Source organism: Methylobacterium sp. P1-11 (genome assembly GCF_008329595.1).
Taxonomy (GTDB): Bacteria; Pseudomonadota; Alphaproteobacteria; order Rhizobiales; family Beijerinckiaceae; genus Methylobacterium.
In genome coordinates this window covers 57,672-102,586 of the sequence record NZ_NPKS01000024.1, presented here as the reverse complement: position 1 = coordinate 102,586, position 44,915 = coordinate 57,672, and the positions used below count along the sequence as shown (strand labels likewise).

The window sequence follows — 44,915 nt, the reverse complement described above, 5'->3', positions numbered from 1 at the left end:
TGTGCTGCACGCCCTCATCCTCCGTGACATGCGCACACGCTTTGGCGCCTCACTCTGGGGCTACGGTGTCGTCGTGCTTTGGCCCTGCGTGCATGTCTTTGCGCTGATCACAATCTACACCTTCCAGAAGATCGCCGCGCCGCTTGGCGGCGACAGGGCTCTGTTCTTCGCATCGGGCGCAGTTCCAGTTCTAGTCTTTCAATACGTATCCCGCGAGGTCATGAAGTCGGTCATCATGAACCGGCCGCTGACGTATTATCCGCAGGTCAAACTGTTCGATCTGATATTCTCTCGTGTACTGGTGGAGATCGTGACCGGCTTTCTGGCATTGATCGTGGTCATGTCCGCCTTGACCATCATCGGCGTCGACCCGGTTCCTGCAGACCCTATCACTGCAGTCTGCGGCTATGTTGCCGCCATCATGCTCGGCATCGGCGTTGGCACGATCAATGTCGCCATCATCGGGTTCTTCCCTGGCTGATTGATCGGCTATGCCCTGTTCAGCATCCTTCTCTACGTTTCCAGCGGCGTCATATTCCTGCCAAGCTTCCTGCCTGAACAGATCTATTACTGGCTGAAGTACAACCCCGCTTTGCAGGTGTCCGAGTGGGTACGGTCAGCTTACTACCCGGATGCTGGCTTGCAGGTCGATTATCTCTATGTTGTTGTGTTTGGCCTGACGTGCGTGAGTGTCGGCCTGTTGTTGGTCAAGCACGTCGTGTCGAAACTGCAAGGCTGAGCGCCGGCGGCCGAGGCGCTCGCGCACTGCCTCGTCGGTCATCTGATAACTGACCCCGGCAGCACATCATACGGTCGCGTTCACGAGATGGTCCGATACGGTCGAAATGAACGCACGAAGACGCCGAAGACGCCGCAAATCTCGGTGATATCCCATCCAGATATCTCGCGCTGGCGGTTGCGTCGGCATTTCCAGCCTGCGGATACCAGGGATCTGAGTGCCGACGACGCGCGGCAAGACCGCGATGCCAACGCCTTGCTTACACATGCGCCCTTGGACGTTGCGGTTGTTCGATCGCAGGACCGGTCTCGCGTTGGGAAAACTCTCGATGAGCCACGCGATGTCCGGGAAGTGACCCGTCGATGTCTCATGGGTGATCAACCGGAAACCCGTCCCATCGCCGTATCCCGGGTCTGGCGCCTCCTCGGCGATGTAGACGCCGTATTCGAGCCTGAAGAGCCGACGCTGTACGACATCGGCAGTGTTGAACGGCACGATACGAAAAGCGACGTCGGCCTCTCGCTGTGCGAGGTTGAACAGGCGCGTGCCAGTCAGGATTTCGACGTCGACACTGGGGTAGGCCTTCGAGAAATCCGCCAAGATGGGAGGCAAGACATAGGCCCCGAACCAGTCCGCCGATGAGATGCGCAGACTGCCCTTGAGGTTCTGCTCCTGCCCCGCGAGCCGGCGCTCCATGGCCAGCGCGCCTTCTTCCATCTGCTCCGCCAGCGCGATGATCCCGTGGCCCTCCTCGGTCAGGACAAGACCGTCCGCAGTCCGCTGAAAGAGCGTGTGACCGATCGCCTGCTCAAGCGCGCGCAGACGCCTGCCGACAGTCGGATGGCTTGTCTGAAGGGAACGCGCGGCGCCGCCGAGCGTGCCCGATCGCGCGACAGCGAGAAAGACCCTGACGTCACTCCATTCCATCGCGGCACCCGAACAAAACTGAATGCTAGGAATACAGCTTCGTCACTTCAAGAACAAATCTGACCGTGTAGGTTTCTGCCGAGATTTGAAGGCGCAGGTCTCAGCCCGATGCTCGCTCAACGGCCTGCGTCCGATCCCGCGCACAGCTCTCATCCGAACGGCAGGAGATGGATCATGCAGATCGGATTCATCGGTCTCGGCAGTATGGGTTCAGCCATGGCCCTGAACCTGGTGAAGGCAGGCCATGAGGTGCGGGCCTGGAACCGTAGCAGGATCGTCCAGGATCGCGTTCACGGGATAACGCTGGTCCCGCTCGCGGCGGATGCATTCCAGGCCGACGCAGTCTTCACGATGCTGTCCGACGATCCTGCCATTCGGGAGGTCATCCTCGATGCCGGCCTGCTCGCACGGGCGCGACCGGGGCTGACCCATGTCATCACATCGACGATTTCAGTCGCTTTCGCGCGAGAACTGGCGTTGCTGCACGCAAAGGCGGCCCTCGGCTATGTGTCCGCGCCGGTGCTCGGGCGACCGAACGTAGCGGCGCGCGGCCAGCTCAACATCCTGGCAGCTGGGACGGCCGATGCGATTGCCGCGGTCGAGCCGTTGCTCGCTTCGATCAGCAAGAAGGTCTGGAAGTTGGGGGAGGATCCCGCGCGTGCGAACGCCGCTAAGATCGCCTGCAACGCGATGATTGCCATGGCTATCGAGGCGATGGCTGAGGGTGTCGTGCTGACCGAGAGCGTCGGCTTGGATCGCGCGGTCTTCTTTGAACTCATCCTGGGCACCCTTTTCTCGGGCCGCGCCTATGAGAGCTACAGCGCGCAGATCACGAACCGATCATTCGAGCCCGGTTTCAAAGCCAAGCTCGCGCTGAAGGACATGCGCCTGGCGATCGAGGCCGGCAGCCAGATCGGGCGCACGCTCCCGATGCTTGAAGCTGTCCGCGAGGGACTTACCAGAGCTGTCTTGGCGGGCCTCGGAGAGAAGGACTGGTCGATCATGGCCGATATGACGGTTCGTAACATCGCGATCGCCGCCGCTTCTGGCGAGCGCTGAGCGCTGAAGGCGAGCTCTGCTGGACCGTCACCATTGATTGGAGATCGACTATGATCGCAGCTCTGAAGGGGTTTACCCAGCAGCTGGTGCCAGTGAATGGCATCAAGATCAACGCGGTCACGGGAGGCTTAGGCCCGCCGATCCTTCTGCTTCACGGCTGGCCAGAAACATGGTGGGAATGGCACCGTGTGATGCCGCTGCTGGCAGAACGGTTCAGCGTGGTAGCCATGGATCTACGCGGTGCAGGCTTTTCCGACTGCCCGCTGGACGGCTACGACAAAGCCACCATGGCGCGCGACGCGCACGAGGTCATGGTTGCCCTTGGGCATGACCGCTACGCGGTGTGCGGACACGACATCGGCGGCATGGTGGCCCTGTCGCAGGCAGCCCGTCATCGAAACGCTGTTACGCATCTCTCTGTCCTCGACGTTCCGCTTCCCGGCTGGACGGGGTGGGAGGCGACGATCGCAAGGCTCTGGCACTTCAGCTTTCATATGAACCGGGATCTGCCCGAGCGTCTGATCCATGGTCGCGAGTACGACTATGTTTCGACGTTCATGGCTGAGCGGTTCTACGATCACAGCACCTTCAATCCGGCGGACATCGAGATCTACGCGAAAGCGATGGCGCTTCCCGGCCGCACCCGCGGCGGCATGGAATGGTATCGCACCCTCGGCGCCGACCATGCGGCTGCGCTCGAGTACAAGAAGCAGCCGCTCGAAATGCCGGTTCTCGGCCTCGGCGGAGACCAGCGATTCGGTGCGCAGATGGTGCCGATGCTCAAGGAATTCGCGATCAACGTGACGGGCGGCTCGATTGCGCGGTGCAGCCACTATGTCGCGGATGAGCGGCCGGACGAAGTCGCGGCCGCCCTGATCAATTTCATCAAGACCAATCGAAACTCCACGCCCGTGCCGTCGTCGGCCGGGCGGATCGCGATCGATCACGAAAGGAAAGCCGACATGACCGCACCTGTCCCTCGCGGGGTTAATCATATCGGCATCACGGTGCCCGACATCGAAGCAGCAAAATCGTTCCTGGTGGAAGCTTTGGGCGGCCAAGTGCTCTATCAGTCCTTCGGACCGCAGGATTCGCCGCGGCAGGGGCCCGAATTCGAGCGGGCCGTCGGCGCATTCCCTGGAACGGTCGTACGTGGGCAGGCGATGGTCAGGATCGGAATCGGACCCGATATCGAGCTCTTCGAGATGCACGGCCCCGAACAGGCCCAGCCGGTCCGAGCGAGCGATTTCGGCATCACCCACTTCGGTCTCTACACCGACGACATCGACGCCTCGGTCGAGCGCTTCGAAAAGGCCGGCGGTACCCCCCTCACCGCGCCACGCGCCATTCCCTATGCAACCGAGAAAGGTCCGAGAAACAAGGTCTGCTACTGCCGTATGCCCTGGGGCACGACGGTGGAATTCATCACGGCGCCGGACCGCATGGCCTATCATGACCAAACTGATCTGCGCAGATGGCAGGACGAGGATTGAGTAGGAGGACGAGCGGTTTGCATCGGGAAGGCTTCCGCGATCCCGGAGTCGTTGAAGCGACGCGCGCATCGATCCTGGGGTTCGCCCAGGAAGGTCGCGGCGGCCCATGCCTCAAGAAACGGCCTGCGTGTCCGCGTTGGAAACGCCGGGGGCCCAGCCGGCGAGTTTGGCCCGCGGCAGCCCACTACCGGTAAAGCACCGTTACTTTGTGAGCCGGTGGGCGACTCGTTTGACGGTCACGGCAGACAACAGCGCAGCGCAAGGGCCGCCAGCCCGGCTCCGAGCTCGACGCCCCCGTCCTGCTCGCCCCCTCTCTGCCCTCTGTCGGGACGAAGGCTGAAGACTGCAGCGGGCCTCGATGTCGACCGTCGGGGCCACGATGACCCTCCCGTCGCTGAGCATGCTCGTCGCTTGCTCAAAGCGGCCGGTTCACGCGTAAGCGGCGCGGACGTCTTCAGAGATTAACGCGAGATCTCCGTCTCGTCTAAGCTGTCAGGATCGACGCACTGCCAATGCAGCCTTCATGCTGTATCAATGATCGAATCATGTAAAAAATTTACTATGAAAATTGTTTGCATATCTTTGCGCCCGACTTCGGCACAGCAGAGAAATGTGACGGCCGTTGAATAAGCGTGACGCTATGACTGGACATGAGCGCAGAGCCATGACGAAGAACCTGCCCGACGGCCTGCACCCGTCCCGTGACCGAGCGCTGCGCGGCGCTTCCGTGCTGTCGCTCACGCTGCTGGCGGCGGGTTGCATGGCGACCGATCGTGACGTTGGGGCAATCGCCAGCGTCGCGCCGATGCACCCGAGCTTTCTCGCCATGTACGGGGCGAACCCCACCGAGCGCTTCCCGCTGCCGGCGACCGACATCAGCAAGGTCAATCCGCGCTACTTCCGCCAGGAGGTCGCATACCCGCGCAGCGAGCCGCCGGGTACCGTGGTGGTCGATCCGGGCAACAAGTTTCTCTACCTCGTGCGCGAGAACGGCCGAGCCCTGCGTTACGGGGTAGGTGTCGGCAAGGCCGGTCTCGCCTGGAACGGGACCGCCGAGATCAGGCGCAAAGCGGAATGGCCGCGCTGGACGCCGACTGCCGACATGATCCGGCGCGAGCCCGAGCGCAACGGCCCTTGGCGCAACGGCATGGCGCCGGGCCTAACGAACCCGCTCGGCCCACGCGCGCTCTACCTGTTCGACGGCGACCGGGACACCCTCTACCGCATTCACGGCACGACCGAGCCGCATACCATCGGCACGAACGTCTCGTCCGGTTGCATCCGGATGTTCAACCAGGACGTCATCAACCTCTACGAGCGCGTGCCCGTGAACACCAAGGTCGTGGTGCTGCGGCCCGACGAGCACGTCGAGCCGCTAGAGGCCGTCGCGACAGCGCGCGAAGAAGAGGGACCCGACGCGGGCTGACCAGACGAGATCATGCTGAGCGGCCAGCGCTCGGCGAGCTCGACTCGGCCGACATCTCACGAAGCGCCGCTTCGTGGATGCGCCAACGTCAACCTTTGTGGCAGCCTTGGTGAGCAGAGGTTTGTCGGTCTTTGCAGCCGCCCTTCTCCGAAGCAGTCGTTCCGCTTTCGGCCAGACTACGCCACGTCAAATAGCGGATGAGCGCAAAACCGGTAGGTCGGCTTTTAGGCCTGAGCCGAAATTGCCGGAGAGTTGACGATTAGCTGCTTTCTGCATGCACCGACGGCTGTCCCCAAGCCCGACATTCGTCACATGCCAATAGGCTCGAACCTCGGTAACGAACTGCTAAGTCCCGGCGATGAGATCCTTGATCCGCGAGGCGAGTGTCTCCAGCACAAACGGTTTGGTCAGGACCTGCATACCTGGCCGAAGGTGTCCGTTCCCAAGGACCGCGTTCTCGGCGTAGCCGGTGATGAACAGCACCTTCAGGTCAGGGCGCCGCTCCCGGCCGGCATCCGCCATCTGACGCCCATTCATACCGCCGGGCAGCCCAACGTCGGTAACCAGCAGGTCAATGCGTACGTCTGAGTAAAGCACTTTCCACAGAATTTCGTGCCGACGAGATCGAAGGTGTGTTCGACGCGCTCCAAAACGCCGACTCGATCGAACTCGTTCATGTGCAGCAGAGCTGTGGGTGGCGTGGCGTCTTCATCGTTGGTCCGCAACAGCCTCATGGCTACCCCTGTCATCGCGGAACAACGTTTCAGCTCGGGTCTAACGAGGACTCACTATGGACGCAGGGAAACTTGCCTGCCGCAGCTGGCGGTAAGGACTACTACAAAGAAGGCAAAGGGATTCCCGAGCCGCTGCTTCTGGTCCGTCACGCCGGACTTGGGAGCATAGACGACCTCTGCCGCGAGACTCTCGCGCTCACCAAGATGGACTGGAACAACGATGGTCCATACGATCGACTTCCCGTGACGCTAAACTTCGCCGGTACGCTCGCGACGATTGTCAAACGGATGCAGAAGCTCCAGCCTCAATCCTATCCCGTGCGGCTTTTCATGTAGTCGCATCGATGAGCCGCCAACGCTCACTCCGTCTGCTGGCGCGCAGAAGGTAGACGCTGACCGCTACAGCAACGATGGCGAAATTTCCGGCGAGCGCAGTTGCTGATCAAGATAAGCTCGATACCTACGAGCAACGCAATTAAGGGAATTGTAAACGTGTTTATTGATCGGCTCCATCTAACAAATTTCCGCTGTTTCGGGCCTAACACGACAAGCGTCGACCTAAACGCCGGCTTCACCACTTTCATCGGCGTCAACGGTGCGGGCAAGACCGCCCTAATGCAGGCCCTGCAACGCCTATTCGGTGTGACCGGCGATCAGCGACGCCTACGGCGCCAGGATTTCCATGTCCCTTCTACCGAACTTGTCGCGCCGCTGCAGCGAAACTTCGTCCTAGAGGCAATTATCGCCTTTCCGGAACTGGACGCCGACAGCACCGGCGGCGTGGCGATTCCCGAATTCTTCCACCAGATGGCCGCCGACGAGGCGGGCAAGCTGAAATGCCGCCTGCGTCTCGAAGCGACCTGGACCGATGATGGTTCGCTCGACGGTGCGATTGAACAGAAATACTGGGCGGTCCGGACTTTCGGGGCGTTCACCGACGCTGATTGCACCGAGTTGAAAGCCGCCGACCGAGCGCGGATCCAAATGATCTACGTGCCGGCGACGCGGGACGGTGCCTCCCAGGTGACGGCCTTTCTGCGCGGCAGGCTGTGGCGTGCCATCAACTGGTCGCAGGGAGTCCGCGACACGTTCACAAACGTCGGCGCCGCCTTGAACGGCGCTTTCGCCGGGGAGCCGGCCGTCGATGTGTTTGCCGCAGCGGTGACGCGGCGGTGGCAGGAAGTTTACACAGCCGGGACCGACACGACGCCGGTCTTCCGCCCGCTCGATCTGCGTTTTGAGCATTTCATCCGGAAGGTAGAGGTAGTCTTCCGCCCCGACGAGGTAGGCCGGGAGCGAGCCCTCGATGACCTGAGCGACGGCCAGAGATCGCTCTTCCATTTGGCGATGACCGCGGCGACACTGGACGTTGAAGCCGGGATCGTCGCCGATCCTGCTGGGGCCGGTTTCCAGGCTGGCGGCGTACCGTTACCGGCGCTCACGCTCATCGCGATCGAAGAGCCCGAGAACAATCTCGCTCCCTTCTATCTCTCCCGCATCGTCCGGCAGATACAGGACCTGACGAAGTCGCCGCAGGCGCAGGCCGTTGTCTCCAGCCATTCCCCAAGCATCCTCGCCCGGGTGGATCCGACGCAGGTCCGGCACTTCCGGCTCGATCCGCACGATCGAACGGCCCGCATCCGCCCGATCAACCTCCCCGTCGGCGAGGAAGAGGCATCGAAATTCATTCGCGAGGCCGTGCGGACCTATCCCGAACTCTATTTCGCGCGCTTCGTCGTGCTGGGAGAAGGTGCGTCCGAGGAGGTCGTTCTTCCCCGTCTCGCCGAGGCGATGGGGCTCGACATCGATCGATCATTTGTCGCGGTAGTTCCGCTGGGCGGTCGGCATGTGAACCACCTCTGGCGACTACTGACCGATCTCGACATCCCCTACGCTACCTTGCTGGATCTCGACTGGGGCCGTTCTGGGGGTGGGTGGGGACGTATCAAAACGGCCTGCACGCAACTGCTCGCAAACAACGTCACGCCACAGGCCATCTTCGGACAGCATCTTAACCCCCAAGGGCCAGCCGCCAATCTGGCGGCTTTCGATGCTCTGCCGATCGAGGACACTGCGAATATTACAAACTGGATGAATTGGCTGCGCCAGTTCAATGTCTTCTTCTGCACGCCCCTCGACCTCGACTACTCGATGCTGAAGGCTCTCCCGCTCGCCTATCAGGTCGTCGAACCCCGCCGCCAGGGGCCCTCGCCTGCAGGGGAGCCGCGCATGGCGGTTCTCGGCGACGACGGTCTGCCTCACCTGTACGCTGCCGACCAAGACGGTTTGATGCGCTGGTATCGGTATCTATTCCTGGGGCGCGGCAAGCCCAGCACCCACGTTCGGGTGTTGAGTGCACAAGACCCGGCTGCCCTCGCAGGCGCCGCTCCCGAAGAACTGCGCGCACTCCTGACCTCAATTGTCGCTCGTCTCACCCCGCCGCCTCCCGCGGGTGCCTGACCATGCGCCTTATTCGGCCAGAGGACTGGCGCCCGAGCGGCATTAACGATCTCGAAGTGGCGGCGTGGAATGCCCTGCGCCACGCCGGCTCGGCGTGTGTGGTCGCAGGCCCCGGCGCCGGCAAGACCGAGTTTCTGGCCCAACGCGCCGACTATTTGCTTGAGACGGGCCTCTGCCGAGCGCCGCACCGCGTGCTGGCGATTTCGTTCAAAACAGATGCAGCCAACAATCTCGCGTCGCGCGTCCGCCAGCGGTGCCCGCCAGAGTTCGCCAACCGGTTCGTGTCGGTCACCTTCGACGCCTTCACCAAGAGCCTGGTCGATCGCTTTCTCAACGCCATCCCCGCCGACTGGCGCCCGACCCGGCCCTACGAAATCTCCTTCCCAAAGCGCAAGGCGATAGAAGGCTTCCTCACGCTCGCCCGGCTCAGTGCGCCGCCGGAATGGCAGGCGGAAATCGCCGGCTACAGCGCGAGCGACTTTGAACCCAAGATCGGCGGCAGCTATCGCCTGCCCATGGGACCTATCGCGCCCCAGAACGCGGCCGAGTTCGCAATTGCCCGCTGGTGGGCAACGCAACTACGGCCAGGCCAGCCCTCTGCACTTACCTTCGTCGGCATCAACCGGCTCGCGGAGCTGCTGCTCCGGGCCAATCCCCACATTCGTCGGGCGCTTGTCGCCACCTATCCCTTCGTTTTCGTCGATGAATTCCAGGACACAACCTACGCGCAATACGACTTCCTGCTGTCGGCCTTCTTTGGCGGACAGACCGTCATCACCGGCGTCGGTGACGACAAGCAGCGGATCATGGTTTTCGCTGGCGCGCGCCAGGACGCCTTTCAGCGGCTGCAGGCCGATTTCGGGGGAGCCCGCTTCCCCCTCCTCTTTAACTTCCGTTCCTCGCCCGACTTGGTCGCTATCCAGCACGTCGTCGCGCGCGCTCTGGATCCGAACACCGTCCCAACGGTCGCTCAGACAGCGCGCCAAGTCGATGGCGACGTAGCTCAGGTCTGGTCCAGCCAGACCAAGGCGGCGGAAGCCACCCACTTGGCGCAATGGATCGCCAACGACATGGCCACCCGCGCCCGAGCGCCGCGCGACTACGCGCTCCTCGTGAAACAGAAGTCCGACGATTATGAGCACGAACTCGCTGGAGCCTTCGCCGCTCACGGTCTGCGGATCCGTAACGAGAGCCATACCCTTGGCAAAACCTCGCTTCAGGATTTGCTTTCCGATGACTTAAGCCGGCTCGCGATCGCGATCTTCCGCCTGGGCGCGACACGCCGCGCGCCGGCCGCATGGCAGCTGGTCTCGTCTTCTGTCCTGGCGCTGCGCGCTACCGGGCAAGACGATGATGCGCGCGCGGCCAAGGTCGAGGCGGAACTCAGCGCATTTCTCACTGCCTTGCGCACCGACATGGAGGCCACTGCCCCGTCGCGGCAAAGCGCTGTCGATTTCGTCAGACGGGTTTTCGAATATCTGGATCTCGGGGCGATCGCCCGAACCTATGCCGAATATGGCGTTGGCGACCTGCTTCAGATTATCCTTGAAGCTTTTTGCATCCACTTCTTCGCTTCGGTCGATGGCGCCCCCAACTGGACGGCCTGCCTAGATGCGTTCGAGGGGGTCAATCAGATTCCGATGATGACCGTCCATAAGAGCAAAGGGCTCGAATACGACACCATCATCTTCGTCGGCCTCGACGACCGGGCTTGGTGGGCCCACACCTCCGGCGACCCCGAAGGCGTCGCCGCATTTTTCGTCGCCCTTTCGCGGGCGAAACAACGCGCCATCTTCGCCTTCTGCCAACAACGCGGAGAGCGAAACAATGTGGCTGAACTCTATCAGCTTCTGACTAATGCAGGCGTGCCGGAAATCGCAATATAAGTGGTTTGATTGCAGGTGTGCGAGGACCTGCGGGATGTACTGTTCGGGCACGGCATGCCGTGGGCGCGCCGGGCGCTGTTCGACCATCTCGTCCAGGAACGCGGCTTGACGCTGCCGGGTCAGGATCCGAGCGAGAATCTAAGGACCATCGTCGTGCATCCGAAGAGCACCGGCTTGAGCTTCTCACGCAGGTGCGGCTGCTGGGTCGACGATCGATCGATGCCGGGCGCGGATAAAGCACAAGGACAGCCAGTAGGAGCGCGGCACGGCGATCCGGCGTCTTCCGGATTGATCTCGGACAGGTAGCGCCGATCAGCGGAGAGCCACCACCGCACCACGAACCACCCGCCGATCAGACCTGGGTCGAAAAGGATCAAGGCAGGATCTCAACCCTGCCAACTATGGCCTTCGATTAAGCTTAATCAAGAAGCTGGAGGACGCCGTGCCGTCTTGGGCTTGCGCTGCTGCAGAAGCCCGCCACATGATGGCGCAGAGCAGGCGGTATGCTTGCTTGACGTAGGAGTGAGGTACGGTGTCCGCCTGACCAGAGGCGGCCGCCGGCGCAGGTACCAGCCGCGCCAGCGACCTGACCATCCGCGTCTCGCTGTGATAGGCAGGAGACACACATGGCTGAGGCCATCTACGGCGGACCCATGTCCGCGCGCAACACTGTCCGGGCCACGCTGGCCGGCCCCTCGCTTCCCCACCCCGACCTCGTCGTCCACCCGCTGATCACGCCCGACGTGCAGGTCGCCCTGCTCGCCGCCGTGGACGAGACCGGCGACGCCTGCCTCGGCGACCTCGCCGACGCCATCCCCGCGCACCCGCAGCCGATCTCCGCCGTCCTCGCCCTCGTCGATGCCGGCCTGCTCGCGATCGACGTCGTCTCGCCCTTCGACGCCTCCTGCCGCGTCTGGCGGATCGACCCCGCGCGCCACTGATCCCCACACCGACCGACGGTCCCTGACCGCCCCCATCGGCCGCGCCGGGTCTGCATCCGGCGTGCGCCCCCACGCGCCCGGCCCAGGCCGGACGGCGCGCGGCGCCTGAGGCCGCGCGTCCCGCTCCCCCCTCCCGTCCCCACCATCGCACCGGCCGCGCATCCGCGGCGGTGCGGGAGATCCCGCATGCCCGTCCTCGCCCGGCTCCTCCATTACTTCCGCCTCGCCATCGCCATCGGCTTCCCCGTCCCCGGAACCAGCCTCAGGGTCGCGAGCGACAGCCTCACCGATCTGAAAGTGATCGCCGGCGACTGGGCCGATCTGCCCCGCCTCCAGGCCTGGATCGCCGAGCGCCGCTACGGCGGCGTCTACCTCCTCGTCGGCCGTCGCAATGGGCGCGTCCGCGTCAGGATCGGCGAGGGCGTCAAGCTCTGGACGCGGTTGGGCGACCACAAGGCCGACCCGCAGCTCGACTTCGTCGAGGAGGTCTACGTCCTCGTCTCGCCGTCCTTCCACAAGGGCGCGACCGTCTACCTTCAGGAGCAGCTCTCCGAGATCGTGCAGGCCGAGCCGGCGCTCGATTCCCACAAGGGATGCGGCCCGTTGACCGGCTTCCCGCTCGGCGACGCGGACCGCAAGTCCCTCGACCTCGCCGTGCTGCTCGGGCTGAACCTCTTCCACGCCGCCGGCCTGCGCATCCTGCAGCCGAGCCAGAGCCGGCTCGCCCGGCAGGTCGCCGCCCTCCTGGCGGAGGCGGCGTGATGGCCGGCCCCGCGAACACCGCGGCGGGGACGATCCCCGCCGACCCGAACCTGCCCGTGGCCGGACGGAGCTTGCGCGTCCAGGTGGTGAGCGACCTGCACGTCGACGTCGCCGACACGCGGCGGCTGCGGCTTGCCCCCGGTGCCGACGTCGTCATCGTCGCCGGCGACGTCTGCGCGGACGCCGTCGTTGCCTTGGCCTACCTGCGCCGGCACATCCCGGAGCCGATGCCGATCGTCGCGGTGCTCGGCAACCATGAGTATTACCGCGGTTCGGTGGAGGTCGAGCGTGATCGCGCCGGGGAGGCTGGCGCCCGCTATGGCATCACACTGCTGGAGGATGCGGTGGCCGTCATCGGCGGCGTGCGCTTCCGCGGCGCCACGCTGTGGACCGATTACGCCCTGTTCGGTCCCGAGCACCGCGCGGTGGCGATGGCGGCAGCCCGACGCGGGATGAACGACCACCGCACGATCTCGGTCGGGCGTGGGGTCGAGCGGCGCCCGTTCCTGCCCGCGGACGCCGCCGCCCTGCACGCGGCCTCGGTCCGGTTCCTCGACGCCGCGTTGGCAGTCCCGTTCGGCGGCCCGAGCGTCGTGATCACCCACCACGCGCCCCACCCGGTCTGCATCGCGCCCCACTTCGGCCGCGATCCGCTCAGCGCGGCCTTCGCCAGCGACCTGTCCGCGCTGATCGACGCGCGGCGTCCGGATGCCTGGATCAGCGGTCATACTCACCACGCGGTCGATACGTGGCTCGGGCCGACCCGCCTCGTCTCGAATCCGCACGGCTACCGCGACGAGGGCCGCGGCAGCTTCGACCCCGCCTTCGTCGTCGAGATCCCCTCGATCCGGCGCGCCTGAGGCGCGGCGCCCGGCGGCCGGCGCGCGACCTGCGCTCCGGCCGCCTTCACCCATCCCATCCCTGTCGCGACGCAGCCCCCGAGCGCTGCTCGCCGGAGTCCGTACATGCCGTCGTCCTCGCCCCTCTCGCCGATGCCGGCGGTCGCCTTCGACCGTCCCATGATGCTTCCTCTCTTCGCGCCGCTCGCCGCCCGCCTGGACGCGGCCCTGATCGTGACCCCGGTCGTGACCGCGATCACGCTCGATCCCGTCGTCGAGGCGCTGGAGCCGTGCCTCGGGCTCGGCTCGGCCGGCCTCGTCAGCCGCAGGGTGCGCGTCGCCGACGGCCGCCGTCTCACCGTCGTGGGCGTGCCGGGCGTCGTCTGGAGCGATACCGCGAAGACCGCGCTGCTGACCCTCAAGGCCGCCGCCGCCCGGGTCGGGCGGCGGGTTCTCCTGGTGCCCGAGGGTGCGCTCGACCGCGAGCCGCGGATGAGCGATGCGCTCCTCGTGGCCGGCTGCGCCGGTCTCGCGGTCGCGCCCGCCGACCGCCTCTCCCTCGGCGCCGCCCTGATCGAGGCCGGTGGAGACCTTCCGCTCGCCGACGCGGCCGAATGCATGACGCGCGCCGACGATCCCGTCGCGGCCGTCCTCGCGCTCGTCGCGGGCCGCGTCGTCGGCCTCGACCTGGGCCAGCCGCTCGGGCCAGAGAGCCGCGTGCTCGCCCTGGAAGGCCGGACCTTCTTCCTTCGTGGAGGCCGCTGATGCCCGCCTGCTCGCGTATTCCCTTCGTTGCCGGTCCGTTCGAGGCGGAGATCTTCGATCGTCTGTGTGGGCGCGCCGGCCCGGGCGTGTCGACCTCCGCTGGTGACACCCTGGCAGCGCCGGTCGATCCGGACCTGCCTGATCCCGACCTGCCCGATCTCGACTTGGCCGCCCTGGACGTGCCGGACTTCGGCCGGCCCGACGCGCCGTCGATGCCGCGCGGGCGGGTCGTGGGGCGTCGACGTGTCCCGGATGCCGCCGGCGGCGACGTCGCTACCTGGCGCCGGGCACCGCTTCAGGTCGCCGCCGCGCTGCTGTTCGCCCGCGCCCTCGACACCGTGCCCGGCCTCGCCGCGGCCCTACGCACGGGTACCCCGCGAGTGATAGTCGAGGTCACCGACCCGCTCCTGCTCGGCGTGCTGCGCGGGATCTGGCCGGTGCTGCTCTTCGGGGAGCACGGGATCAGCGAGTCAATCGACCGCGCGCTCACCCCGCGTGAGGCCGAGCGCGCCGACATCCTCAGCCTCGTCGCCACCGAGTTGCCGAAGCCGCGCGAGCGCGACGAGGTCGAGCGCACCTTCCTGCAGGTGCTGCAGGTGCCCCGTCCAGTGCTCTGCCTGACCGTCGATGCCGAGCGGGCGCTGCTGCCCTTCGTGCGCCAAGTGGCCGATCACAGCCTCGTGCTGCCCGGGCTCGATCCGACGCTCGTCGCGGCGACCATCCGCGTCGTGACCGGCCGCTGGGGTAAGCGTGCCGACCGCGCGGCCCTCGCCACGCTCGATCTGATGCCGGCCGACCTCGCCATCGCGATCCGCGCAGATCGCACGCCGGCCGCGTGCCTATGCGACCTGCGCCGGCTCGCAGCCGGCCGCGCGGACCGGAGCGGCTCCGGGCGGGACCTGCGCCTCGCCGACCTGCACGGAATGCGTTCGGCCGTGGCCTGGGCACGCGCGACCCTGGATGACCTGCGCGCCTGGCGTGCCGGTGGACCCTGGAGCGAGGTGTCCTCCGGAGCGCTCATCGTTGGTCCGCCCGGCTGCGGGAAGACGCTGCTCGCAGCCGTCATGGCTGCGGAAGAGGGGCTGCCCTTCGTCACCGGCTCGCTCGCCCGTTGGCAGGCCGAGGACCAAGCCCATCTCGGGACGACTCTGCGGGCGATGCGGCGCTGCTTCGACGAGGCGATCACCCTCGCACGCTCCGGTCCGGGGGGCCGCCGCGGCGTGATCCTCCTCATCGACGAGGCCGATTCATTCCCGGACCGTGCCCGCGTCACCCACGCGCACCGCGATTACGTCGTGGAAGTCGTCAATTCGATTCTCGAACTCCTCTCGGGGGCGGCCTCGCGCGAGGGTGTGGTGGTTATCGGTACGACGAACGACGCGAGCCGCTGCGACCCCGCCATGCTGCGGCCGGGAAGGCTCAGCCGGCTGATCGAGGTCGGCTACCCCGACCTGGACGAACGCGTCGCCATGCTGCGGGTGCGACTACAGGGCGACCTGCCTGAGGCCGATCTCACTCCTGTGGCCCGCTTGACCGAGCGAGCGACGGGCGCGGTGATCGAGGAGGTCGTCGCCGATGCACGGCGCCTGGCGCGCGAGGCCGGACGTCCCCTGGCGCTCGCCGACCTTCTGAGCGTCGTCGGTCGAGCGGGGGCCGGGCGTCCGCCCGCGCTCCTGCGCCGGGCGGCGATTCACGAGGCGGGGCACGCGCTCGTCGCCGCGCTGGAGCGCGGGACGGAGCACCTCGTGGTCGCGCTGCAGGACCGAGACGGGGCCGCAGGCTGGGTGGATTACGCCGGCGAGCCAAGCCAGGCCGGGACACGATCCGAGATCGAGGGCATGCTGCGCATCCTGCTAGCGGGCCGCGCCGCCGAGATCGAGATGCTGGGCGAGCCGAGCGCGGGCGCGCGCGGCGACCTCACGGCTGCGACGAACCTCGCCGTGGCCGCACTCGGCTGCTGGGGACTCGGCTCGTCCACCCTGGTCGCGCTGGAGCAGGATCCGGCACAGCGCCTTCTGCTCGATGCCCGTCTTCACGGCGAGGTCGCGGTGCTGCTCGGCGCGATCGCGGAGGAAGCCGCCGACCTCGTGTACCGGAACGGCTCGGCGGTGATGCGGATCGCCGAGGCGCTGCTCACCGAGCGGCGCCTGGATGGGGCGCGCGTCGCCGAGCTCCTGCACGAGACGGAAGGGGTCGCGACGGGTGAGAGGATCGCGGCGCGAGGTGCGGCGTGACCACACGGTATCCCGGGCTGGTGCTCGCCGACTGGCGCACGCGGCTCCTCCACGATCACCCTGCGCTGTTCCCCGACCTGCGCGTGGTCGCGACCGGGCTGGGGCCGACGCTCGTCTCGGTCGGCTGGCCGAGCGTCGGGGAAGGCTGGCGTGCGCTGGTGGAACGCGCCTGCGCGCGGATCGCGGACGCGTGCGCAGGCGTGCCTGCAGCCGAGGTCGCGATCCTCGGGATCGAGGAGAAGTGGGGCACGTTGCGCCTCACCGTGTCCACCCTCGATCTGTGCGAGACGGCGAGCGCGGCGGTCGACCTCGCCGTCGATCTGGCCGAGGCCCGCTCCCTCCACGTCTGCGAAACGTGCGGCGCACCCGGCCGCTTCTCGGTGAAGCACGGCTGGTACGCGACCGTGTGCGCGGCGCACGCCGACGGGTACCTGCCGGTGCGCAGCCGCGATCTCGACCTTCAGGTCACGACGATGATCGTCGGTGACCGGACGGTGCGCATGGCACGGCGCTACGAGGTCCGGAGCGATCGCTTCATCGCGCTCGAACCGCCCATCGATGAGGATTCCTGAATCCGCGTCGGCGGACCCAAGGCCCGGCGCGATGCGCAAAACGCGCAGAACGTGCGGAACGCCGAGGAAGGGGTGCGTCCTCGGCGCTCCTGATAGGCTGAGACCGCCTCATCGAGCCGTGCGCGCGGCGGCGACGAAGGCGGGGTGGACGCGGTAGTCCGCCCGGGTCCGGCCGGTAGCGTTACGCCGCGGTGCCTCGGCGATACAGCCGAGCTGCGCCAGGCGTTCCAAGGTCTCGGTCCAGGCCCGGTGATCGCGCGGGCACGGCGCCCGCCGCGCCTCGCGCAGGGTCCGCGCGTTGAAGCTGAACGCGTCCCGCTTCTCTTCGTCGACGTTGCGGGCGATGAACCCGGCGATGGCGCGCAGGTCCCTGTCCGGGTCCGGCCGCGCCTGCGCATGATCGAGCGCCCGCTCCGCGCTCGGCAGGTAGTGCGCGTCCATGACGGTCACGGCGGCGCGGGCGCAGTCTTCGTTGAGATGCTGCGGCAGGCCTGCCTTGCCGGCCAGCGCATGTTCGAGGATCGCGAGCACGAGCCCGAGCCGCAGCACCTGGGTGGTGGCCCGGTTGTAGGTCGAGGCGAGCATGCCCTCGGTCTCCCCGGCGGTCCGGACCCAGCGCCGCGAGGCCGGCTCGACCGCGCGGCGGGCGTGCTCGCCGAGAAGCACCGCGTGGCCGCCGAACCGCTCGCGCGCGGCCGGCAGCGCGAGGACATGGCGCAGCACCGGCTCGATCGCGGGCGTCGTCGCGGTGCCGCGCGGCGCGAGTTCGGGATCGCGCTCGACCTGCGGGTAGCTGACGAGGCAGCGCGCGAGCAGACCGTCATCCTCCGCGCCGATCACCTGCCGGAGCTTGTCCGGGGTCACGCCGCCGCACAGGCTGAGCTGGAGGGCCGGGATCACCTGCGCGCCGGTGGCGCGGTCCCGGACATAGGGGTCGCCATCGTAGGCCTGCAGCAGGGCGGCGCGGCCCTCGTCCGAGCGCAGCGTGGGGCCGCGGATCAGGCCGATCACGTCCGGCTGCGCCAGGAGCAGTCCGCGCGGCTGGGCCGCGATCCGCTCCAGGATGCCGGGCAGCGTCGTGCTGGTGCAGGTGTTCAGGGCCGCCGGGGCCGGTGCGGCGTCCTCAGGCACGACATAGCCGGAGAAGTCGGTCTCGGCGCGGTCGAGACCGGCACGGATCGCCCGCTGCAACCGCCGGGCCTTCTCGGCCCGGACCACCTGCGCCAGCGCTGCCTCGCCGGGGGCGGCGGCGGCGCGCTCCAGCGCGGCGATCCCGAGGGCGGTCAGGACGTGGACGGTCTTGCCCATCGCCACGGACTTGCCGCTACCGGCCGATCCGGCGAGCAGCGTCCAGATCACGCAGGGCTCGCGCCAGTCCTCGCTCACCCAGAGGTGGGCACCGGTGCCGACCGCCCCGGCGAGGGTGGCGAGCGCACTGGTGAACAGGAAGGCCGGATGGGTCTTCTGGCCCCTGGCCGCCTCGGCGATGAACCGGCGCACCCCCTCGGGGAGCGCCTCGACCGGGAAGTCCGGCGCCGGCAGGATCGCGGATCCGAGGAAGTGCAGGTCCGGCTCACGCAGGAACGCGGCCTCCGGCGCATCCGCGCTCGGCAGGCGCGGGGCGGGGCGCGCCGGCGTGGCATCGTGTGCGGCGGTCGAGCCCGTCGGCCGGGTCTCGGGCTGGACGGCAGCGTGGACGGCGGGCGGAGTCGTGGCGGTGTTCGCGGTCGTGTCCGGCCGCTGGGCCGGGTCGTGCGGGACGGCGTGATCGAGGGTCATCGGGGCACCTGAGCGGAAGTCGGTGCGGATCGCGTCGTCACGCGACCCGCGGGGAATTCGGCCGATGCGAGATGGTCGGGTGCGATGGGCCCGACGCGAAAGCGATACAATGTAGGATATTAGGCCTGGGGCACCCGATTGCTGTCGTTCACGCTGGTCTGTGGCTTTTGAACCACAGACCGATAGGGTGCGGCGAGGGTGAGAGCCGGCCGATATGCCGGTATCGTCTCAGCGCCCGTAACCGGAGCCGGAATCCGCATCGCGGGACGCCAGTTCCGCACGCAGGCGTGCGCACTCGGCGTTCAACGCATCGATGCGGTGCCGATCGCTGTCGCGGGCCTCGACGAGCGCCGCGGAGCGCCGCCGGGACTCGGTCAGCGCCGCCCCGAACCGCCGCAGCACCTCGGCCTCGATCTCGGACCGCACCTGCACCGTCTCCTCCGCATAGGCCCGTTCCAGTTCGACCTCGCGCCTCCGGGCCTCGCGGCGCAGGAGATGCTCGGTCCGGTCCAACCTGCGCCGCCGCGGTCCGAGGCGGGCGTGGCCGTAACGGACGCTCACGCTGGCATGGAATTCGTCCTGAAGCCGCTTCATCGCACCGAGGTAGGCGGCCTGCTGTCCCTTCTTGTCCTCGCCCCCCGCTTGCGCGCGCTTCACCGCGGCGCGCCCGGGATGGATCGCCTCCAGCACCAGGCGCCGGCCCGGGCCGAGGATCGGCACGGCGTAGGCATGCAGATGGAGGTACTCCTCGTCGTGATGCTCGACGATCGAGAGGAGCGTGTCACCGAACTGGCCATGGCACCACGCCACGGCCTCGGCGCGCCAGGCGGTGTAGAGGTCGCGGGCGTCGGGGGCGTCGCGGTCCTCGACGAGGTCGCGCTTGACCGGATAGGACAACACCCCTGCGACGAGCACGGCACCGTCCCGCCGCAGGCGCCGACCGATGGCGTCGCGCGCCTGCTCGGCCCGCTCCAGGGCGATGCGGCCGACCTCGATCGGCGAGAGGCCGTAGAGGAGGGTCGGGACGGTGGGATAGGCCACGTGGCGGGCGGCACCGGGGGCACGGGCCCCCTCTTGCACGATGCCCGCGATCGTGGACCAGGGGGGCTGCCCCTTGCGGGCCTCAGGGCCGTACAGGCCGATGTGGAGAAACTGGTTCGACATGGGATACCTCCACACCCCAGTATCGTCATAGCCAAGCAAGGAACCACACGCCAACGACGGATCGCGAGGTCGGCTCTGGGGCAGCGACGCGGGCGCAATGCTCCGCGAGCGCGGCCCCTTATCCGGTCGCTGGCTCCTTTGCCCTCCGTCGACCCGCCATATCGTCGCCATCGTCCTCGACGGCCACGCGCGAACCACCTCGCCGCGACCCGGATGCCCGACCTGTTGCGGCGGCTGATCTCGGCGCGGACAGGCCATCTCATGCGCGTGCCCGTCGCGCTGGCCTCGTCCGAGCTCGACCTGAAGACGTTGGTCGCTCGGGTCGATTGGCATTCGACCGGCTGACGCGTCGCCCCGGTGTCTACCGCATCGTACCCAGTGCCGTGGTCCGGGCTTCGTCACGGATCCGCCTCGCCATCATATCCGAACCCTCGTCATGCGACCGAAGGGCCGGGCTCGGCGACGGCTGTGTCGGGTCCTGGATCGGGTTCACCTCATCGAGGGGAGCGGGATCGCGCACGGCCTGGTCCCCCGACGCCAGGGATACGGCGGGCGGCTTCTTCATGCGCCCACCGCATCCTCTCCGCGATCGCGAGAGCGGATCTTGGAGCGTTCGGGCCACATCCTAGTGACCGACTAGGATAGAGTCGGAGGGGCGACGGGGCACTGAGCGTGCCGAACGGCGCGAACGCTCCGGATGCCGGGCGCCGGGAACGATAGGCCGGTCGAGTTCTCGCCCGCCCGTCAGGGTGAGACCTCCCCGGACCGGTCCCAGCCGCAGCTGCGGCTTGCAACGGTCCCGCATCGGAGCGATGCTTGAGATGCACATCGGTTCGACGGATCGCCAACGCGATTCGGTCAGGCCGACGTGCCGCGCCGGGGAAGGCGAGGAAAACCTTCCCGCGCTGGCCGGCGGCCAGCCCCGGATGCGTAGGCCGCCGGCCGGTGCGGGACCTCACGGCATGCGTGGCGGACGAGACCTCAGCTCCGCCGGCGGCTCGCGCATCGCGCGCATCACAGCCGGCAGGACGATCGGGCGCGGTAGCCGGCGCCAGGCAGACCAAGCGGTCCCGATCCGTCGCCAAGCTGGCGCTGGGGTCGGAGACGCGTGTCCGAAGCTTGCCCGGACCGGCGACGCCGCTGGTCGCGCGAAAACGTGGGCCGGCTTGCCTGCCGTCTGACATCCGCGTGGTCGATGACCTGCCCCGACCCATGCCGGTAAACCGCGCCGAGCTCGATGTGTTGGAGATGTATCTCGGCCCCGCCCTCGACGTGCTCCTGCGCGCGATGACGCCATGACCCCCGTCCTCGCTCCGGCGAACGCCGTGACCGATACGGGCGAGACCGCCTGTGGAGGATGCGCGATCCGTACTTGTCGCAGGATGGCGGGCTCCGCAGCGTCCCCGAATATGATGCTGTCCGCCGTCCCGACGCCGAGGTGCGCCCGATGACCCAACACATCCGCAAGGCGCGCTTCGCGCCCGCCATGGACGGGCCGCAGCGGGTCGGATGCTACCTGCGCGTCTCGACCGGGCGGCAGGCGGAATCGGATCTCTCGATCCCCGATCAGCGCAAGCAGGTCCACGCCTTCTGCGCGAACAAGGGTTGGCAGGTGGTCGCTGAATACGTCGAGCCGGGCGCCTCCGCCACGGACGACAACCGCCCCGCGTTCCAGAAGATGATCGAGCGGGCCGGCGACGACGATCACCCCTTCGACATCATCGTCGTGCACTCCTACTCGCGCTTCTTCCGGGACAGCTTCGGGCTGGAGATGTACGTGCGCCGCCTCGCCAAGGCCGGCGTGCGGCTGATCTCGATCACCCAGGAACTGGGCGACGATCCCGCTCAGGTGATGATGCGGCAGGTGATCGCGTTGTTCGACGAGTACCAGTCGAAGGAGAATGCCAAGCACGTCCTGCGGGCGATGAAGGAGAATGCGCGGCAGGGTTTTTACAACGGCGCTCCGGTCCCGCTCGGCTATACCGTCGTCGAGGTCGAGAAGCGCGGCGCGAGGATCAAGAAGCGTCTGGCCGTCGATTCGGTCGAAGCGGAGACGGTGGAACTGATCTTTCGCCTGTACCGGCATGGCGACGGCACGTCCGGCCCGCTCGGGGTCAAGGCGCTCACCTGCTGGCTGAACGAGCGCGGCCACCGCACCCGTGCCGGCGCCCGCTTCGGGGTCGCGACGATCCACGGCATCCTGACGAACCGGGTCTACGTCGGCGAATGGGTCTTCAACCGGCGCTGCTCGAAGACGCTGGCCGAGAAGCCGAAGGCGGAGCAGATCCCGATCAGCGTGCCGGGGATCATCGATCCGGCCGAGTTCGAGGCGGTTCAGGCGACCCTGAAGGCGCACAACCCGCGCGCTACGCCGGCCCGGGTGGTGACCGGCCCGATCCTGCTGACGGGTCTCGCCACCTGCACGACCTGCGAGGGGCCGATGACGCTGCGCACCGGCACCTCGAAGTCCGGCAAGGTGCATAAGTACTACAGCTGCTCGACCCATGGCCGGATGGGCAGGACCGGCTGCACCGGCCGCTCCATCCGGATGGACACGCTCGATACGCTGGTGACCGACCATCTCGTGGCAGAGCTGCTGCAGCCCGACCGTCTGCGGGCGACGCTGGCCTCGCTGTGGTCGTTGCGAGCCGAGAAGGCGGCGCAGGTGGGCGGACGGGTCGCGGCGCTGCGCGGCGAGGTCGCCGGTGCGGAGGAGAAGCTGAAGCGGCTGTACCGCATGGTCGAGGAGGGGGTGACTGACCTCGACGAGATCCTAAAGGACCGGCTCGCGACGCTGAAGCAGGAGCGGGACCGGGCGAAGGCGGCGCTCGACCGGATCCAGGTCGCCGAGCGTGCGCCGGCCGAGATCGCGCCGGAGCTGATCGAGCGGTTCGGCCGGCTGATGCGGGAGAACGTGACGACGGGCGAGATCCCGTTCCGGAAGGCGTGGCTCCAGGCGATCGTCGACCGGGTCGAGGTGAGCGCGAATGTGATCCGCATCGTCGGCGACAAGGCCAGCGTGGAGGCCGCCATCACGGGCGGGGCCACATCACCCGTGGCAGGTGTTCGCAGTTCTGTACGTAAGTGGCGCTCCCAAGGGGAATCGAACCCCTGTTTTCGCCGTGAGAGGGCGACGTCCTAGACCGCTAGACGATGGGAGCTTTCCGGCGGCGCGGGGGTGCTATAGCCACCACCCGGCGGCGGAGCAAGAGCCTTCGTCAGGAAATCCGCCTCGGCGGGTCAGATCGGGTGCGGATAGGGATCGTGGTGGACAACGGAGACGACGAGCGGACCGGAATCGTGGCCGAGGGCGGCATGCGGCTCGATCGTGCGCTGGTCGCGCTGTTTCCGGATCTCTCCCGAGCCCGGTTGCAGGACCTGATCCGCGCCGGCCAGGTGCAGCGGGACGGCGTCCCGGCGCGCGATCCGGCCGCCAAGGTCGCCGCCGGCACACAGATCGTCCTCATCGTGCCGCCCCCCGCACCGGCCGAGCCGGTGGCCGAGGCCGCCGACCTGCCGATCGTGTACGAGGACGACGACCTGATCGTCATCGACAAGCCGGCCGGCCTGGTGGTCCATCCCGCGCCGGGGCACGAGAGAGGGACACTGGTCAACGCCCTGATCGCCCATTGCGGCGCCAGCCTGTCGGGGATCGGCGGCGTGCGCCGCCCCGGGATCGTCCACCGCCTCGACAAGGATACGAGCGGCCTGATCGTCGTCGCCAAGAACGACGCGGCGCATCAGGGCCTCACCGCCCAATTCGCCGATCACGGCCGGACCGGCCCGCTGGAACGGGCCTACGCCGCCGTGGCCTGGGGCCTGCCCCAGCCGCGGGCCGGGACGATCCAGGCCAGCCTCGCCCGGTCCCGGTTCCATCGGGAGAAGATCGCCGTCGTGTCCGACGACAGCGGCCGCCACGCCGTGACGCACTACGCCGTCGCGGAGGCCTATCGCGAGGCCGCCCTCGTGCGCTGCCGGTTGGAGACGGGACGCACGCACCAAATCCGCGTGCATCTCGCCCATCGCGGACATCCCCTCCTCGGGGACACGGTCTATGGCGGCGCCTTCCGGACCAAGGCCGCCCGCCTGAGCCCGGAGGCGCGTGACGCTCTCACGGCCCTGGGGCGGCAGGCGCTCCACGCGGAGCTGCTCGGCTTCAGCCATCCGCGCACCGGCGCGACGCTCCGCTTCGAGAGCCCGCTGCCGCCCGACATTAGCGCGCTCATCCTGGCCCTCCGGACGGAGGCGGACGGCGCACCGCGGACGTAACCGCCTCGCTGCGGCGTGCGAAAGATCACCCCGTACCGCGTCACATCGTGACATGGTACGACCAAAAGCGCCGGTGGCGCGTTGTTGACGACATGGGTGTCATCGACCGCGACCGGCTCCCGGCGACTCATACGAGATGGGTGGCCGGCAGGGTCGGCTCAAGAGCGGCCCGAGTGGACGGCACTGTTGTCCGTCGCGTCCGCCCGACAGGGGGACATAGGTCCAGGAGAATGCCATGGCCGGTACGCTGCCCGTGCTCGCCAACGAAGGTGGCCTTTCGCGCTACCTCGACGAGATTCGCAAATTCCCGATGCTGGAGCCGTCGGAGGAGTTCACGCTGGCGAAGGCCTGGCGGGACGCCGGTGACCGCGAGGCCGCGCATCGGCTGGTGACATCGCACCTGCGCCTCGTCGCCAAGATCGCGATGGGCTATCGCGGCTACGGCCTGCCGATCGGCGAGGTCGTGTCGGAGGGCAATGTCGGCCTGATGCAGGCGGTCAAGCGCTTCGATCCCGACAAGGGCTTCCGGCTGGCCACCTACGCCATGTGGTGGATCAAGGCGGCGATCCAGGAATACATCCTGCGCTCGTGGTCGCTCGTGAAGATGGGCACGACCGCGAACCAGAAGAAGCTGTTCTTCAACCTGCGCAAGGCGAAGGGCAAGATCTCGGCCCTCGACGAGGGTGACCTCAAGCCCGATCAGGTGAAGCAGATCGCCACCCGCCTCGGCGTGCCCGAGCAGGACGTGATCGACATGAACCGGCGCCTGTCCGGCGACACGTCGCTCAACGCGCCCCTGCGCGAGGAGGGCGAGGGTGAGTGGCAGGATTGGCTCGTGGACAACAGCCCGAGCCAGGAGACCGTCCTGGCCCGTGAGCAGGAGGGGCAGAACCGCCTGTCCGCCCTGAAGGACGCGCTGGGCGTCCTGAACCCGCGCGAGCGCCGCATCTTCGAAGCCCGGCGGCTCGCCGAGGACCCGATCACGCTGGAGGATCTCTCGGGCGAGTTCGGCGTCTCCCGCGAGCGCGTGCGACAGATCGAGGTTCGCGCCTTCGAGAAGGTGCAGGAAGCGGTCAAGCGCAACATCGCCAGCCGCGAACTGCCCCGGACCGGCATCGAGGCCCACTGACCCGCCACCCCGGCGCACCGCGCCGGGGTGTCACCGCCAAGCGGTCGCGCTCAAGCGTTCACTGCCGGGCGATCACTGCCAAGCGTCGAAGGCGTTCTGCATGACCTGCGCGCCGACGGCGCCCTTCTCGAAGGTCAGCACGGCCCGACGGCCGGACGTGTAGCGGAGCGCGATATCAAACCAGTTTCGGTGCAGGAGCAGGTCGGTGTTGCGCTCGACGTCGTTCTGCAGCGACGACAATCCGATCAGGAACAGGTTGTCGCGAACGCGGACAGGCAGGCCCGAGACCGGCGAGCCGCGAGCGCCCTGCTCGTCCTTGGCCTGGAGCAGCCCGACATCCTGAACCGTGCGGGCGGTGCCGTTGGTGCCGCTCTGGCTGAAGACCAGACTCACCGTGTGGGACGCCGGCAGGGTCGTGTCGAGGTTGCGCTGGATGGTCATCACCAGCGTCAGACCCGCATCGGGAATGGCCACGGTGGCGACGATCGCGTTCTGGACGGGCTGCCCCTGATCCCCGTTCACCGTCTCCAGTCGCCACGTCACCCGGCCCGGTGTCACGGTCGGCTGGCCGCCCTGGGCGCCCGACGATTCCTCGACGAGTTCGGCCCTCTGAGCGACCGCGACGCCCGTATCGGCGGGCGCCGCCGTATTCCGCGGCGGCGCGCCGGTCTCTGCCCGAGCGGTCGCCTTCGGCGTCGGCGCAGCATCGCCACCGACCCGGTCGCCGAATTTGGTCTCGCCCTCGGGCTGCTGCGTATCCACCGTCTCGGTGCCGCTCGACGGCAGGTTCTGTGGCCGGTCGCGCAGCAGGAAGGCTGCGACGGCGATCAGGCCGATCACCACCGCCAGGACGCCGCCCACGAAGACGTTGCGTAGCACCCGCGATCGACCGGTCCGCGGCGGCACCACCTCGATCCGGGGACGCTGACGGCCGCCGCCCTCCGCGGCGGTGTCGGCGGCGTCCGGATCCTCGGCGGGCGGGGTCTCCGAAGCCGGCGCCTCGGTCACCGGCTCGGTCTCTTCCGAGGCCGCCGGCGCCGGCACGCCCGGGCGCCGCGACGTGATCGGGATCGGCGCCTCGCGCGGTCCGGCCACGGAATCCGGATCGGTATCACCGGCCGTCACCGCGAAGGGCGGCTTCGCGGGCGGGAGGACCGGAACGGGTGCGGTCCCCGGCTCGGGTGGAGACGGTTCCGGGAGGTCCGCCTCCGCCGCCGGCGGAACGATCGGCTCGGGTGCCGCAGGTTCCGGAATGACGGGAGCGGGTGCGGGGCGCTGGGGCGCCTGCGCGGCATCGTTGGCCGGCGCCGGAAGGCCGCCGTGATCCACCTCCAGCCGCTCGATCGCGGCGTCGAGGGCCCGGCGCTCGAGGTCGATATCGGCCTCGGACAGCGGCGGATCGAGGGAGCGCAGCTGGCTGATCAGCGCATTGCGCGCGCGGTCGTAGACCGCCTTGCGCAGGGCGGGCGTTCGGTCGGGCAGCGCATCGAGCGCGCGCGCCAGAAGCGGATAGTAATCGGCCATGATACTCTGGTCCGCCCCTTCGGCCGCCGTCCGGCGACGCCGGTCGGAGGCCGGGGACCGAGGGCCGCGGCCGCCCGACGGGTCCGGTCGCGGCCGTCGGCCGGTTTGTCGTATCCCACCGCGCGGATCAGTGTCCGCGCGCCGGTTGCCCTGGAGATGGCGGGCTGATCGCGAGAACGATGGCCCGGCCGACAGCCCGTTCTAGATCAAGCCTGCGCGCACTGGATACAGGCAGGGCCGCCGAAAACGCGCGTCGTCAACGGGATAGCGCGCGACGCGTCGCGCCTCGAACCGGTCAATCCTCGAATGGGTTGTGCATGAGGATCGTGTCGTCGCGTTCGGGCGAGGTCGACAGCAGCGCCACCGGCGCCCCGATCAGCTCCTCGATCCGGCGGACATACTTGATCGCCTGCGCTGGCAGATCCGCCCAGGACCGCGCACCGGCGGTCGTCTCCGACCAGCCCGGGATCACCTCGTAGACCGGCTCGACCCGCGCCTGGGCGGCCTGGCTCGCCGGCAGATGGTCGATCGGCTGGCCGTCCAGCAGGTAGCCCGTGCACACGCGGATCTCCTCGAAGCCGTCGAGGATGTCGAGCTTGGTCAGCGCGATGCCGTGGATGCCGGAGGTCCGGACCGTCTGGCGCACCAGCACGGCGTCGAACCAGCCGCAGCGGCGCTTGCGGCCGGTATTGACGCCGAACTCGCGCCCGCGGCTGCCGATGGTCTCGCCGATCTCGTCGAACAGCTCGGTGGGGAACGGCCCCTCGCCGACCCGGGTGGTGTACGCCTTGGCGATGCCCAGCACGTAGCCGATCGCACCCGGGCCGAGGCCCGAGCCCGTCGCCGCCTGCGCGGCCACGATGTTGGAGGAGGTGACGAACGGGTAGGTGCCGTGGTCCACGTCGAGCAGCGCGCCCTGGGCGCCCTCGAACAGGATGCGCTTTCCGGCCCGACGCTCCTCGTCGAGCAGCGACCAGACGGTGTCGGCGAAGGGCAGGATCTTCGGTGCGATCGCCTTGAGTTCCGACAGCAGCGCCTCGGCATTGACCTCGTCGATCCCGAGGCCGCGCCGCAGGGCGTTGTGATGGGTCAGAACCCGCTCGATCTTGGCCGGCAGCGCGTCGGGGTCGGCGAGGTCGACAACCCGAATCGCCCGGCGGCCGACCTTGTCCTCATAGGCCGGACCGATGCCGCGCTTGGTCGTGCCGATCTTGAGGCCGGCATTGGCGGTCTCGCGGAAATGATCCAGCTCGCGGTGGAGCGGCAGGATCAGCGTGGCGTTGTCGGCGATCCGCAGGGAGGATGGCGAGACGTCTACGCCCTGCGCCTTGATGCGCTCGATCTCGTCGATCAGGTGCCAGGGATCGACCACGACGCCGTTGCCGATGACTGAAAGTTTGCCGCCGCGGACCACGCCCGACGGCAGCAGCGCCAGCTTGTAGGTCACGCCGTCGATGACGAGCGTATGCCCGGCATTATGGCCGCCCTGAAAGCGGACGACGATGTCGGCCTGCTCGGAGAGCCAGTCGACGATCTTGCCCTTGCCCTCGTCGCCCCATTGGGCGCCCACAACGACGACGTTGGCCATGTCTGCCTGCTTACCCGCGACGGAAACCGGGACGGCGCCACCCACGGGTGCAGGCGGCGTACGTCGTGAGCCGTTTCCGCGATCCGGGCAGCGAAATCAAGCAAGGGGCCGCATGAGGGGGCCGCGTCGCGGGCCGTCCGCCAGGGTCGGGGGCGCTACTTGGCCTCGGTTCCGGGTGCGCGACCGGGCAATTCATGCGGCTTGATCACCGGCATGGTGCCGGACTGATCGGGCTTGACCACGGTTCCGGTCGTGGACGATTCCGGCGGCTTGATCACGCCGTCATTCTGCTGGAGCTTGTCGCTGAGCGACTGGTCATTCGGCGGCGCGTCGGCGTTCGGACGTACCCGCTCGGCCGGCGCCGGGCTTGTCGTTTGGGCGCAGGCGGGCGCCGCCGCGAGGGTCGCCGCGAAAGCGGCGAACAGGATTGTCTTCGGCACGAGGGCCTCCCCGGTTCGGGACACGAATTCGGGGAGGAACAGTCGGTGACGGGATCCGTTCCTGCCGCCGGCCGGGGACAATGTCCCATCCTGTGGATGGGATTCGCCGGCGCCGAAGACGACCTCAACCCTGGCGGGCGGCCTCGATATAGAGTTCGCGCAAGCGCCGGGTCAGTGCACCCGGCCGGCCCTCACCGATCGCGCGCCTGTCGATTTCGATGACCGGCATCACGAAGGCCGAGGCGCTCGTGTAGAAGGCCTCCTGGGCCGCGTAGACCTCGTCCACCGGGATCAGCCGCTCCTCGATCCGCAGGTCGGCCTCCTGCGCGAGGCGCAGCACCGAGGCCCGGGTGATCCCCGGCAGGAGCGCCGTGGAGAGCGGCCGCGTCACGAGCACGCGGTCGCGGCTGATGATGAACGCGGTCGAGGACGAGCCCTCGGTGACCGCGCCGTCCTCCACCATCCAGGCCTCGGCGACGCCGGCCTCGGCCGCCTGCTGCTTGGCCAGCACCTGCGCCAGCAGGGCCACCGACTTGATGTCCCGGCGCTTCCAGCGCAGGTCCTCGACGGTGATCACCCGGGCGCCGCTCTCGGCGAGCGGGTTGGCGAGCACGGTCTTGGCCTGCGTGAACATCGCCACGGTGGGCTCGGTGCCGGCCTTCGGGAAAGCGAAGTCGCGCTCGGCGACGCCCCGGGTGACCTGCATGTAGACGAGGCCCTCGGTGACGCCGTTCCGGGCCACGAGCTCGGTCTGCAGGCGCTCCCAGCCCGCCGCATCGTGCGGGTTGCGGATGCCGATCTCGCCGAGGGAGCGGTCGAGGCGGGCGAGGTGCGCGGCGTTGTCGACGAGCTTGCCGTCGATGATCGCGGAGACCTCGTAGATGCCGTCCGCGAACAGGAAGCCGCGATCCATGATCGGCACGCGCGCCTCCTCGTAGGGGAGGAACTGGCCGTTGAGGTAGACGATGCGGGGAGCGGTCACGGAGAGCTGTCCTGTGTTCGTCGCGGGCCCGAGATCCCGGGCCCGCGAACGCGGGTCGAAGCAGGAATCGTGCGGGATCTCAGCGGTCGCCGAAGACCCGGCCGAAGATCGTGTCCACGTGCTTGAAGTGGTAGCCGAGATCGAAGCAAGCCTCGATCTGCTCGGCCGGGAGTGCCGCGGCGACCTCCGGGTCGGCCTTGAGCAGGGCCAGGAAATCGCCCTCGCCGCGCCAGACCGGCATCGCGTTGCGCTGGACCAGCCGGTAGGAATCCTCGCGGGACACGCCGGCCTGGGTGAGCGCCAGCAGCACGCGCTGCGAGTGGATCAGGCCGCCGAGCCGGTCGAGATTCTTCTGCATGTTGGCCGGGTAGACCAGCAGCTTCTCCATCACCCCGGTCATGCGCGCGAGGGCGAAGTCGAGGGTGACGGTGGCGTCGGGGCCGATCATGCGCTCCACCGAGGAGTGGGAGATGTCGCGCTCGTGCCAGAGGGCGACGTTCTCCAAAGCCGGGGTGACGTAGCCGCGGACCATCCGGGCGAGGCCGGTGATGTTCTCGGTCAGCACCGGGTTGCGCTTGTGCGGCATGGCCGAGGAACCCTTCTGGCCCTCGGAGAAGAACTCCTCCGCCTCCAGCACCTCGGTGCGCTGGAGGTGCCGGATCTCGATCGCCAGCCGCTCCAGGGACGAGGCGACCACGCCGAGGGTGGCGAAGAACATCGCGTGGCGGTCGCGCGGGATCACCTGGGTGGAGACCGGCTCGGCGGTCAGGCCCATCTTCTCGGCGACGTACTGCTCCACCCGCGGGTCGATATTGGCGAAGGTGCCGACCGCGCCGGAAATCGCGCAGGTGGCGACCTCCGCGCGGGCCGCGACGAGGCGGCGGCGGTTGCGCTCGAACTCGGCATAGGCCTGGGCGAGCTTCAGACCGAAGGTCACCGGCTCGGCGTGGATGCCGTGCGACCGGCCGATGGTCGGGGTCAGCTTGTGCTCGAAGGCCCGCGCCTTCAGGGCGGCGAGCAGCGAGTCGACGTCGGCGATCAGGATGTCGGCGGCGCGCACGAGCTGCACGTTGAGGCAGGTGTCGAGCACGTCCGAGGAGGTCATCCCCTGGTGGACGAACCGCGCCTCGGGCCCGACGATCTCGGCGAGATGGGTGAGGAAGGCGATGACGTCGTGCTTCGTCACCGCCTCGATCGCGTCGATGCGGGCGACGTCGAAGACCGCGTCCTTGCCCTTGGCCCAGATCGTCGCGGCGGCTTCCTTCGGGACGACGCCGATCTCGGCGAGCGCCGTGGTGGCGTGGGCCTCGATCTCGAACCAGATCCGGAAGCGGGTCTCGGGCGACCAGATCGCCGTCATCGCGGGGCGGCTGTAGCGGGGGATCATGGGGGCCTCGGTACGGTCCGGATTGCGTGCGAGGCCGGTAGCATGCGCCGGGCCGGCCGCTCAATGCGCATCGGGCATGCCGAGACGGCAACAGGTGTGGACCACCGGCGGCGGATTCAGTCGATCCGCACCCAGCCCTGGCCCATCAGGCGTTCCTGCGGGCGGAAGCGCGACTTGTAGTCCATCTTGCGCGAGCCCTCGACCCAGTAGCCGAGATAGAGATACGGCAGGCCGAGCCGGCGGGCCCGACGGATATGGTCGAGGATCATGAAGGTACCCGGGGAGAGCGCGGCCTCCGCGGGATCGTAGAACGAATAGACCATCGACAGCCCGTCGGAGAGCACATCCGTCAGGCAGAAGGCGAGCGGCGGTCCCGAGCCGCGGCCGGTGACCGACGTATCCGGCCCGTGCCGGCGATACGACACGAGGTGCGTGTCGACATGGCTGTCCTCGACCATCATGGCGTAGTCGAGCACGGTCATGTCGACCATGCCGCCGTCGCCGTGCCGGGCGTCGAGGTAGCGGCGGAACAGGGCGTATTGCTCCGAGGCCGGGCGGTTCGGCTCGGGCGTGCCGACCCAGTCGGCGCTGCGCGCCAGGATGCGCCTCTGGCTCGCGCTCGGCTCGAACTCATCGACCACGACCCGCACCGAGATGCAGGCGCGGCACGTCTCGCAGGCCGGGCGATACGCGATCGTCTGCGAGCGGCGGAAGCCGCCCTGGGTCAGGATCTCGTTGAGGTCGCGGGCGCGCCGTCCGACCAGGTGGGTGAAGACCTTCCGCTCCTCCTGCCCCGGCAGATACGGGCACGGCGACGGAGCGGTGAGGTAGAATTGCGGTGTGTCGCGCGGATGGCTGGTCACGCTTCTCACAAGCCCTGCGCCGGGTTCGTCCTCACGGCGCCGGCATGACAGTGTACAGGCGACCGGCCACGGCTCAATGGCCCGGCCGGTCGCACCGTCACATTTTCATCGTCGAACCGTCCGCTCAGCGCGCGTGAACGACGGCGAGGCCGAGAAGCAGGTCGTGCCCGAGACGCCGGTCGGAGCGCATCAGCCCGAAGGCGACGTCGACGCACCAGAGCAGGAAGGTCGAGATGGCGACGTAGAACAGCAGCGCGTGAACCGCGGCCGTGATGACGTCGACCCGCGCGCCGCTCTCAGGCGCGATGGTCCGCAGACCCATCAACCGCTGGCCGATCGTGCTCTGCTTCGAGCCGCCGACCGTGATCGCGCTGTAGATGATGCCGCTCGCCGGCAGGACTGCGAACAGCGTCCAGCCGAGGCCAAACGTGACCACGCCGATCACGGTGATCAGCAGGGTCAACACGACCGTGAAGCCGAAGATGAACAGGATGTCGAGGAGATAGGCGACCGTCCGGCCGCCGAGGCTCGCCCGCACGAACGGGATCGGCAACGCGGTGGCGTAGCCGGGCGCGTCGAGGCGCTGCGCGTAGCCGGGTTGGGGGTTCTGCATGGTGTCGCGTCCTGCAAGCGAGGCTGCGGACGTCAAGGTGGGTGTGCGCCGCAAAGGCCGCAAGGGGATGCGGGAACGCGGGATCCCTTCCGCGCCGCGCGGGCTCCCGTCAGCGCCCGGCCGGGTCGTCGGCCGCCGCGTCCGGCGTGTCGAGATAGAAGCGCTTCAGCATGTAGAGCGCGGGGCCCGACAGGGTCGTCGCCTCGGTGGCGAGCGCCGTCAGGGTCGTCCCAGCATCGAACCGGCAGGTCAGCCAGTGCGGCCGGTTCCCGTCGGAATAATCGACGCGCACCGAGTTCGCCGCCGGGCCCGGCGCCGCCCGCAGCAACCGGATTCCCGGCTGCGGCGCCACCGCCGGCAGCGCCCGGCGGCAGGTGGCGACGCGATCCCGGCGCAGGGTATCCTGGCAGGCGGCGAGGCCGCCGAGGAAGCCGGCCACGACCGCGGATCCGAGGAGCCAGCGGTGCGTCCGTTTCACGGATGGTTGCGCAGGCGCTCCGCAACCCGCGGGGCGTGATAGGTGAGGACGCCGTCGGCCCCGGCCCGCTTGAAGGCGAGGAGCGCCTCGACCATCGCGCGGTCGCCGTCGAGCCAGCCATTGCGGGCGGCCGCCTCGATCATCGCGTACTCGCCGGACACCTGATAGGCGAAGGTCGGGACCTGGAATTCGTCCCGCACCCGGCGGATGATGTCGAGATAGGGCAGGCCCGGCTTCACCATCACCGAATCCGCGCCCTCATCGAGGTCGAGGCGGACCTCGCGCAGGGCCTCGGACGAGTTGCCCGGATCCATCTGGTAGGTCCGCTTGTCCCCCACCAGCGCGGCCTTGGTGCCGATCGCGTCGCGGAACGGCCCGTAGAAGGCGCTGGCATACTTGGCCGCGTAGGCCATGATCTGCACGTCGAGGAATCCGGCCTTGTCGAGGCCGGCGCGGATCGCACCGACGCGCCCGTCCATCATGTCGGAGGGTGCGATGATGTCGGTCCCGGCCTCGGCCTGGATCAGGCTCTGCTCGACAAGGACCGCGACGGTCTCGTCGTTGAGGATCGCGCCGTCCTTCATCAGGCCGTCATGGCCGTGGCTCGTGTAGGGGTCGAGCGCCACATCCGTCATGATCCCGATCTCGGGCACCGCCCGCTTCACGGCGCGCACCGCGCGGCAGACGAGATTGTTGGCGTTCAGCGCCTCCGATCCGGTCGGGTCGCGCAGCGCGACTTCCGTGTAGGGGAAGAACGAGATCGCCGGGATGCCGAGCCGTGCCCCGCGCTCGGCGTCGCGCACGATCTCGTCCACCGAGAGACGCTCGACGCCCGGCATGGAGGCGATCGGCTCGCGCCGGCCCTCGCCCTCGATCACGAACATCGGCCAGATCAGGTCGTCGACCGTCAGGGTGTGCTCGCGGACCAGCCGACGCGACCAATCCGATTTCCGGTTGCGGCGCGGGCGCTGGGTGATCTTGAGGCCCTCTACCCGGGCGCCCTCGCGGGCAGCCTCCACGGCGAGAGGGCGCGGCTCTGGCAGAGTGTCTGACATGCGGCTTCGCTACCGTTCGCGCGGACCACGCCGCGGATCGCGCGGCGCCCCTGCGCCGGAGGCGTTCGACTACCACACCGGGCCGGCGCGGCGAAACCCGACCGTTGACGCAGGACGGCGGAACCGCTTCAACCCGGCGCGTTCCCTTTCCAACGGATCAGGACCCCGGCCCCTCGCCCATGCACCGGCCCATCATCTCCGCGAGTCTCCGATAGTGCCCGGCTACCTTCCGATCCGGCGCAAGACGCCGAGGCCGGGCGGGGTGCCCAGCGACCGGATCGAGCGCGTCCAGGGACCGGCGCCCGGCGCGTGGGACACGGTTCTGATCTGGTTCATGCGGCTTACGGCCCTGATCTGGCTCCTCAAGAGCGTCTTCGCCTGGGCGACCATCCTCGACATCATGCCGGGGGTCCGGCCCTTCGAGGCGGAACCCTTCGGCCGGCAATCCGCGATCGTCTACTTCGCGGTGATCGATGCCGCGGCGGCGATCGGATTGTGGCTGACGAGCGCCTGGGGCGGCGTGATCTGGTTGCTCGCGGTCACATCCGCGATGACGCTGGCGGTCCTGACACCGCAACTCTTGCCGTTGCCGGTCCCGCTGCTCGTATTCGGGGGCTGCGTCGTGACGTTGTACTTCCTGCTGTCCTGGCTCGCCGCGCAGGAAGCACGGTGAACGAACCGTTCTTATCTTCATTCAGTTTGTCTTTACCGCGAAGAGTAAATCGCGAATTCATCCTGTCGCTTAAATGGCCTTTCATTTCCGAGCCCTAGCTTAGCCATCATCAACGGCGCCGCATCGAACGGTTGCCGGATCAACGGATGGCGAGGCAGAGATGAAGACCCAGAACGCCCGAGTCGCGCAGGTCGAAGCCCCCGAGGAGGCCGCCTCTCCCAAGGGATCCTACCTGGAAGCGCTCCACCTCGTGGAGCGGCTGCATCGCCGGCTGCTCGACGTGATCAAGGACGAGTTCGAGCGCCGCGGCCGTGAGGACGTCAACAGCGTCCAGGCGCTGCTCCTGTACAACATCGGCGACAAGGAGCTGACCGCGAGCGAACTGCGGACCAAGGGCTATTATCTCGGGTCCAACGTCTCGTACAACGTGAAGAAGCTGGTCGAGGCGGGCTATCTCCACCACGCCCGCTCCAAGACGGACCGCCGCTCCGTCCGGATCAGCCTGACCGACAAGGGTCGTCAGGTCCACGAGATCATCCAGACGCTCTACGACAAGCATGCCCGGACGATCACGCCGATCGGCGGAATCTCCGAGGACGACTTCAATCGCCTGAACCAGGCGCTGACCCGCCTCGAGCGCTTCTGGACCGACCAGATCCGCTACCGCCTCTGAGGCCGACCGTCAGAGGTTGAGAAGACCGACGATCCCGGAGATCACCGCGTAGGCGAAGCCGGCATTGATGGCGACGCCGAACATCCCGATCACCAAGCCGCCCAGGACGACGAGACCGTCGCGCTCGACGAGGCCGAGCCCGACCAGGCAGACAGCGAGACCGAGCGGGATCTGTCCCACGATGGGCGCGGCGACGATGAGCGCCAGCGCCAGGGCCAGCAGGACGATCCCCATGCCGCGCATGCCGAGCGCGGTCTCGAACACGCTGACGCGGGGGCGCGACCAGCGCTCCAGGCGGCGCAGGATCGGCACCGCGCGGGTGACGGCCCTCCTGACGTCGGTCAGGGCGATCGAGCGGCCGAGGAGCATCCGCGGCAGCCAAGGCGCCGACATCCCGGCGGCGATCTGAATCGCCACGAGGAGCAGGAGCAGGCCGCAGATCAGCGGGATCGGCGGCGGCATCGGCAGGCAATTCGGCAGCCCCAACAGGACCACGAGCAGCGCGAAGGCACGATCCCGCAGGACCGCGACGATGTCGCCCACGGTGAGGCGCTCGCCCTCCTGGCTCGCCAGCACGGTGAGGACGTCCGACGTTCGTGCACCGGAGGTCAAGGATCTGCCAACCTTCGCTTTCCCGCGGCGGCTCTAGCCGAGAACATCTGGCACGCCAAGCACGGCAGATTCGCGACACTGCGCGAAACTCCGGCCGGCCGGCCATGCCCCAAGATTACGATCGAACTTGCGAAGTAACTTTCAAGTTGAATTACGCGACACGCCGACAAAATTCCGGTCCTCTCGGCTGACACCGGGGCACCATCCACACAAATCTGGGCGCCTGACCAGACAAAGCGCCGCACCGAACGGCATTTTATCTTAACCATCACCTCCAGACTGGAGGGATTGACCGTGCACGGCTCCCATTTCACCAGAGGGATCGGCGGTCTTCTGTTCGCGATCCCGGCCTTGCTTGCAGGACGTGCCTGTCCTGCCCCCGACGCGCGCGCCAGCGAGTTCGACATGCTCCTGTTCGGCAGCCTCGACGCGGGCGGGGACACCTTCCTGACCATCGGGGCGAAGGCGGGCCTCACGTCCCTCGCGCAGGATGGCTTCACCGCGCTCGCGAGCGTCGGAGGCGGATACCGCTCGGAGCACGGCGCCGAGGGCCCGCGTGAGCGGTACACCGTCGCCGCGGCCGCGGTCGCCGGGTATCAGTGGTTCTTCGACTGGGGCGTGGCCGCCGCCTATGCGGGCCCCGAGGCCGCGACGGAGATGCTGGTTGCGGGGCGCGATGTCCACGCCCTGCCGACACGCTTCGGCCTGCGGCTCCACGGCGAGGTCTGGGCGCGTCCGACGGATGCGACGCTCCTTCAGGCGACCGCGGTCGCGGGGTCGGCTCGCGACAGCCTCTGGGCGCGCATCGCCTGGGGCTATCGCCTGTACGAGACCTATATCGGCCCCGAGGCCGCGCTCTACACGGACACGACCGGCTACGCGAAGTGGAGCCTCGGCCTGCACGCGACCGACTTCGCCGTCGGCCGCTACAGCTTCCGCGCGTCCGCGGGCGTCCAGTCCGAGGCGGGACGCGCCCGGGCCCGTCCCTACCTGACGCTCTCGGTCTGGTCCCCCCTGTGAGCGGAGCCCGGCCGGGCGTCGAGGGAATCGAGGAACGCGGCCGCGTCGCGGCGGATCTCGGCCCGGCGGGTGTCGCTGAAGCCGCGCAAGGTCCGGTACGGCATCGCCAGGCGCTGGTTGCCAGCCAATCGCTGCTCGTTCTCGATCAGGAAGTTCCAGTACAGATAGTTGAACGGGCATGCGCCCGGCCCGGCTTTGACCTTCACGTCGTAGATGCAGGACGCACAATAATCCGACATTCGGTCGATATAGGCGCCCGAGGCCGCGTAGGGTTTCGAGCCCATCACGCCGCCATCGGCCCACAGCACCATGCCGTGGACGTTGGGCAGCTCGACCCATTCGTAGGCGTCGGCGAAGACGATCAGGTACCATTCCTCGACCTGAGCCGGGTCGAGGCTGGCGATGAGGGCGAAGTTGCCGGTCACCATCAGGCGCTGGATGTGATGGGCATAGGCGTTGGCGCGCGTGTCCGAGACCACCTGCGCGATGCAGTTGAGCGCCGTCTCCCCCGACCAGTAGAACCACGGCAGGTCGCGGCCCGCGCCGAGGGCGTTGGTTTCCCGGTAGGCGGGCATGCGAGCCCAGTAGAGGCCGCGCACGTATTCCCGCCAGCCGAGGATCTGCCGGATGAAGCCCTCGACGCAGTGGAGCGGCGCCGAACCGTCGCGATAGGCCCGTTCGGCGGCCCAGCACACCTCCTCGGCGGTGAGCAACCCGGCATTGAGGGCAGGCGACAGGAGCGCGTGGTACAGGAACGGCGCGCCGGTCTTCATGGCATCCTGATAGTCGCCGAAGGTCGGCAGGGCCTCCGTCAGGAAGTGCCGGAGCGCCGCGAGGGCATCGGCCCGGGTCACCGGCCAGGAGAAGCCGGTCAGGTCGCCGAAATGATCGCCGAACTCCGCCTCCACCAGCGCGATGACGTCGCGCGTCACGGAATCCGGCTGGAAGCCGATCCGGTCCGGCGGCCGGTGTCCTTTCGGGAGGCGCTTGCGGTTTTCGGGATCGTAGTTCCAGCGGCCGCCCGCTGGCTCGCCGCCGTCCATCAGGAGCCCGCTGCGGCGGCGCATGCCCCGGTAGAAGGTCTCCATCCGCAGGTGATGCCGGCCCTCGGCCCACCGCGCGAAATCCTCCCGCGGACACAGGAAACGGTTGTCGGCGCGGATCTCGACCGGGATCGGGAGCGTCTCGCGCCAATCCTGCATCATCTCCCAGACACGCCATTCCCCGGGCTCGGTGACGACGATCCGCTCCGGCCTGTGGCGCGCGACGGCGCGCTCCAGTTCGCCGGTGAAGCTGCCGGTATTGCCCGCATCGGTGAGGCGGACGTAGTCGACGGCGATCCCCTCCGCCTCCAGCTCGGCCGCGACATGGCGCATGGCGGCGAACAGGAAGGCGATCTTCTGCTTGTGGTGGCGGACATAGGTCGCCTCGTCCCGGACCTCGACCATCAGCACGACGTCGCGCGCGGGATCGAGATCGACGAGGCTCGACACCCGGCGGGTCAGCTGATCGCCCAGGACGAAGCGCAGCGTGCCGCCCTCTCCGGCGCTGCCGCGGCGTTTCGCGGCCACCGTCTCAGCCCTTGGTGCGTAGGGCGGAGCGGCCGCCATCGACACCGATGACCTGGCCGGTGATCCAGGCCGCTTCGTCGGAGACCAGGAAGGCTGCCAGGGCGCCGACGTCTTCCGGGCGCCCCAATCGCTGGAGGGCATGCATCGCGGCGATCCCCTGCGCGAGCGTCTCGTTGCCGGTGATCGCGGCGGCGAGCGGGGTGCGCGTCAGCGAGGGCGCCACGACGTTGACGCGGATCTGGGGAGCGAGTTCGGCCGCCAGCGACAGCGCCAGGCCCTCGACGGCGCCCTTGGCCATGGCGACGGAGGCATGCGCCGCGAAACCCTGCGCGGCGGCCACCGTCGAGAACAGCACGATCCCGGCGCCCGTTTCGCCGGCCCCCGCCTTGAGGGCGCCCGCGGCGGCCTGCACCGCCGAGAAGGCACCCAGGGCGTTGACGGCGAAGTCGCCTTCGATATCGGCTCGCGTCAGCCGACTCAGCGGCCGCAGGTTGATCGTGCCGACCGCGTAGACCAAGCCTGCGAGTCGCGGACCGGCGGCCTCGGTGGCGCGGGATACGAAATCCGGATCCGCGACATCGCCGGCCGTGACGCTGGTCTCACCCAGCTCCGACGCGGCGTCCGAAAGGCGCTCTGCATTCCGGGCGGCAAGATGCAGCGCGTAGCCACGGGCCCGCAGCGCACGGGCCGTGGCGAGACCGATCCCCCCGGTCCCGCCATAGATGATCACCCGGCGCATGTTGCCCCCCCTTGCTACCCGTCTCGGCCCGATCAAGGTAAGGCGGGGCACACCCCTGGGCAGGCGGTCGACCCGCACCCTCCACGTCCACAAGGTCGCAGGCGGCAAGCATGAAGTTCGCGTTCGCCGGCATCGACTTCCTCGGCGGGGTCTTCGAGGGGCTGCTCGACGCCGGCTGGACGCCGGTGAAGCTGTTCACGCGCCCCTGCGACGGGGTCTACGACCACAACGAGGTCATCGTCGCTCGCGCCCGGTCGCTGCGGCTGCCGATCCAGCTCTCGCGGATCCGCGAGCGGGACATCGAGGCGCTGCAGGCCGAGCACGGCCGGGATTGGGCGCTGGTGGTCGCTGGATATCCCTGGCTCATCAAGGGTTGGAAGGGCCGCGCCGCCTATGGGCTCAACATCCATCCCTCCCCGCTGCCGACAGGCCGGGGCCCCTACCCGCTGTTCCGGGCCGTGCTCGACCGCTACGAGACCTGGGGGGTCACCGCCCATGTGCTCGCCGAGGGCTTCGACACCGGCGATCTCCTCGCGCAGGACATCTTCGCGCTGAGTTCGAACGAGAGCCACGAGACGCTGCTCGCCAAGTGCCAGATGGCGGCGCGCCGCCTCGCCGCCGGTCCCCTCGGCCGCGACCTGCCCAACTGCTGGCGGCGCTCCGAACCGCAGGGGGACGGCTCCTACTGGCCACGCGCCACCGATGCCGACCGGACGCTCGACTTCCGGCAGGACGTCGAGACGGTCCTGCGCCGGATGCGGGCCTTCGGCACGGTCGAGACGATCGCGCGGCTCGGGGATGCCCGGGTCTTCGTGGCGGAGGCGCAAGGATGGCAGGAGCGCCACGCGCACACGCCCGGAGCGGTGGTGCACCGCCACCGCCGCCACGTCGTGGTGGCGGCCCTCGACGGGTACGTCCAGCTGACCCGCTGGTCGCCAGTCCCCCTCGCGGAGGCCGGGCAGATCGGCCGCTGACCGGTACGGTCGGGAACCGAAACCCAGACCCTGATGTTTCCGGCGGCCCGGGAATTCCCACCCGGGCACCACGGGAGTCCGCCATGTCGACCCGCGCCAGCCTCGCCGCAGCCCTCGGGTTTGCCGCACTGTTCACCGGCTCCGCCTTCGCGCAGGCGGTGATCGTGACCCCCGACGAGTTCGGCCCCGACGACGACGTCGTGGTGCGCGACTACATCGTCCGCCGGCCGGTGGGCCCCGGACCGATCGTGGGATCGATCCCGCTGCGGCCCGGCAGCATCGTGCCGCCCGACGTGCGGCTGGCGCCCTTCACGGAGGCCCCGAACCCGCGGCTGCGCCGCTTCGGCTACTTCGTGGCGCCCGGCGACAAGATCGTGGTTGTCGACCCCGAGACCCGCGCTGTGGTGCGAATCCTCGACCGCTGACCTCCCGCGGCGGCGCTCACCAGTCGCTGAGCGTCGCGCGCTTCCAGCGGTCGGGCGCGACGCAGCGGTATTCGTAGGCCTCATCCCAGGCATGGTCCCCAGGGGTGCACGGCGCGCGGCTGCTCGCGGGCGGCCGCGGCAGGCTCTCGCGAAGGGAAGCGGCCTCGATCTGCCCGCTATCGCTCACGCGCATAACCGGTCCGGCCGCTGTGCCGTAGACCAGATCGCGCCCGTCGAACCCGAGGCGGCGAGAGAAGCCGCCCTCGCGGTTGCCGTCGAGCCCGATTGCCTGCCCGGCCGCGAGCAGCAACGGGACGCCAGTGAACCGCGCGGCGGCGGCGTCGATCCCGATACCGTAGGTGCCCTCCCCCTGGAACGAGATCGCCCGGTCGGTGATGGAGCCGGTGAGGTTGCCCATGAGGATCCCGTAGCCGGTATGGGCGCCCGGTACGCCGCCGGTGGAGATCTGCAGACCGACCCGCTGCCGGTTGCGGTCCGTGGTCGGCGACTGCGCCGAGACGTCGATCTCGGCGCCGATGCAGGAGGCAAGGGGATCGGACTCGTCGGTCATGTCGACACAGTTGAAGTTCCCGGCCCAGGAGGGCCCGACCGGTCCCAATCCGTTGGGCTCCTTGAAGATCGTGCCGTTGACGGCGACGTTCTGCGCACCGGTGCTGGCGAGGGCACGATTGTGCAACTCGCCCGTGATCGTCCACTCGTAACCGGCGTTGTGAGGGCCGGTGGATCCCAGCGCCCAGAGCGCCTTGTAGGTGTGAGTGGCCTCGCCCGACCCCTCCGGCACGTGCCGGTCGACCCGCAGAGTCGAGACCGGATCGAAGCCCGGCGGCCGGTTCCAGAGGAAGACGTGGCCGCCATCCAGCCCAGGCACTCCAGTCCCCTGCACGCTGCGGGAGAAGTTCGGCGGCCAAGAGGGATTCCGCGCGTTCTGATCCGGGGAGAGCTGTTCCGGGGACGGGTCGCCAGCCGGCGAACGTCCGTTCGCCTCGGCAATGGCGATGGTCGGCAGGCCGAGTGCGGCACTCGCCAACAGAGCCAAGCCGGGGCGGATGCGCATGATCATCTCCGGATGTCGTCTCGGTGCAGCCTCGGCTCAGGGTCCCACTGGCAGAGGCCGACCGAGGGACCAGATATGTCTCACGATCGCGTCGGCGACCTCAGCCTCAGACGGCTTGGTTCGCGACATCGATCACGCGCCGCGGAGCGGATCCATGAATGCCTTGCGATTCCTGCGCACATGGTTCCTGGTGTCGGTCCCGCTCGGCCTTCTGGTCGGCCGCTTCATCAAGGTCGGCAAGGGGCCGACGAGAGAAAACCGGCGGTAAAGACCTCGGATCGCACCGATAGACGGATCGCAACTTGCTGATCATTCTCCTGTGCGCCGATCATCAATACCATGTTAGCAAATCGGGCGCATTTTTACTGATATCGCGCCAAATCGGCCGAATTGGGCAGGAACCTCGGCCGTGTCCCGCAACGTCAGCACTCCCGCCTTCGTCGAGCGCCGGGCCACCGAACGGAAACCAACCGCCCTACTGGCCTTCGCGCAGCATCGGGACGGCTCGCGCTATCCTTGTCAGGTCAAGAACATCTCCGATCGCGGCGCGATGCTGGAATTTCTCGGTTCGCAGGTGGTGCAGCTTGAGGATGCGTTCGACCTCGTGCTGGCCAGTGCCGAGATGCGATACGCGGTCCAGCTCATCTGGCGCAAGGAGCGGACGGTCGGGGTCCTGTTCTGCCTCGACGCGGAGTGAGGCGGCCGCCCGGCGCACTCAAGCCGCCAGGGTCGCCATCAGCGTGAGCCCGACCGCCGGGAGCGCCAGGGCTAGGACCGCGAGGGCGTCGAGGGGCGCGGGCCGGCTCGCCGCGAGCCAGCGATGCTCGGCGAACTTCTCGGCCGCGAATCCCGCCAGAACGAAGCCGCAGCCGATGGACGTGACAAGCGCGGACATGGGCCGGCCCTTCTTCGGAACGTCGCGCAGAGTGATGCGCCTGACGGGAGTACCCCCGGCGCGGCGGGAAAGTTTCACCACGAGGCCCGCGCGTGGGCGAAAAAGGCGCGCCCCTTCGCCCGAGGCCGTGTAGTCACGGCGGCCGTCAACCCGCTACATCGCTCCGCCGTCGCCGCGATGGGGCACGGTCCCGCTACGCGCGGGGTTGCAATCCCGCGCAGATCCGTCGAGGCGGGAGCCCCGCGTTATTGAGTGCATTGTGGCGGGCGGTGGGAGGCCGGGGAGCTTTGAAGACGAGCGGCAACGGCGTGGCCGTGGGACACAATGGCTGGCTGTACTGGGTCGGACGCGCCAGCGAGGTCGAAGCCTTCTACGGCGATACCGCGACCTCACGGCGGATCCTGAAGCGTTGGACGCGGCTCATCCGGCGACGGGCACGCCGCCTCGACGGTCTCGGGATCCGGCACGTGCACACTATCGTCCCCGACAAGCTCGCGATCTATCCGGACCTGCTCGGCCGCCCCTTCCCGGGGCTCGACGATCCGCCCGGAACCCGCCTCGCCCGACTGGTCGCCGGCGACAGCGGGGCCGCGATGGTTGATTTGCAGACGCCGCTCCAGACGGCACGGGCCGATGAGCCTGTCTATTTGCGGACGGATACGCACTGGACCTACCGGGGCTACCTGACCGCGTACCGCACGCTCTGCGAGGCCTTGGACGCGCCAGTGGCGGCGCACGTCTTCGCGGGTACAAGCGTGAACGAGCGCTTCACATTCGATCTCGGCGAGAAGCTCGTCCCTCCGGTCGACGAGGACTACGTCGCCTACGACTTTCCTCGCCGCGCTGCGCGGATTGACGCGAACGCGCTGGTGGCGGTGCGGGAATCAGGACGGGCCGTGCGCCCGCGCGGATTGTTTGTGGGATCCCGCGTTGTCTTGGAGAACAGGGATGCACCGGATCCGCGGCGCGTGGTGTTGTTCGGCGATTCCTACATCTACAGCCCAGGCGCGCGCCTTACCGCGATGCTGGCAGAAACCTTTGGGGAAGTGCACGCGATCTGGTCGGCGAATATCGACTGGGCCTATGTCGAGGATGTCCGGCCGGACATCGTGATCTTCGAGATCGCCGAACGGTTCCTGCGTCAAGTCCCGACCGACCGGATCCGCATTGATCACTTCGCGGGTGCGCGGGCGCGGCGGGCCCTCCGCCCGACCTTCCGCGAGCAGATTCGGCGCTGGCTGCGCTGAGCCGGACCGACCGACGCGCGCCGTCGGCCCGCGCGGCCGCATCAAACAGCGAGAGCCCCACCGCGGTGGCGGCGGGGCTCTACTTCGTCAGGCCGTGCGGTGGCTCAGTAGCCGCGGCCGTAAAAGGCCGGCCCCCGATCGAAGGCGCCGGCCGCGGCGGCGCCGGCGGCTGCGCCCGCGATGCCGAGGCCGATCGCGGCCCCGGTCGACAGACCACGGTGACGGCGGTACCCGAAATCGCGCCGCGAGCCGTAGCCGCGATCGTAGCCGCGGCCGTAACCGTAGCCGTGGTGGCCGCCGTAGCCGTAGCCCTGCGCCTGGGCGCCGGTGGCACCGAGCGCGCCGAGGGACAGCGTGACGGCGGAGATGAGAGCGAGCTTCCGCATCGGTGACTCCTTCGCAGTTGCGTTGGGAGCCCAACCCGAAGCGCAACCGGGAGTTCCGATTTTCATGTCGGCGTAGCGTCCGCCCACCGGCCCATCACCGGCCTGGAGAGTGGTGACCGCGCCGAGTGTCAGGAGCGCTTTCGAGGATATGGTGAGCGCGCTGGGACTCGAACCCAGGACCTACAGATTAAAAGTCCGTTGCTCTACCAGCTGAGCTACGCGCTCGCGTCCCGGGCCGCGCGGCGGCCCGTCGGGGACGGCGCGTCCGCAATAGGTGAGCGAGCCCGGGGGGTCAACACGAGGGAGGTGGACAACCCTCAGGCCGCGTCGCCGCGGGTCCGCTCGACGATGTGCCGGGCCTCGTCGAAGGCCGCGTCCGCGTCGAGCTCCGTTGTGTCGAGCCGGACGGCGTCGTCGGCCATGCGCAGGGGCGCGGCGCTGCGGGAGGCGTCCCGGGCGTCGCGGGCCTCAATGTCGGCCAGGATCGCCGCGAAGGTCGCCGCCTCGCCGCGGCTGG

43 protein-coding genes, 2 tRNA genes and 4 pseudogenes (1 of these 49 only partly in view) are annotated in these 44,915 nt (G+C 68.4%); 25 read left to right on the top strand and 24 right to left on the bottom strand.

The window, feature by feature from the left end; translation table 11 throughout:
• Window position 1 precedes the first annotated feature (1 nt).
• Window positions 2–739: pseudogene (locus CIW48_RS22490) on the top strand (ABC transporter).
• A gap of 66 nt (window positions 740–805) precedes the next feature.
• On the opposite strand, the gene CIW48_RS22485 reads toward CIW48_RS22490, so the two are convergent.
• Window positions 806–1,666 carry a LysR family transcriptional regulator gene (locus CIW48_RS22485; RefSeq protein ID WP_149312730.1) on the bottom strand — a complete coding sequence of 287 codons (861 nt, stop codon included), beginning with the start codon at window positions 1,664–1,666 and terminating at the stop codon, window positions 806–808.
• A gap of 174 nt (window positions 1,667–1,840) precedes the next feature.
• On the opposite strand from CIW48_RS22485, the gene CIW48_RS22480 reads away from it, so the two are divergent.
• From CIW48_RS22480 to CIW48_RS22465, 4 genes and pseudogenes are all read left to right on the top strand, one after another.
• Window positions 1,841–2,725 carry an NAD(P)-dependent oxidoreductase gene (locus tag CIW48_RS22480; protein WP_149312729.1) on the top strand — a complete coding sequence of 295 codons (885 nt, stop codon included), beginning with the start codon at window positions 1,841–1,843 and terminating at the stop codon, window positions 2,723–2,725.
• A gap of 50 nt (window positions 2,726–2,775) precedes the next feature.
• Window positions 2,776–3,621: pseudogene (locus CIW48_RS22475) on the top strand (alpha/beta hydrolase); the annotation flags it as partial.
• Window positions 3,622–3,687: 66 nt separating this feature from the next.
• Window positions 3,688–4,218, top strand: a complete 531-nt coding sequence (locus tag CIW48_RS22470; RefSeq protein ID WP_149312741.1) for a VOC family protein — start codon at window positions 3,688–3,690, stop codon at window positions 4,216–4,218.
• Between the two features lie 664 nt (window positions 4,219–4,882).
• Window positions 4,883–5,644 (top strand): L,D-transpeptidase, encoded by a 762-nt coding sequence (locus tag CIW48_RS22465; RefSeq protein WP_149312728.1) that lies wholly within the window; start codon window positions 4,883–4,885, stop codon window positions 5,642–5,644.
• A gap of 345 nt (window positions 5,645–5,989) precedes the next feature.
• Here CIW48_RS22465 and CIW48_RS22460 read toward each other — a convergent pair.
• Window positions 5,990–6,244: pseudogene (locus CIW48_RS22460) on the bottom strand (response regulator); the annotation flags it as partial.
• 32 nt (window positions 6,245–6,276) lie between these two features.
• Between CIW48_RS22460 and CIW48_RS22455 the strand changes: the two are divergent.
• From CIW48_RS22455 to CIW48_RS22445, 3 genes are all read left to right on the top strand, one after another.
• On the top strand, window positions 6,277–6,714 hold the full coding sequence (locus CIW48_RS22455; RefSeq protein WP_197739368.1) for a hypothetical protein: 438 nt from the start codon (window positions 6,277–6,279) through the stop codon (window positions 6,712–6,714).
• A 99-nt stretch (window positions 6,715–6,813) separates the two neighbouring features.
• Entirely contained in the window at window positions 6,814–8,838 is a 2,025-nt protein-coding gene (locus tag CIW48_RS22450) for an AAA family ATPase (protein WP_246695372.1), read from the top strand.
• A gap of 2 nt (window positions 8,839–8,840) precedes the next feature.
• On the top strand, window positions 8,841–10,724 hold the full coding sequence (locus tag CIW48_RS22445) for an ATP-dependent helicase (protein WP_149312727.1): 1,884 nt from the start codon (window positions 8,841–8,843) through the stop codon (window positions 10,722–10,724).
• A 119-nt stretch (window positions 10,725–10,843) separates the two neighbouring features.
• Here the strand turns inward: CIW48_RS22445 and CIW48_RS22440 are convergent, their stop codons facing one another.
• Window positions 10,844–11,101: a hypothetical protein gene (locus tag CIW48_RS22440; RefSeq protein WP_149312726.1), complete on the bottom strand. Its 258-nt coding sequence runs from the start codon at window positions 11,099–11,101 to the stop codon at window positions 10,844–10,846.
• Between the two features lie 249 nt (window positions 11,102–11,350).
• Here CIW48_RS22440 and CIW48_RS22435 point away from each other — a divergent pair, with 249 nt between their 5' ends.
• The 6 genes from CIW48_RS22435 to CIW48_RS22410 all read left to right on the top strand — a co-directional run bounded on the left by CIW48_RS22435 (window position 11,351) and on the right by CIW48_RS22410 (window position 16,837).
• Window positions 11,351–11,665, top strand: coding sequence for a hypothetical protein (locus CIW48_RS22435; RefSeq protein WP_149312725.1), 315 nt, complete (start codon window positions 11,351–11,353; stop codon window positions 11,663–11,665).
• A gap of 186 nt (window positions 11,666–11,851) precedes the next feature.
• Complete coding sequence (locus CIW48_RS22430; RefSeq protein ID WP_149312724.1) at window positions 11,852–12,427, top strand: hypothetical protein; 576 nt, start codon at window positions 11,852–11,854, stop codon at window positions 12,425–12,427.
• Complete coding sequence (locus CIW48_RS22425) at window positions 12,427–13,287, top strand: metallophosphoesterase (RefSeq protein WP_246695371.1); 861 nt, start codon at window positions 12,427–12,429, stop codon at window positions 13,285–13,287. The genes CIW48_RS22430 and CIW48_RS22425 overlap by 1 nt, the downstream gene beginning before the upstream one ends.
• A gap of 105 nt (window positions 13,288–13,392) precedes the next feature.
• Complete coding sequence (locus tag CIW48_RS22420) at window positions 13,393–14,031, top strand: hypothetical protein (protein ID WP_149312723.1); 639 nt, start codon at window positions 13,393–13,395, stop codon at window positions 14,029–14,031.
• Window positions 14,031–16,265: an AAA family ATPase gene (locus tag CIW48_RS22415; protein ID WP_149312722.1), complete on the top strand. Its 2,235-nt coding sequence runs from the start codon at window positions 14,031–14,033 to the stop codon at window positions 16,263–16,265. The genes CIW48_RS22420 and CIW48_RS22415 overlap by 1 nt, the downstream gene beginning before the upstream one ends.
• A 20-nt stretch (window positions 16,266–16,285) precedes the next feature.
• Window positions 16,286–16,837: a hypothetical protein gene (locus CIW48_RS22410; protein WP_149312721.1), complete on the top strand. Its 552-nt coding sequence runs from the start codon at window positions 16,286–16,288 to the stop codon at window positions 16,835–16,837.
• Window positions 16,838–16,945: 108 nt separating this feature from the next.
• Here CIW48_RS22410 and CIW48_RS22405 read toward each other — a convergent pair whose 3' ends face one another.
• Window positions 16,946–18,616 carry a DUF3987 domain-containing protein gene (locus tag CIW48_RS22405; protein WP_149312720.1) on the bottom strand — a complete coding sequence of 557 codons (1,671 nt, stop codon included), beginning with the start codon at window positions 18,614–18,616 and terminating at the stop codon, window positions 16,946–16,948.
• 228 nt (window positions 18,617–18,844) lie between these two features.
• On the bottom strand, window positions 18,845–19,780 hold the full coding sequence (locus CIW48_RS22400; protein WP_149312719.1) for a hypothetical protein: 936 nt from the start codon (window positions 19,778–19,780) through the stop codon (window positions 18,845–18,847).
• Window positions 19,781–19,993: 213 nt separating this feature from the next.
• Here CIW48_RS22400 and CIW48_RS34600 point away from each other — a divergent pair, with 213 nt between their 5' ends.
• Together CIW48_RS34600 and CIW48_RS34750 are read left to right on the top strand one after the other, a co-directional pair.
• Window positions 19,994–20,125 (top strand): hypothetical protein, encoded by a 132-nt coding sequence (locus CIW48_RS34600; protein ID WP_281407376.1) that lies wholly within the window; start codon window positions 19,994–19,996, stop codon window positions 20,123–20,125.
• Between the two features lie 1,012 nt (window positions 20,126–21,137).
• A pseudogene (locus CIW48_RS34750) lies at window positions 21,138–22,304 on the top strand (recombinase family protein); the annotation flags it as partial.
• Here the strand turns inward: CIW48_RS34750 and CIW48_RS34745 are convergent.
• Together CIW48_RS34745 and CIW48_RS22390 are read right to left on the bottom strand one after the other, a co-directional pair.
• On the bottom strand, window positions 22,268–22,813 hold the full coding sequence (locus CIW48_RS34745; RefSeq protein WP_348645139.1) for a hypothetical protein: 546 nt from the start codon (window positions 22,811–22,813) through the stop codon (window positions 22,268–22,270). The pseudogene CIW48_RS34750 and the gene CIW48_RS34745 overlap by 37 nt on opposite strands.
• Window positions 22,814–22,865: 52 nt before the next feature.
• A tRNA-Glu gene (locus CIW48_RS22390) sits at window positions 22,866–22,941 on the bottom strand.
• A gap of 154 nt (window positions 22,942–23,095) precedes the next feature.
• Between CIW48_RS22390 and CIW48_RS22385 the strand changes: the two genes are divergently transcribed.
• Together CIW48_RS22385 and rpoH are read left to right on the top strand one after the other, a co-directional pair.
• Window positions 23,096–24,049, top strand: coding sequence for an RluA family pseudouridine synthase (locus tag CIW48_RS22385; RefSeq protein ID WP_149312738.1), 954 nt, complete (start codon window positions 23,096–23,098; stop codon window positions 24,047–24,049).
• 235 nt (window positions 24,050–24,284) lie between these two features.
• Window positions 24,285–25,178 (top strand): RNA polymerase sigma factor RpoH, encoded by an 894-nt coding sequence (gene rpoH, locus CIW48_RS22380; RefSeq protein WP_091786583.1) that lies wholly within the window; start codon window positions 24,285–24,287, stop codon window positions 25,176–25,178.
• A gap of 72 nt (window positions 25,179–25,250) precedes the next feature.
• Here rpoH and CIW48_RS22375 read toward each other — a convergent pair whose 3' ends face one another.
• The 9 genes from CIW48_RS22375 to hemB all read right to left on the bottom strand — a co-directional run bounded on the left by CIW48_RS22375 (window position 25,251) and on the right by hemB (window position 34,108).
• Window positions 25,251–26,702 carry a histidine kinase gene (locus CIW48_RS22375; protein ID WP_149312718.1) on the bottom strand — a complete coding sequence of 484 codons (1,452 nt, stop codon included), beginning with the start codon at window positions 26,700–26,702 and terminating at the stop codon, window positions 25,251–25,253.
• Window positions 26,703–26,997: 295 nt separating this feature from the next.
• The gene (locus tag CIW48_RS22370) at window positions 26,998–28,290 is read right to left on the bottom strand and encodes an adenylosuccinate synthase (protein WP_149312717.1); all 1,293 of its coding nucleotides are present in this window, start codon (window positions 28,288–28,290) and stop codon (window positions 26,998–27,000) included.
• A 155-nt stretch (window positions 28,291–28,445) separates the two neighbouring features.
• Window positions 28,446–28,730, bottom strand: a complete 285-nt coding sequence (locus CIW48_RS22365) for a hypothetical protein (protein ID WP_091786623.1) — start codon at window positions 28,728–28,730, stop codon at window positions 28,446–28,448.
• A gap of 124 nt (window positions 28,731–28,854) precedes the next feature.
• Complete coding sequence (locus CIW48_RS22360; RefSeq protein WP_149312716.1) at window positions 28,855–29,712, bottom strand: D-amino-acid transaminase; 858 nt, start codon at window positions 29,710–29,712, stop codon at window positions 28,855–28,857.
• A 79-nt stretch (window positions 29,713–29,791) separates the two neighbouring features.
• A complete protein-coding gene (gene purB, locus CIW48_RS22355; protein WP_149312715.1) occupies window positions 29,792–31,099 on the bottom strand; it encodes an adenylosuccinate lyase in 1,308 nt (435 codons plus the stop codon).
• A gap of 116 nt (window positions 31,100–31,215) precedes the next feature.
• Complete coding sequence (locus CIW48_RS22350; protein WP_149312714.1) at window positions 31,216–31,962, bottom strand: arginyltransferase; 747 nt, start codon at window positions 31,960–31,962, stop codon at window positions 31,216–31,218.
• A 124-nt stretch (window positions 31,963–32,086) separates the two neighbouring features.
• Window positions 32,087–32,575: an RDD family protein gene (locus CIW48_RS22345; protein ID WP_149312713.1), complete on the bottom strand. Its 489-nt coding sequence runs from the start codon at window positions 32,573–32,575 to the stop codon at window positions 32,087–32,089.
• A 109-nt stretch (window positions 32,576–32,684) separates the two neighbouring features.
• Window positions 32,685–33,014, bottom strand: a complete 330-nt coding sequence (locus CIW48_RS22340) for a hypothetical protein (protein WP_246695370.1) — start codon at window positions 33,012–33,014, stop codon at window positions 32,685–32,687.
• Window positions 33,015–33,049: 35 nt separating this feature from the next.
• Complete coding sequence (gene hemB / locus CIW48_RS22335; RefSeq protein WP_149312711.1) at window positions 33,050–34,108, bottom strand: porphobilinogen synthase; 1,059 nt, start codon at window positions 34,106–34,108, stop codon at window positions 33,050–33,052.
• Window positions 34,109–34,370: 262 nt separating this feature from the next.
• On the opposite strand from hemB, the gene CIW48_RS22330 reads away from it, so the two are divergent.
• Together CIW48_RS22330 and CIW48_RS22325 are read left to right on the top strand one after the other, a co-directional pair.
• Window positions 34,371–34,781: a DUF6163 family protein gene (locus tag CIW48_RS22330; protein WP_246695373.1), complete on the top strand. Its 411-nt coding sequence runs from the start codon at window positions 34,371–34,373 to the stop codon at window positions 34,779–34,781.
• Window positions 34,782–34,941: 160 nt separating this feature from the next.
• On the top strand, window positions 34,942–35,454 hold the full coding sequence (locus tag CIW48_RS22325) for a winged helix DNA-binding protein (protein ID WP_091786552.1): 513 nt from the start codon (window positions 34,942–34,944) through the stop codon (window positions 35,452–35,454).
• 9 nt (window positions 35,455–35,463) lie between these two features.
• Here CIW48_RS22325 and CIW48_RS22320 read toward each other — a convergent pair whose 3' ends face one another.
• Window positions 35,464–36,066, bottom strand: a complete 603-nt coding sequence (locus CIW48_RS22320) for an exopolysaccharide biosynthesis protein (RefSeq protein WP_280141075.1) — start codon at window positions 36,064–36,066, stop codon at window positions 35,464–35,466.
• Between the two features lie 294 nt (window positions 36,067–36,360).
• Between CIW48_RS22320 and bcsS the strand changes: the two genes are divergently transcribed.
• The gene (gene bcsS / locus CIW48_RS22315) at window positions 36,361–37,086 is read left to right on the top strand and encodes a cellulose biosynthesis protein BcsS (protein WP_246695369.1); all 726 of its coding nucleotides are present in this window, start codon (window positions 36,361–36,363) and stop codon (window positions 37,084–37,086) included.
• On the opposite strand, the gene CIW48_RS22310 is transcribed toward bcsS, so the two are convergent.
• Together CIW48_RS22310 and CIW48_RS22305 are read right to left on the bottom strand one after the other, a co-directional pair.
• Window positions 37,053–38,696 (bottom strand): cryptochrome/photolyase family protein, encoded by a 1,644-nt coding sequence (locus CIW48_RS22310; protein ID WP_246695368.1) that lies wholly within the window; start codon window positions 38,694–38,696, stop codon window positions 37,053–37,055. The genes bcsS and CIW48_RS22310 overlap by 34 nt on opposite strands.
• Window positions 38,662–39,396: an SDR family oxidoreductase gene (locus CIW48_RS22305; protein ID WP_149312708.1), complete on the bottom strand. Its 735-nt coding sequence runs from the start codon at window positions 39,394–39,396 to the stop codon at window positions 38,662–38,664. Before CIW48_RS22305 ends, CIW48_RS22310 begins: the two co-directional genes overlap by 35 nt.
• A gap of 110 nt (window positions 39,397–39,506) precedes the next feature.
• On the opposite strand from CIW48_RS22305, the gene CIW48_RS22300 reads away from it, so the two are divergent.
• On the top strand, window positions 39,507–40,370 hold the full coding sequence (locus tag CIW48_RS22300; RefSeq protein WP_149312707.1) for a formyltransferase family protein: 864 nt from the start codon (window positions 39,507–39,509) through the stop codon (window positions 40,368–40,370).
• An 83-nt stretch (window positions 40,371–40,453) separates the two neighbouring features.
• Window positions 40,454–40,795, top strand: coding sequence for a hypothetical protein (locus CIW48_RS22295; RefSeq protein WP_043350294.1), 342 nt, complete (start codon window positions 40,454–40,456; stop codon window positions 40,793–40,795).
• 16 nt (window positions 40,796–40,811) lie between these two features.
• On the opposite strand, the gene CIW48_RS22290 is transcribed toward CIW48_RS22295, so the two are convergent.
• Window positions 40,812–41,870: a hypothetical protein gene (locus CIW48_RS22290; RefSeq protein WP_149312706.1), complete on the bottom strand. Its 1,059-nt coding sequence runs from the start codon at window positions 41,868–41,870 to the stop codon at window positions 40,812–40,814.
• 409 nt (window positions 41,871–42,279) lie between these two features.
• Between CIW48_RS22290 and CIW48_RS22285 the strand changes: the two genes are divergently transcribed.
• A complete protein-coding gene (locus tag CIW48_RS22285; RefSeq protein ID WP_149312705.1) occupies window positions 42,280–42,567 on the top strand; it encodes a PilZ domain-containing protein in 288 nt (95 codons plus the stop codon).
• 18 nt (window positions 42,568–42,585) lie between these two features.
• Here the strand turns inward: CIW48_RS22285 and CIW48_RS22280 are convergent, their stop codons facing one another.
• Complete coding sequence (locus CIW48_RS22280) at window positions 42,586–42,765, bottom strand: hypothetical protein (RefSeq protein ID WP_091786534.1); 180 nt, start codon at window positions 42,763–42,765, stop codon at window positions 42,586–42,588.
• A 287-nt stretch (window positions 42,766–43,052) separates the two neighbouring features.
• Between CIW48_RS22280 and CIW48_RS22275 the strand changes: the two genes are divergently transcribed.
• Entirely contained in the window at window positions 43,053–44,012 is a 960-nt protein-coding gene (locus CIW48_RS22275) for a hypothetical protein (RefSeq protein WP_149312704.1), read from the top strand.
• A gap of 104 nt (window positions 44,013–44,116) precedes the next feature.
• Here CIW48_RS22275 and CIW48_RS22270 read toward each other — a convergent pair whose 3' ends face one another.
• The 3 genes from CIW48_RS22270 to cmk form a co-directional block, all read right to left on the bottom strand.
• Window positions 44,117–44,398: a hypothetical protein gene (locus CIW48_RS22270; protein WP_149312703.1), complete on the bottom strand. Its 282-nt coding sequence runs from the start codon at window positions 44,396–44,398 to the stop codon at window positions 44,117–44,119.
• A 149-nt stretch (window positions 44,399–44,547) separates the two neighbouring features.
• A tRNA-Lys gene (locus tag CIW48_RS22265) sits at window positions 44,548–44,623 on the bottom strand.
• Between the two features lie 92 nt (window positions 44,624–44,715).
• Window positions 44,716–44,915, bottom strand: the end of a protein-coding gene (gene cmk / locus CIW48_RS22260) for a (d)CMP kinase (RefSeq protein WP_149312736.1). It continues 439 nt past the right edge of the window; 200 of the gene's 639 nt are visible here — the last part of the coding sequence; its start codon lies beyond the right edge, outside the window; its stop codon occupies window positions 44,716–44,718.

Coding starts and splice junctions, on each gene's coding strand:
- CIW48_RS22485 (WP_149312730.1), bottom strand. CDS start 1,666: ATGGAATGGAGTGACGTCAGGGTCTTTCTCGCTGTCGCGCGATCGGGC.
- CIW48_RS22480 (WP_149312729.1), top strand. CDS start 1,841: ATGCAGATCGGATTCATCGGTCTCGGCAGTATGGGTTCAGCCATGGCC.
- CIW48_RS22470 (WP_149312741.1), top strand. CDS start 3,688: ATGACCGCACCTGTCCCTCGCGGGGTTAATCATATCGGCATCACGGTG.
- CIW48_RS22465 (WP_149312728.1), top strand. CDS start 4,883: ATGACGAAGAACCTGCCCGACGGCCTGCACCCGTCCCGTGACCGAGCG.
- CIW48_RS22445 (WP_149312727.1), top strand. CDS start 8,841: ATGCGCCTTATTCGGCCAGAGGACTGGCGCCCGAGCGGCATTAACGAT.
- CIW48_RS22435 (WP_149312725.1), top strand. CDS start 11,351: ATGGCTGAGGCCATCTACGGCGGACCCATGTCCGCGCGCAACACTGTC.
- CIW48_RS22430 (WP_149312724.1), top strand. CDS start 11,852: ATGCCCGTCCTCGCCCGGCTCCTCCATTACTTCCGCCTCGCCATCGCC.
- CIW48_RS22425 (WP_246695371.1), top strand. CDS start 12,427: ATGGCCGGCCCCGCGAACACCGCGGCGGGGACGATCCCCGCCGACCCG.
- CIW48_RS22420 (WP_149312723.1), top strand. CDS start 13,393: ATGCCGTCGTCCTCGCCCCTCTCGCCGATGCCGGCGGTCGCCTTCGAC.
- CIW48_RS22415 (WP_149312722.1), top strand. CDS start 14,031: ATGCCCGCCTGCTCGCGTATTCCCTTCGTTGCCGGTCCGTTCGAGGCG.
- CIW48_RS22405 (WP_149312720.1), bottom strand. CDS start 18,616: ATGACCCTCGATCACGCCGTCCCGCACGACCCGGCCCAGCGGCCGGAC.
- CIW48_RS22400 (WP_149312719.1), bottom strand. CDS start 19,780: ATGTCGAACCAGTTTCTCCACATCGGCCTGTACGGCCCTGAGGCCCGC.
- CIW48_RS34600 (WP_281407376.1), top strand. CDS start 19,994: ATGCCCGACCTGTTGCGGCGGCTGATCTCGGCGCGGACAGGCCATCTC.
- CIW48_RS34745 (WP_348645139.1), bottom strand. CDS start 22,813: ATGGCGGCCTCCACGCTGGCCTTGTCGCCGACGATGCGGATCACATTC.
- CIW48_RS22385 (WP_149312738.1), top strand. CDS start 23,096: ATGCGGCTCGATCGTGCGCTGGTCGCGCTGTTTCCGGATCTCTCCCGA.
- rpoH (WP_091786583.1), top strand. CDS start 24,285: ATGGCCGGTACGCTGCCCGTGCTCGCCAACGAAGGTGGCCTTTCGCGC.
- CIW48_RS22375 (WP_149312718.1), bottom strand. CDS start 26,702: ATGGCCGATTACTATCCGCTTCTGGCGCGCGCGCTCGATGCGCTGCCC.
- CIW48_RS22370 (WP_149312717.1), bottom strand. CDS start 28,290: ATGGCCAACGTCGTCGTTGTGGGCGCCCAATGGGGCGACGAGGGCAAG.
- purB (WP_149312715.1), bottom strand. CDS start 31,099: ATGATCCCCCGCTACAGCCGCCCCGCGATGACGGCGATCTGGTCGCCC.
- CIW48_RS22345 (WP_149312713.1), bottom strand. CDS start 32,575: ATGCAGAACCCCCAACCCGGCTACGCGCAGCGCCTCGACGCGCCCGGC.
- hemB (WP_149312711.1), bottom strand. CDS start 34,108: ATGTCAGACACTCTGCCAGAGCCGCGCCCTCTCGCCGTGGAGGCTGCC.
- CIW48_RS22325 (WP_091786552.1), top strand. CDS start 34,942: ATGAAGACCCAGAACGCCCGAGTCGCGCAGGTCGAAGCCCCCGAGGAG.
- CIW48_RS22310 (WP_246695368.1), bottom strand. CDS start 38,696: ATGGCGGCCGCTCCGCCCTACGCACCAAGGGCTGAGACGGTGGCCGCG.
- CIW48_RS22305 (WP_149312708.1), bottom strand. CDS start 39,396: ATGCGCCGGGTGATCATCTATGGCGGGACCGGGGGGATCGGTCTCGCC.
- CIW48_RS22300 (WP_149312707.1), top strand. CDS start 39,507: ATGAAGTTCGCGTTCGCCGGCATCGACTTCCTCGGCGGGGTCTTCGAG.
- CIW48_RS22295 (WP_043350294.1), top strand. CDS start 40,454: ATGTCGACCCGCGCCAGCCTCGCCGCAGCCCTCGGGTTTGCCGCACTG.
- CIW48_RS22290 (WP_149312706.1), bottom strand. CDS start 41,870: ATGCGCATCCGCCCCGGCTTGGCTCTGTTGGCGAGTGCCGCACTCGGC.
- CIW48_RS22280 (WP_091786534.1), bottom strand. CDS start 42,765: ATGTCCGCGCTTGTCACGTCCATCGGCTGCGGCTTCGTTCTGGCGGGA.
- CIW48_RS22270 (WP_149312703.1), bottom strand. CDS start 44,398: ATGCGGAAGCTCGCTCTCATCTCCGCCGTCACGCTGTCCCTCGGCGCG.